General features: G+C 67.5%; 53 protein-coding genes, 1 tRNA gene and 2 pseudogenes (1 of these 56 running past the window's edge). 26 read left to right on the top strand and 30 right to left on the bottom strand.

Annotated features, from left to right (window positions below; all coding sequences use genetic code 11):
• Both ACYVKL_RS15810 and egtD read left to right on the top strand, forming a co-directional pair.
• Positions 1–334, top strand: the 3' portion of a protein-coding gene (locus tag ACYVKL_RS15810) for a class II glutamine amidotransferase domain-containing protein (protein ID WP_379163931.1). 521 nt of this gene lie to the left of the window's left edge; 334 of the gene's 855 nt are visible here — the last part of the coding sequence; its start codon lies off the left edge, out of view; the stop codon is at positions 332–334.
• Positions 331–1,302: an L-histidine N(alpha)-methyltransferase gene (egtD, locus tag ACYVKL_RS15805; protein WP_379163928.1), complete on the top strand. Its 972-nt coding sequence runs from the start codon at positions 331–333 to the stop codon at positions 1,300–1,302. Before ACYVKL_RS15810 ends, egtD begins: the two co-directional genes overlap by 4 nt.
• A gap of 18 nt (positions 1,303–1,320) precedes the next feature.
• On the opposite strand, the gene ACYVKL_RS15800 is transcribed toward egtD, so the two are convergent.
• The 5 genes from ACYVKL_RS15800 to ACYVKL_RS15780 all read right to left on the bottom strand — a co-directional run bounded on the left by ACYVKL_RS15800 (position 1,321) and on the right by ACYVKL_RS15780 (position 5,119).
• Positions 1,321–1,959 (bottom strand): DUF2461 domain-containing protein, encoded by a 639-nt coding sequence (locus ACYVKL_RS15800; RefSeq protein ID WP_379163926.1) that lies wholly within the window; start codon positions 1,957–1,959, stop codon positions 1,321–1,323.
• 42 nt (positions 1,960–2,001) lie between these two features.
• Complete coding sequence (locus tag ACYVKL_RS15795; RefSeq protein WP_379163923.1) at positions 2,002–2,334, bottom strand: hypothetical protein; 333 nt, start codon at positions 2,332–2,334, stop codon at positions 2,002–2,004.
• Positions 2,335–2,492: 158 nt separating this feature from the next.
• Positions 2,493–3,473 (bottom strand): ribose-phosphate diphosphokinase, encoded by a 981-nt coding sequence (locus ACYVKL_RS15790; RefSeq protein ID WP_213559452.1) that lies wholly within the window; start codon positions 3,471–3,473, stop codon positions 2,493–2,495.
• Positions 3,470–4,972 carry a bifunctional UDP-N-acetylglucosamine diphosphorylase/glucosamine-1-phosphate N-acetyltransferase GlmU gene (gene glmU / locus ACYVKL_RS15785; protein WP_379163920.1) on the bottom strand — a complete coding sequence of 501 codons (1,503 nt, stop codon included), beginning with the start codon at positions 4,970–4,972 and terminating at the stop codon, positions 3,470–3,472. Before glmU ends, ACYVKL_RS15790 begins: the two co-directional genes overlap by 4 nt.
• Before the next feature lie 76 nt (positions 4,973–5,048).
• Positions 5,049–5,119, bottom strand: a tRNA-Gln gene (locus tag ACYVKL_RS15780).
• A gap of 207 nt (positions 5,120–5,326) precedes the next feature.
• On the opposite strand from ACYVKL_RS15780, the gene ACYVKL_RS15775 reads away from it, so the two are divergent.
• From ACYVKL_RS15775 to ACYVKL_RS15755, 5 genes and pseudogenes are all read left to right on the top strand, one after another.
• Positions 5,327–5,941 carry a TetR/AcrR family transcriptional regulator gene (locus tag ACYVKL_RS15775; protein ID WP_213560857.1) on the top strand — a complete coding sequence of 205 codons (615 nt, stop codon included), beginning with the start codon at positions 5,327–5,329 and terminating at the stop codon, positions 5,939–5,941.
• Positions 5,942–6,170: 229 nt separating this feature from the next.
• Positions 6,171–6,819, top strand: a pseudogene (locus tag ACYVKL_RS15770) (TetR family transcriptional regulator).
• Positions 6,820–6,902: 83 nt separating this feature from the next.
• Positions 6,903–10,520, top strand: coding sequence for a transcription-repair coupling factor (gene mfd, locus ACYVKL_RS15765; RefSeq protein ID WP_379163917.1), 3,618 nt, complete (start codon positions 6,903–6,905; stop codon positions 10,518–10,520).
• Positions 10,517–11,239 carry a nucleoside triphosphate pyrophosphohydrolase gene (locus ACYVKL_RS15760; protein WP_379163914.1) on the top strand — a complete coding sequence of 241 codons (723 nt, stop codon included), beginning with the start codon at positions 10,517–10,519 and terminating at the stop codon, positions 11,237–11,239. Before mfd ends, ACYVKL_RS15760 begins: the two co-directional genes overlap by 4 nt.
• Positions 11,240–11,356: 117 nt before the next feature.
• Entirely contained in the window at positions 11,357–12,346 is a 990-nt protein-coding gene (locus ACYVKL_RS15755; protein WP_379163912.1) for a hypothetical protein, read from the top strand.
• Between the two features lie 10 nt (positions 12,347–12,356).
• On the opposite strand, the gene ACYVKL_RS15750 is transcribed toward ACYVKL_RS15755, so the two are convergent.
• From ACYVKL_RS15750 to ACYVKL_RS15740, 3 genes are read right to left on the bottom strand one after another with little or no spacing between them, the layout of a single operon-like run.
• Positions 12,357–12,653: an MTH1187 family thiamine-binding protein gene (locus ACYVKL_RS15750; RefSeq protein WP_379163909.1), complete on the bottom strand. Its 297-nt coding sequence runs from the start codon at positions 12,651–12,653 to the stop codon at positions 12,357–12,359.
• Positions 12,650–13,225 (bottom strand): TerD family protein, encoded by a 576-nt coding sequence (locus ACYVKL_RS15745; protein WP_213559457.1) that lies wholly within the window; start codon positions 13,223–13,225, stop codon positions 12,650–12,652. The genes ACYVKL_RS15750 and ACYVKL_RS15745 overlap by 4 nt, the downstream gene beginning before the upstream one ends.
• A 17-nt stretch (positions 13,226–13,242) precedes the next feature.
• Positions 13,243–13,731 (bottom strand): hypothetical protein, encoded by a 489-nt coding sequence (locus ACYVKL_RS15740; protein ID WP_246598361.1) that lies wholly within the window; start codon positions 13,729–13,731, stop codon positions 13,243–13,245.
• A gap of 442 nt (positions 13,732–14,173) precedes the next feature.
• Here ACYVKL_RS15740 and ACYVKL_RS15735 point away from each other — a divergent pair, with 442 nt between their 5' ends.
• A complete protein-coding gene (locus tag ACYVKL_RS15735; protein WP_379165747.1) occupies positions 14,174–15,628 on the top strand; it encodes a stealth family protein in 1,455 nt (484 codons plus the stop codon).
• Between the two features lie 11 nt (positions 15,629–15,639).
• Here ACYVKL_RS15735 and ACYVKL_RS15730 read toward each other — a convergent pair whose 3' ends face one another.
• Both ACYVKL_RS15730 and ACYVKL_RS15725 read right to left on the bottom strand, forming a co-directional pair.
• Positions 15,640–15,873: a hypothetical protein gene (locus tag ACYVKL_RS15730; protein WP_213559459.1), complete on the bottom strand. Its 234-nt coding sequence runs from the start codon at positions 15,871–15,873 to the stop codon at positions 15,640–15,642.
• On the bottom strand, positions 15,870–16,028 hold the full coding sequence (locus ACYVKL_RS15725; protein WP_379163904.1) for a hypothetical protein: 159 nt from the start codon (positions 16,026–16,028) through the stop codon (positions 15,870–15,872). Before ACYVKL_RS15725 ends, ACYVKL_RS15730 begins: the two co-directional genes overlap by 4 nt.
• A gap of 412 nt (positions 16,029–16,440) precedes the next feature.
• On the opposite strand from ACYVKL_RS15725, the gene ACYVKL_RS15720 reads away from it, so the two are divergent.
• From ACYVKL_RS15720 to ACYVKL_RS15705, 4 genes are all read left to right on the top strand, one after another.
• Positions 16,441–17,304 carry a DUF5753 domain-containing protein gene (locus ACYVKL_RS15720; RefSeq protein WP_379163901.1) on the top strand — a complete coding sequence of 288 codons (864 nt, stop codon included), beginning with the start codon at positions 16,441–16,443 and terminating at the stop codon, positions 17,302–17,304.
• Positions 17,305–17,313: 9 nt separating this feature from the next.
• The gene (locus ACYVKL_RS15715) at positions 17,314–17,649 is read left to right on the top strand and encodes a DUF397 domain-containing protein (protein WP_379163899.1); all 336 of its coding nucleotides are present in this window, start codon (positions 17,314–17,316) and stop codon (positions 17,647–17,649) included.
• Between the two features lie 45 nt (positions 17,650–17,694).
• Positions 17,695–18,078, top strand: coding sequence for a hypothetical protein (locus tag ACYVKL_RS15710; RefSeq protein ID WP_213559464.1), 384 nt, complete (start codon positions 17,695–17,697; stop codon positions 18,076–18,078).
• Positions 18,079–18,209: 131 nt separating this feature from the next.
• Positions 18,210–19,037: a DUF4389 domain-containing protein gene (locus ACYVKL_RS15705; RefSeq protein ID WP_379163896.1), complete on the top strand. Its 828-nt coding sequence runs from the start codon at positions 18,210–18,212 to the stop codon at positions 19,035–19,037.
• A 50-nt stretch (positions 19,038–19,087) separates the two neighbouring features.
• On the opposite strand, the gene ACYVKL_RS15700 is transcribed toward ACYVKL_RS15705, so the two are convergent.
• The 8 genes and pseudogenes from ACYVKL_RS15700 to ACYVKL_RS15665 all read right to left on the bottom strand — a co-directional run bounded on the left by ACYVKL_RS15700 (position 19,088) and on the right by ACYVKL_RS15665 (position 29,442).
• Positions 19,088–20,188, bottom strand: a complete 1,101-nt coding sequence (locus ACYVKL_RS15700) for an esterase/lipase family protein (protein ID WP_379163893.1) — start codon at positions 20,186–20,188, stop codon at positions 19,088–19,090.
• A gap of 146 nt (positions 20,189–20,334) precedes the next feature.
• Positions 20,335–21,597, bottom strand: coding sequence for a DUF1254 domain-containing protein (locus tag ACYVKL_RS15695; RefSeq protein ID WP_379163890.1), 1,263 nt, complete (start codon positions 21,595–21,597; stop codon positions 20,335–20,337).
• Positions 21,598–21,890: 293 nt separating this feature from the next.
• Positions 21,891–22,844 (bottom strand): phosphodiesterase, encoded by a 954-nt coding sequence (locus tag ACYVKL_RS15690; RefSeq protein ID WP_379163887.1) that lies wholly within the window; start codon positions 22,842–22,844, stop codon positions 21,891–21,893.
• A gap of 115 nt (positions 22,845–22,959) precedes the next feature.
• Positions 22,960–24,357 carry an MATE family efflux transporter gene (locus tag ACYVKL_RS15685; RefSeq protein WP_379163884.1) on the bottom strand — a complete coding sequence of 466 codons (1,398 nt, stop codon included), beginning with the start codon at positions 24,355–24,357 and terminating at the stop codon, positions 22,960–22,962.
• Between the two features lie 374 nt (positions 24,358–24,731).
• Positions 24,732–25,763 (bottom strand): annotated as a pseudogene (locus ACYVKL_RS15680) (PLP-dependent cysteine synthase family protein); the annotation flags it as partial.
• A 60-nt stretch (positions 25,764–25,823) separates the two neighbouring features.
• Positions 25,824–27,332, bottom strand: coding sequence for an alanine racemase (locus ACYVKL_RS15675; protein WP_379163881.1), 1,509 nt, complete (start codon positions 27,330–27,332; stop codon positions 25,824–25,826).
• A gap of 62 nt (positions 27,333–27,394) precedes the next feature.
• On the bottom strand, positions 27,395–28,384 hold the full coding sequence (locus tag ACYVKL_RS15670; protein ID WP_379163878.1) for an ornithine cyclodeaminase family protein: 990 nt from the start codon (positions 28,382–28,384) through the stop codon (positions 27,395–27,397).
• Positions 28,381–29,442 carry a TauD/TfdA family dioxygenase gene (locus ACYVKL_RS15665; RefSeq protein ID WP_379163875.1) on the bottom strand — a complete coding sequence of 354 codons (1,062 nt, stop codon included), beginning with the start codon at positions 29,440–29,442 and terminating at the stop codon, positions 28,381–28,383. The genes ACYVKL_RS15670 and ACYVKL_RS15665 overlap by 4 nt, the downstream gene beginning before the upstream one ends.
• 242 nt (positions 29,443–29,684) lie before the next feature.
• On the opposite strand from ACYVKL_RS15665, the gene ACYVKL_RS15660 reads away from it, so the two are divergent.
• The 6 genes from ACYVKL_RS15660 to ACYVKL_RS15635 all read left to right on the top strand — a co-directional run bounded on the left by ACYVKL_RS15660 (position 29,685) and on the right by ACYVKL_RS15635 (position 35,782).
• Complete coding sequence (locus ACYVKL_RS15660) at positions 29,685–30,437, top strand: lytic transglycosylase domain-containing protein (RefSeq protein ID WP_379163872.1); 753 nt, start codon at positions 29,685–29,687, stop codon at positions 30,435–30,437.
• Positions 30,438–30,546: 109 nt separating this feature from the next.
• Complete coding sequence (gene eno, locus ACYVKL_RS15655) at positions 30,547–31,833, top strand: phosphopyruvate hydratase (RefSeq protein WP_379163869.1); 1,287 nt, start codon at positions 30,547–30,549, stop codon at positions 31,831–31,833.
• 51 nt (positions 31,834–31,884) lie between these two features.
• Positions 31,885–32,568, top strand: coding sequence for an FtsB family cell division protein (locus tag ACYVKL_RS15650; protein ID WP_379163866.1), 684 nt, complete (start codon positions 31,885–31,887; stop codon positions 32,566–32,568).
• Entirely contained in the window at positions 32,565–33,113 is a 549-nt protein-coding gene (locus ACYVKL_RS15645) for a DUF501 domain-containing protein (RefSeq protein WP_213559473.1), read from the top strand. Before ACYVKL_RS15650 ends, ACYVKL_RS15645 begins: the two co-directional genes overlap by 4 nt.
• A 51-nt stretch (positions 33,114–33,164) precedes the next feature.
• Positions 33,165–34,181 carry a Ppx/GppA phosphatase family protein gene (locus ACYVKL_RS15640; protein ID WP_379163863.1) on the top strand — a complete coding sequence of 339 codons (1,017 nt, stop codon included), beginning with the start codon at positions 33,165–33,167 and terminating at the stop codon, positions 34,179–34,181.
• A gap of 134 nt (positions 34,182–34,315) precedes the next feature.
• The gene (locus ACYVKL_RS15635; protein ID WP_379163860.1) at positions 34,316–35,782 is read left to right on the top strand and encodes a peptide MFS transporter; all 1,467 of its coding nucleotides are present in this window, start codon (positions 34,316–34,318) and stop codon (positions 35,780–35,782) included.
• Between the two features lie 79 nt (positions 35,783–35,861).
• Here ACYVKL_RS15635 and ACYVKL_RS15630 read toward each other — a convergent pair whose 3' ends face one another.
• On the bottom strand, positions 35,862–37,340 hold the full coding sequence (locus ACYVKL_RS15630) for an MDR family MFS transporter (protein ID WP_379163857.1): 1,479 nt from the start codon (positions 37,338–37,340) through the stop codon (positions 35,862–35,864).
• 305 nt (positions 37,341–37,645) lie between these two features.
• Here ACYVKL_RS15630 and ACYVKL_RS15625 point away from each other — a divergent pair, with 305 nt between their 5' ends.
• Positions 37,646–40,405 (top strand): helix-turn-helix transcriptional regulator, encoded by a 2,760-nt coding sequence (locus ACYVKL_RS15625; protein WP_379163855.1) that lies wholly within the window; start codon positions 37,646–37,648, stop codon positions 40,403–40,405.
• Between the two features lie 4 nt (positions 40,406–40,409).
• On the opposite strand, the gene ACYVKL_RS15620 is transcribed toward ACYVKL_RS15625, so the two are convergent.
• The 5 genes from ACYVKL_RS15620 to ACYVKL_RS15600 form a co-directional block, all read right to left on the bottom strand.
• A complete protein-coding gene (locus ACYVKL_RS15620; RefSeq protein WP_379163852.1) occupies positions 40,410–41,228 on the bottom strand; it encodes an alpha/beta fold hydrolase in 819 nt (272 codons plus the stop codon).
• A 73-nt stretch (positions 41,229–41,301) separates the two neighbouring features.
• Positions 41,302–41,670 (bottom strand): nuclear transport factor 2 family protein, encoded by a 369-nt coding sequence (locus ACYVKL_RS15615; RefSeq protein ID WP_379163849.1) that lies wholly within the window; start codon positions 41,668–41,670, stop codon positions 41,302–41,304.
• Positions 41,671–41,770: 100 nt separating this feature from the next.
• Positions 41,771–42,181: a hypothetical protein gene (locus tag ACYVKL_RS15610; protein WP_379163846.1), complete on the bottom strand. Its 411-nt coding sequence runs from the start codon at positions 42,179–42,181 to the stop codon at positions 41,771–41,773.
• A gap of 206 nt (positions 42,182–42,387) precedes the next feature.
• Positions 42,388–43,233, bottom strand: coding sequence for a 3-hydroxybutyryl-CoA dehydrogenase (locus ACYVKL_RS15605; RefSeq protein ID WP_281423534.1), 846 nt, complete (start codon positions 43,231–43,233; stop codon positions 42,388–42,390).
• 106 nt (positions 43,234–43,339) lie between these two features.
• Positions 43,340–43,939 carry a TetR/AcrR family transcriptional regulator gene (locus ACYVKL_RS15600; protein ID WP_379163843.1) on the bottom strand — a complete coding sequence of 200 codons (600 nt, stop codon included), beginning with the start codon at positions 43,937–43,939 and terminating at the stop codon, positions 43,340–43,342.
• Between the two features lie 679 nt (positions 43,940–44,618).
• Here ACYVKL_RS15600 and ACYVKL_RS15595 point away from each other — a divergent pair.
• The 3 genes from ACYVKL_RS15595 (at position 44,619) to ACYVKL_RS15585 (ending at position 48,625) form a co-directional block, all read left to right on the top strand.
• A complete protein-coding gene (locus ACYVKL_RS15595) occupies positions 44,619–45,377 on the top strand; it encodes a PaaX domain-containing protein, C- domain protein (RefSeq protein ID WP_379163840.1) in 759 nt (252 codons plus the stop codon).
• Positions 45,378–45,448: 71 nt separating this feature from the next.
• Positions 45,449–47,077: an acyl-CoA dehydrogenase family protein gene (locus ACYVKL_RS15590; protein WP_379163838.1), complete on the top strand. Its 1,629-nt coding sequence runs from the start codon at positions 45,449–45,451 to the stop codon at positions 47,075–47,077.
• Positions 47,078–47,113: 36 nt separating this feature from the next.
• Positions 47,114–48,625: an acyl-CoA synthetase gene (locus ACYVKL_RS15585; protein WP_379163835.1), complete on the top strand. Its 1,512-nt coding sequence runs from the start codon at positions 47,114–47,116 to the stop codon at positions 48,623–48,625.
• 15 nt (positions 48,626–48,640) lie between these two features.
• Here ACYVKL_RS15585 and ACYVKL_RS15580 read toward each other — a convergent pair whose 3' ends face one another.
• From ACYVKL_RS15580 to ACYVKL_RS15560, 5 genes are all read right to left on the bottom strand, one after another.
• Positions 48,641–49,045, bottom strand: coding sequence for a hypothetical protein (locus ACYVKL_RS15580; RefSeq protein ID WP_379163832.1), 405 nt, complete (start codon positions 49,043–49,045; stop codon positions 48,641–48,643).
• A gap of 36 nt (positions 49,046–49,081) precedes the next feature.
• On the bottom strand, positions 49,082–50,242 hold the full coding sequence (locus ACYVKL_RS15575) for an alpha/beta hydrolase (RefSeq protein ID WP_379163830.1): 1,161 nt from the start codon (positions 50,240–50,242) through the stop codon (positions 49,082–49,084).
• A 42-nt stretch (positions 50,243–50,284) separates the two neighbouring features.
• On the bottom strand, positions 50,285–50,467 hold the full coding sequence (locus tag ACYVKL_RS15570) for a tautomerase family protein (protein ID WP_357190991.1): 183 nt from the start codon (positions 50,465–50,467) through the stop codon (positions 50,285–50,287).
• A gap of 116 nt (positions 50,468–50,583) precedes the next feature.
• The gene (locus ACYVKL_RS15565; protein ID WP_379163827.1) at positions 50,584–51,495 is read right to left on the bottom strand and encodes a LysR family transcriptional regulator; all 912 of its coding nucleotides are present in this window, start codon (positions 51,493–51,495) and stop codon (positions 50,584–50,586) included.
• 83 nt (positions 51,496–51,578) lie between these two features.
• Positions 51,579–51,926: a YbaB/EbfC family nucleoid-associated protein gene (locus tag ACYVKL_RS15560; protein WP_379163825.1), complete on the bottom strand. Its 348-nt coding sequence runs from the start codon at positions 51,924–51,926 to the stop codon at positions 51,579–51,581.
• A 179-nt stretch (positions 51,927–52,105) separates the two neighbouring features.
• Here ACYVKL_RS15560 and ACYVKL_RS15555 point away from each other — a divergent pair, with 179 nt between their 5' ends.
• The 4 genes from ACYVKL_RS15555 (at position 52,106) to ACYVKL_RS15540 (ending at position 54,947) form a co-directional block, all read left to right on the top strand.
• The gene (locus tag ACYVKL_RS15555; protein ID WP_379163822.1) at positions 52,106–52,399 is read left to right on the top strand and encodes a hypothetical protein; all 294 of its coding nucleotides are present in this window, start codon (positions 52,106–52,108) and stop codon (positions 52,397–52,399) included.
• Positions 52,396–53,622: a DUF6973 domain-containing protein gene (locus ACYVKL_RS15550; protein ID WP_379163819.1), complete on the top strand. Its 1,227-nt coding sequence runs from the start codon at positions 52,396–52,398 to the stop codon at positions 53,620–53,622. The genes ACYVKL_RS15555 and ACYVKL_RS15550 overlap by 4 nt, the downstream gene beginning before the upstream one ends.
• An 11-nt stretch (positions 53,623–53,633) precedes the next feature.
• The gene (locus ACYVKL_RS15545) at positions 53,634–54,140 is read left to right on the top strand and encodes a hypothetical protein (RefSeq protein ID WP_379163817.1); all 507 of its coding nucleotides are present in this window, start codon (positions 53,634–53,636) and stop codon (positions 54,138–54,140) included.
• A gap of 126 nt (positions 54,141–54,266) precedes the next feature.
• On the top strand, positions 54,267–54,947 hold the full coding sequence (locus ACYVKL_RS15540) for a biosynthetic peptidoglycan transglycosylase (protein ID WP_379163814.1): 681 nt from the start codon (positions 54,267–54,269) through the stop codon (positions 54,945–54,947).
• Between the two features lie 96 nt (positions 54,948–55,043).
• Here ACYVKL_RS15540 and ACYVKL_RS15535 read toward each other — a convergent pair whose 3' ends face one another.
• Positions 55,044–55,766, bottom strand: coding sequence for a histidine phosphatase family protein (locus ACYVKL_RS15535; RefSeq protein WP_379163811.1), 723 nt, complete (start codon positions 55,764–55,766; stop codon positions 55,044–55,046).
• Positions 55,767–56,289 lie beyond the last annotated feature (523 nt).

Below are 56,289 nucleotides of genomic sequence, written 5' to 3'. Positions count from 1 at the left end.
GGATTCGGCTGCGCTCTGGGTGATTCTGCGCGGCGTGCTCGAGGTCGGGACGGAGCCGGGGGCGGCGTTGCGGATGGTGGTGGGCGCGGTGCTGCAGCGGTCGCCGCGGGCGCGGTTGAATCTGTTGCTGGGGAATGGATCCGGGGTGTGGGCCACGACGTGGCATCACGCGTTGTCGGTGTTGGAAGGCGATGGATTCGTGGTGGTCGCCTCCGAACCGTTCGATGCCGATCCGCGCTGGCGGCCGGTCGAGGACCGGCGGCTGGTGCGGGTGCGCGACGGACGGGTGTCGGTGGAACCACTGGATATCGAGATCGGAAGGGCTGGTTCATGACTACGGCTACGGTGGAAATCCATCTGACCGACGAGGATTTGACGACCGCGTTGCGCGAGGACGTGCGGCGCGGGTTGACGGCGGAGCCGAAGTGGCTGCCGCCCAAGTGGTTCTACGATGCGCGCGGCAGCGAGCTGTTCGAGAAGATCACCGAACTGCCGGAGTACTACCCGACCCGGACCGAGCGGGCGCTGCTGGAACGGGTGGTCGGCGAGATCGCCCGGATCGCGGGGGCCGAGGTGCTGGTCGAGCTCGGGGCGGGATCGGCGGCCAAGACCCGGCTGCTGCTGAACGCGCTGACCGCGGCTGGCCCATTGAAGAGCTATGTGCCCCAGGATGTTTCGATCTCGGCCTTGCGCATGGCCGCGGACGAGGTGGCGGCGGAGTTCCCGGGGCTGGGCGTGCACGGCGTGGTCAGCGACTTCACCGCCACCCTGGACAATCTGCCGGGCGGCGGCCGGCGCATGGTCGCGTTCCTGGGCGGCACCATCGGCAATCTGGTGCCCGCCGAGCGCGCCGAATTCCTGCGCGGCATCCGCGATGTGCTGGAACCCGGTGAGCAGTTGCTGCTCGGCGCGGGCCTGGTCATCGATCCGGCGGTGCTGGTTCCGGCCTACGACGACGCCGCGGGGGTGACCGCGGAGTTCAATCGCAATGTGCTGCATGTCCTCAACGCCCGCCTGGGCGCGGACTTCGAGCCGGAGAAGTTCGCGCACGTCGCGGTGTGGGACGCCGAGCGGGAGTGGATCGAGATGCGGCTCGAGGCCACCGAGGCAATGACGGTCCGCATTCCCGAACTCGACCTGACCGTCGACTTCGCGCGGGGCGAGCAGCTGCGCACCGAGATCTCGGCGAAGTTCCGCCGCGAGGTGCTCGAAAGCGAGCTGGACGCGGCCGGTTTCCGCGCCGAGCACGTCTGGACCGATCCGGACCAGCGTTTCGCTTTGGTGCTCGCCGAACGCCGGTAGCCGGGCGCGCGGTGGCGGCTACTTCTGGGCCGTCACCGCGGCCAGCCATTCGATGAGCGGCCGCATCTGCTCCCACGCCGCCCGGATCTCGCGGGCGGCGCGCGGGGTGGGCAGCCACTTGGGTGCGCCGAAATCCTTTCCGGCGGTGAGGGATTTGTGCCGCAGCAATTCGATGCGCGGGTGGTCGATGTCGTAGCCCTTGGGTTTGGTCGCGAGTTTGTCCCCGCCGATGGCGTACCCGTCGGCGATCAGCCGGGCGATCAGCGCTTCCAGTTCGGCGCCGCGCACCTCGTCGTCGATGGCGGCTCGCAGCGCGGTGAGCTGGGCGGCTTCGGCGGCGTACAGGCCGCCGGCGACCCGGAGTCCGGCCGCGCCGATCTGCACGTACCAGCCGGAGTATTGGGCGCTGTACACCACCGCGCCCTGATGGTTCTTGTACGGCGACTTGTCCTTGGCGAAGCGGACGTCGCGGTAGGGCCGGAAGATCTTGGCCGTGCCGAAGTCCGCTTCCAGGTCGGCGACCAAGGCCTTCATCGGATCCCGGACGGATTCCTCCCACACGGTCTTGTGGGCATTCCAGAAGGTCTTGGAATTGTCTGCTTCCAGGTCCTCGTAGAAGTCGAGTCCGGCGAGCGGGAATCCGGTGAATGCGGTCATGGATCGAGTGTCCGTGATGGCCGGGAGCCGGGCGCGCCCGCCCTAGTCCTCGAGCTCTTCGATGATTTCCATGGCGGCGACCTCCGCGGGCCGGTTGTCCTCGATCTCGAATTCCTCGCGTTGGCGGCGGCGGGTCCACTCCTGGTCGAGTTCGTCGCTGATGCCGAGGCGGCCGTCGTTGTCGTTCTCGCGATTGCGGATGACGAGGTCGGAGGGTGGGTCGGTGATGAACCGCTGGTATTCGCGGATCTCGTCTTCCTGGTCGTCGTCACCCAGGTCGTAGTCGAGGTTGTCGACATCGCTGTCGAAGACCTGGTCGGTGTCGAAGACCTCGTCCATCAGGCGGGCGTCGTCCTCGTCGGGCCGGTCGGCCATGCGGCACCACCTCTCCGCGCTGTCTGCGCACCAGTAGCAAACCGTACGTCCGACCTAACGCTACCGCCTGCCGCCTGAAACGGACACGCTTGCCGCCCCAATGCAACGAGCGCGCCCCTCCCGGGTGGGAGGGGCGCGCTCGGTGGATTCGGGGCCGGCTACGCGTTGCCGTTGAAAAGACCGGTGACGGAGCCGTTCTCGAAGACCTCGCGGATGGTCTGCGCCAGCAGCGGCGCGATCGAGAGCACGGTCAGCGTCGGGAACTTCTTCGACTCGTCGATCGGCAGGGTGTTGGTCACCACAACCTCCTTGGCCCCGCAGTTGGCGAGACGCTCGGCGGCCGGGTCGGACAGGATGCCGTGGGTGGCGGCGATGACCACGTCGCCCGCGCCGGCCTGCTTGAGCACCTTGACCGCGCCGGCGATGGTGCCACCGGTGTCGATCATGTCGTCGATCAGGATGCAGGTGCGGCCCTCGACCTCACCGACCACGCGGTTGGAGACGGTCTGGTTGGGGACCAGCGGGTCGCGGGTCTTGTGGATGAACGCCATCGGCGCGTCCGCGAGCGAGTTGGCCCACTTCTCGGCGACCTTCACGCGGCCGGCGTCGGGGGAGACGACCGTGATGTTGGACAGGTCGTAGTTGTTGCGGATGTGCTCGGCCAGCTGCACCTGCGCGTGCATGTGATCGACCGGGCCGTCGAAGAAGCCCTGGATCTGATCGGTGTGCAGGTCGATGGTGATGATCCGGTCCACGCCCGCGGTCTTGAGCAGGTCCGCGATCAGGCGGGCCGAGATGGGCTCGCGGCCGCGGTGCTTCTTGTCCTGGCGGGCATAGGGGTAGAACGGCAGCACCGAGGTGATGCGCTTGGCCGAACCGCGCTTGAGCGCGTCGATCATGATCAGGTGCTCCATGACCCACTGGTTCAGCGGGGCCGGGAAGCTCTGCAGCACGAAGGCGTCGGAGCCGCGGACCGATTCCTCGAACCGGACGAAGGTCTCGCCGTTCGCGAAGTCGCGGGCGGTCTGGGGGGTGACGTGAACGTTGAGTTCCTTGGCCACCGCCTCGGCGAGCTCAGGATGAGCGCGTCCCGAGAACAGCATCAGATTCTTCTGGTTATCGGTAGAGAACGCGGTCACTGACGTTCGCCATCCTTTTGCTCGTTGGTTTTCTCGGTGGTTCCGGGCTCTTCCGGGATCGCCGCGAGAGCCGCTTCGGCCGCGCGGGCGGCATCGGTGCCGGGGCGATTGCGCTGCACCCAGCCCTCGAGATTGCGCTGTGCTCCACCCGATACCGCGAGCGCTCCCGGAGGAACACTTCTGCGCAGTACAGTACCCGCCGCCGAGTAGGCGCCGTCACCGACGGTGATCGGGGCGACGAACATGGTGTCGCTACCGGTCCGCACATGCGAGCCGACGGTGGTGTGGTGCTTCTTGACGCCGTCGTAATTGACGAAAACGCTGGATGCGCCGATATTGCTGTGCTCGCCGATGGTGGCGTCGCCCACATAGGTGAGGTGCGGGACCTTGGAGTGCGCGCCGATGGTCGCGTTCTTGGTCTCGACGAAGCCGCCGATCTTGCCTTCGGCGCCGAGCGAGGTGCCGGGGCGCAGGTAGGCGAAGGGGCCGACGGTCGCGCCCGGTCCGATGCTGGACTTCTCGCCGTGCGTGCGCACCACCTTCGCGCCGTCGCCGATGGTCATGTCGGTGAGGGTGCAGTCGGGTCCGATCTCGGCGTCCTCGCCGATCACGGTGTCGCCCAACAGCTGTACGCCCGGGCGGATCACGCAGTCGCGGCCGATCACCACATTGCCGTCGATCCAGGTGCTGCCCGGATCGATGATGGTGACCCCGGCGCGCATGTGCCGTTCCAGGATGTAGCGGTTGAGCGTCTTGGCCGCGCCGGCCAGCTGCACGCGGTCGTTCACGCCGGTGACCTTGGCGGAATCGACCAGGCGCGCGCCGTGCACCGGGTGCCCGGCCTCGCGGGCCAGCTTGAGCACGTCGGTGAGGTACAGCTCGTGGCGGGCGTTGGCGGTGTCGATACGCGAGATCATGATTCGCAGCACGGCCGCGTCGAAGACGTAGACGCCGGAGTTGACCTCGGTGATGGCGGCCTGTGCCGGGGTGGCGTCGGCGTGCTCGACGATCTCCATCACGCGACCCTCGTCGTCGCGGACGATGCGGCCGTAGCCGTTGGGGTCCTCGGGCACGAAAGTCAGTACGGTGGCGGCGGATCCGTCGGAGTAGCTGCGGTGCTCGTCGAGCAGCGCGTGCAGGGTGTGCCCGTCGAGCAGCGGCACGTCGGCGTAGGTGACGAGGACGTCGCCGGAGAAATCGTCGGGCAGCGAGGTGAGCGCGCATTGCACGGCGTGGCCGGTGCCGCGCTGCTCGTTCTGTACCGCCAGGGTGATCGGGCGGCCCAGCTCGGCTCCCACCTTGCCGACCGCGTCGCCGACCTGTTCGCGGTCGTGACCGATCACGGTGATGAGCGACGTCGGGTCGATCTCGTGCGCGGCATGCAACGCGTGCGCGAGCATGCTTCGGCCGGCCAGCGGGTGCAACACCTTGGGGGTCTTGGACCGCATTCGGGTTCCGGCTCCGGCTGCGAGAACGACGACGGCGGTCTCCTGTGGCATGGATCTCCCTCGGCTGCCAGTCATCGTGTGCTGAGTCAGGTTGTGCGGGGCCAACCATAGCGACCCTGCGCGCGAGCTCCGCCGCCAGGACTCGAACCTGGACAAACTGAACCAAAATCAGTTGTGCTGCCATTACACCACGGCGGATTGCAGCGTCATGCGGGTCTGATCCTCGCATGAAGTACGCCTCCACGTCGAACCGCTTACACAGTGTCTTACGTGTCAGTCGATAGGCTACCTACCGCACCGCGGTGGGCGCGGGCCGTGCACGCTGGCAAAGGTGCTCGCGGGCAGGGCGAAAGGGGCAGGTGAGCGATGACGGCGGGCGAGGGTTCCAGGCCGGCGCGGGCGCGCATGACCGGCACCCAGCGCCGACAGCAGCTCATCGAGATCGGCCGGGCGTTGTTCGCCGAGCGCGGGTACGACGCGACCTCGATCGAGGAGATCGCGGCGCGGGCGCAGGTGTCGAAACCGGTGGTGTACGAGCACTTCGGCGGTAAGGAAGGCTTGTACGCCGTCGTGGTCGACCGGGAGATGTCGACATTGCTCGAGATGATCACCTCCTCGCTCAAGCAGAATCGTTCGCGGGTGCGGCTGGAGCAGGTGGCGCTGGCGTTGCTCACTTATATGGAGGAGCGCACCGACGGTTTCCGGATCCTGATGCGTGATCAGCCGGTGTCGGCGGCGGAGGGCACCTATTCGAGTCTGCTCAACGAAGCGGTGAATCAGGTGGCGCATATTCTCGCCGGGGATTTCGAACGTCGTGGCCTGGATCCGACGCTCGCGACGCTCTACGGACAGGCACTGGTGGGAATGGTTGCGACGGCGGCGACCTGGTGGCTGGACGAGCGCCAGCCGTCGAAGGAAGTGGTGGCCGCGCATCTGGTGAACCTGTGCTGGAACGGGCTCACGCATTTGGAGGCGGAGCCCAAGCTGGCGTCGGAATGGCCGAGCGGCAAGGGGTTATAGAACCCTGCGGTCTGAATTTTGGTCTGATATGTCTGCTGTAGCGGGGCAGAACTGGACAGTTAACCAGCGAATTGCGAAGGAGGACGGGTCGAATGCTCGAATCGGCTGGCAGCACGCAGCCGGGTGGTACGGTTCACCCATCCTTCGAGTGCTGTTCGAACTGTGATGTCGGTCAACTTCGGGATGGCGGTCTACTTCAGGATGGCTGGTTTGATGACGGGCGGATCTGATGGCTAGGCAAGCGCGTGCGGAGATCACTCGCGATTCCGTGCTCGCGGGCGCTGCCGATGTCTTTCTGCGACTGGGCTACGCGAACGCGTCCCTGTCCGAGATCATCGCGCAGTCGAATGTGACCAAGGGCGCCTTGTACTTTCACTTCGGCTCCAAGGAAGAACTGGCGCGCCGCGGTCGTCGATCAGGGCAACGAGCGACTGATCAGCGCATGCCAGGGTTTCTTCGATCCGCGGGTGCCGGCGTTGGAGGCGTGCATCGGGATCACCTACGTGGTCGCCGATCTCACCATGAACGATCCCATGGTCGGCGCGATGCTCAAGCTCACCCATCAGATCGGCGACTACCGCGGCGCGACGGGCGACAATATCGCCAAGACGTGGGGTGAGACGCACCGGTTGCTCGCCGAACGCGCGATCACCCAGGGTGACCTCGAGGCCGACCTCGATCCCGACACCATCGGCATGCTCCTGCAGGAGATGACCACCGGCGTCCACATCGTCGCCGTCAGCACCGACTCGATCGATCAGATGGCGACCCGCATGGAGCGCGCCTGGTATTTCTTGCTGCCGAGCATCGTCCCGCAGGAGAAGGTCGCCTACTTCCGTGAGTTCGCCGCCCGCCGTCTCCGCCGCTACGTGCAATAAGGCTGCGATCGGACCTGTCACCGCGGGTGACTAGACTCGGTTGGCCGTTCTGAAACGCTGATCTGCGCCGAGGAGTCTTCCCCATGACCACCGATCGTCCGCCTCTGTCGGGACTGGCCGCGGCGGCCGGTGCCGACGCCGCGTTGGAGCAGGTCGCGAGCCTGATCGGGCGGGATTCCGCCAGGCTGGTCGCGCCCTCGGCGGTGCGGCCCTTCGTGGCGACGACCATCGCCGGGCAGCGCCCGCTGCTGGTGGTGACCGCCACCGGGCGTGAGGCCGATGATCTGACCGCAGAGCTGACCGAGATGCTGGGCGATTCGGTGGCGTTGTTCCCGTCGTGGGAGACGCTGCCGCACGAGCGGCTCTCGCCGGGCGCGGACACCGTGGGCCGGCGGATGCAGGTGCTGCGGCGGCTGGCGCATCCGGAGGATCCGGGGGTGACGGGTCCGCTGCGGGTGGTGGTCACCACCGTGCGCTCGCTCATGCAGCCGATGGCGGCCGGGCTCGGGGAGGTCGAGCCGATCGTGCTGCGGCCCGGCGCCGAGTTCGATTTCGACGAATTGCTCACGCGGCTGGTGGAATTCGCCTACGAGCGGGTCGACATGGTCGGCAAGCGCGGCGAGTTCGCGGTCCGCGGCGGCATTCTGGATCTGTTTCCGCCCACCGCGGATCATCCGGTGCGCGTGGAGTTCTGGGGTGACGAGGTCTCCGAGCTGCGCGCCTTCTCGGTGCAGGATCAGCGCTCCATCCACGAGGTGCCGATCGATCTGGTGGTCGCGCCGCCGTGCCGCGAACTGCTGCTGACCACCGCCCTGCGCGAGCGCGCGGCCCAGGTGGCCGCCGACAATGCGGCCGACGCCGCGCTGGTGGAGATGCTGGAGAAGATCGCCCAGGGCATCCCGGTGGAGGGCATGGAGGCGCTGCTGCCGGTGTTGCAGCCCGGCGAGCTGCAGCTGCTGGTGGACGCGCTGCCCGCGGAAACCCATGTGCTGCTGTGTGATCCGGAGAAGGTGCGCACCCGCGCCGCCGATCTGGTGCGGACCGGGCAGGAATTCCTGGAGGCGTCGTGGACGGCCGCCTCCTTCGGCGGGGCCGCGCCGCTGGGCGCGCACGGTCTGGATCTGGCCGCCTCGGGGTACCGGGGCCTGGATGTGGTGCACGCCGACGCCGATCGCCGCGGGCTGCCGTGGTGGACGTTGAGCCCGCTGGCCGCCGACGCCCCGGACGAGATCGTGTTGCCGGTGCTGGCCGCCGCGTCCGCGCGCGGTTCCGAGGAGCTGGTGGCCACCATCTTCGCCTCGCTGCGCGCGCATGTCGCGACCGGCGGCCGCGCGGTCATCGTGGTGGCGGGACACGGTACGGCGCAACGCATTCTGGAACGTCTCGCCGATGCCGAGGTGCCGGCCGCGACGTTGGAGGCCGGGGCCGAGCCGGTGCGCGGACTGGTCGGGGTGCTGTGCGGTTCGCTGCACGACGGCGTGGTGTTCGACGACGCCAAGCTGGTGGTGATCGCCGAATCCGATCTCACCGGCAACCGGGTCACCGCGCCCGGTGAGGGCAAGAAGCTGCCCGCCAAGCGTCGCAATCAGGTCGATCCGCTGGCCCTGACCGCCGGTGACATGGTGGTGCACGATCAGCACGGCATCGGCCGTTTCGTGGAGATGATCGAGCGCACCATCGGCGGTGCGCGCCGCGAGTACCTGGTCATCGAGTACGCGCCCGGTAAGCGTGGCCAGCCGGGGGACCGGCTGTTCGTGCCGATGGACGCGCTGGATCAGCTGTCGCGGTATGTCGGCGGCGAGATGCCCGCGCTGTCCAAGCTCGGCGGTTCGGACTGGGCCAATACCAAACGCAAGGCGCGCAAGGCGGTTCGCGAGATCGCCACCGAGCTGGTGCAGCTCTACGCGGCCCGCCAGGCCGCGCCCGGTCACGCCTTCGCCCCGGACACCCCGTGGCAGCAGGAGATGGAGGACGCGTTCGCGTTCACCGAGACCGTCGATCAGCTCTCGGCCATCGCCGAGGTGAAATCCGATATGGAGAAGGCGGTCCCGATGGACCGCGTCATCTGTGGTGACGTGGGCTACGGCAAGACCGAGATCGCGGTGCGCGCCGCGTTCAAGGCGGTGCAGGACGGCAAGCAGGTGGCGGTGCTGGTGCCGACCACGCTGCTGGCGCAACAGCATCTGCAGACCTTCACCGATCGCATGGCCGGATTCCCGGTGGTGGTGAAGGGCTTGTCCCGCTTCACCGATGCGGCCGAGTCGCGGGAGATCCTGGAGGGCATGACCACCAAGGATGTCGACATCGTGGTGGGCACCCACCGCCTGTTGCAGACGGGTGTGCGCTGGAAGGATCTGGGCCTGGTCATCGTCGACGAGGAGCAGCGCTTCGGCGTCGAGCACAAGGAGCACATCAAGGCGTTGCGCACGCACGTGGATGTGCTGACCATGTCCGCCACGCCGATTCCGCGCACCCTGGAGATGTCGCTGGCCGGTATTCGTGAGATGTCGACCATCCTCACCCCGCCCGAGGAACGGCATCCGGTGCTGACCTATGTGGGCGCGTACAACGACAAGCAGGTGGCCGCGGCCGTCCGCCGTGAGCTGTTGCGTGACGGCCAGGTGTTCTACGTGCACAACCGGGTGTCGTCGATCGACAAGGCGGCCAAGCGGATTCGCGATCTGGTGCCGGAGGCGAGGGTCGTGGTGGCGCACGGGCAGATGAACGAGGACATGCTCGAGAAGACCGTGCAGGGCTTCTGGGAGCGCGAGTTCGATGTGCTGGTGTGCACCACCATCATCGAGACCGGTCTCGACATCTCCAATGCCAACACCCTGCTGGTGGAACGCGCGGACGCGCTGGGCCTGTCGCAGCTGCACCAGTTGCGCGGTCGTGTCGGCCGGTCGCGGGAGCGCGGCTACGCCTACTTCCTGTATCCGCCGGAGAAGCCGCTCACCGAGACCGCCTACGACCGGCTCGCCACCATTTCGCAGAACTCGGATCTGGGTGCGGGTATGGCGGTGGCCATGAAGGACTTGGAGATTCGCGGCGCGGGCAATGTGCTGGGCGCGGAGCAGTCCGGCCATGTCGCGGGCGTCGGCTTCGATCTCTACGTGCGCTTGGTCGGGGAGGCGGTGGAGGCGTATCGCGCCGCCGCGGACGGCCGCCCGATCTCGGTGGACGAGGAGGTCCGGGAGGTCCGCATCGACCTGCCGGTGGACGCGCACATCCCGCCGGACTACATCACCTCCGATCGGCTGCGCCTGGAGGCGTATCGCAAACTCGCTGCCGCCCAGGATGATTCGGGTCTGTCGGCGGTGGTCGAGGAGCTGGTGGACCGGTACGGGCCGTTGCCGGTGGAGGTGGGTCGGCTGGTGTCGGTGGCCAAGCTGCGGTTGCTGGCGCGCGCGTATTCGATCGCCGAGATCGGTGTCACCGGCACCACGGTGAAGGTGTCGCCGTTGCAGCTGCCCGATTCCAAGCAGCTGCGGCTCAAGCGGCTCTACCCGAATGCCACCTATCGGGCGGCAACCGGCATCGTGCAGTTGCCGTTGCCGCGCGTCGAGGACAGTGTCGGCGCGGCGCGGGTCCGCGATGTGCAGGTGTTGCAGTTCGTGGCGGATCTGCTGCTGGCGCTGGACGGAAAGGCGCCCGGCGCGGTGGATGTCCGGGTGCCCGCCGAGGTGATGGCCCCGCGATGAGGCCCGAGTCCACCGCGGACCTCGCGCGGATGACGGCGGCGCTGGCCGAGGCCGTCGATGTGATGGATCGGCTGTGGAACTTCGGCGGCTGGGAGGTGACGCAGACCCACGATTCGCTGCGCCCCTACCTGCTGGAGGAGACCTACGAGCTGCTCGACGCCATCGGTGACGAGGATGCCGAGACGATCAAGGAGGAGCTCGGCGATCTGCTGTTGCAGGTGCTGTTCCACTCCCGGATCGCCGAGGCCGCAGGCGAATTCACGGTCGCGGAGGTGGCGGCGGCGCTGGTGGCCAAGCTGGTGCACCGCAGCCCGCACCTGAGCCCCGGCGACACCGAGCCGGACGCTCCCTTCACGGATCCGGACGCGACCGTCGCGGACAAGATCGCGGCCCAGGAAAAGGCTTGGGAGGAGCGGAAATCCGCTGAGAAGGCGCGACGTTCCTGCCTGGACGGTATCGCCATGGCGCAGCCGGCGCTGGCCCTGGCGGAGAAGGTTCGCTCGCGCGGGATCAAGGCGGGTTTGCCGGAGGATCTGGTTCCGGCCGCCTTGCGGGTGGTGGAGCTCGGTGGGCCGGGTAGCGCCGAGGAGCGGTTGCGCCAGGCCACGCTCGCCTTCGCCGCCGCCGTGCGATCGGCCGAGGATGCGGCGGAAATCGATCGGGGCACGCGCGACGCGCTGACCGCGGCGGACTGGCATCGGTACTGGCCGCGTTCCTGACTCGCCGTCGGATGGGCTTCGAATCACGGTGATTCGCGGCAAATTCGGCATAGCGGTGGCGATGCCGGACGATAACGGCGGTGTTGCCTCGGGCTCGTTTCCGCTAGCGTCACAGGGGTGCATGCTTCGGGGCGCGAATCGATCACCGAGTACTACCCGCCGAGAACGGGTGCGATCGCCGCGTTGGTCTTTTTCCTGGTGATGACCGTGCTACCGGGTTTCGTGGTGTTCAACGCCGATGAACACCCGGTGATGCGGTTCGTGGCCGGGATCCTCATGGCGGTGTTCGGTTTCGGGGTGTACGCCATGCTCGACGAACTGTTCCGCCCGCAGCCGACGTTGCTGCTCACCGATCAGGGTTTCACCTATCGTGGCTTCCCGCATGTGGCTTGGAGCGAGGTGGATCGGGTCCGGCTGCGTATCGGCCGGCTGCGCAAGGGCGGTCGCGCGGAGGTCTTCGCCGAAGTGGTGCTGCATGATCCCGGCGAATTCCGGCACCGCGTCGAAGCTCTCGGTGATGCGACCGCGCGCCGCCACCCGGACCGTCCGCTCTACATCGTCGCCGAGCGGCTGCCGGTCTCGGTGCCGGCGGTCGTGGAGGTCATGCGCGATCACTGTCCGGCGTTGGTGGTGCGTCCCGTCGAGGACGCCCCCGTCCCGGCCGAGCCGCCCGGCGCCCCGCGTTCGGCCGATCGCGACATGGTGGAGAGCGCCTTGGTCGGCGCTCTCACCGACGAGCTACCCGCGGACTGGACGCTGGCCGTCCTGTGGTTCTCGCTGGTGGGCGATGACGGTCACGCGGGTCTGCAACTGGAATTGTCCGGCGCCGCCGCCCCCGAGCCCGCCGAGGAGCTACCCCCGTCCGAGGAGGTGCTCATGCTCCTCAACCGTCTCAAGGAAGTCTGTCACGACCCGATGACCGGCACCTGGCTCAGCGGCCAGGTGCTGCTGCGGGCCGGTTCCACCAAGGCCCAATTCACCCTGTCCTTCAAGGACATCCCCGACTGGCTCCCGGTCCCCGAGCCCGACGACTGCCGCCGCGAGCTCGCCACCTACCCGCGAGCCGGCGACGAGATCCCCACCTGGCTGCGTCAGCGCATCTCCTGACCGAGCCCGTTCATTCCTCGGCGAGGTAGCGCTCGACCGTGTCGACCTTGGCGGTCATCGCATCGGTGACGCCGGGCCGGATATCGGCCTTGAGCACCAGGCTGCAGCGCGGTGCGACCGCCGTGATGGCGTCGGTGGCCTGTTTGACCACGGCCATCACCTCGTCCCATTCACCCTCGAGGGTGGTGAACATGGAATTGGTCTCGTTGGGCAGGCCGCTGGCGCGCACGATCCGGACGGCCTCGGCGACGGCGCGGCCCACGTCCGCGCCGACGCCCATCGGGGTGACCGAGAAGGCGACGATCACACGTTCACGCCGTAGTCGCGGGCGATGCCGGCCAGGCCGGAGGCGTAGCCCTGGCCGATGGCGCGGAACTTCCATTCGGGGCCGTGGCGGTAGAGCTCGCCGAAGACCATGGCGGTTTCGGTGGAGGCGTCCTCGGTGAGGTCGAAGCGGGCCAGCTCGGCGCTGGTGACGGCGTCGATCACCCGGATGTAGGCGTTGCGGACCTGGCCGAAGGACTGGCGGCGGACGTCGGCCTCGTGGATGGAGACGGGGAAGAAGATGTTGGTGATGGTCGGCGGCATGGCGGCCAGGTCGACATTGATCACCTCGTCGTCGCCGTCGCCCGCGCCGGTGAGGTTGTCGCCGGTGTGCTCGATGGTGCCTTCGGGGGAGCGCAGGTTGTTGTAGAAGATGAAGTGCGCGTCCGACAGCACCCGCTGATTGGGCCCGCAGGCCATGGCGCTGGCGTCGAGGTCATAATCCGCGCCGGTGGTGGTGCGAACGTCCCAGCCCAGCGCCACCGCGACCTTGGTCAGGTTCGGGGCCTGTTTGGACAGCGAGACATTTCCGCCCTTGGCCAAGCTGACAGACACACGATCTCCTTCGATACTCAGTTGCGTTCGGCCGCCATTGCTTCGAGCGTCGCGACCCGATTCCTCAGATAGCGTAGTTCGGTGTCGTCGAGGACGGTGCGCTGAATTCCGGAGGCGACCGCGAATGCCGATTGCCGGTGGTCGTCGATGACGTCGACGGTCAATTCGACGGCCACGTAGTCGTCCGCGCCGGGCAGCGGATCGGCGATGACCTTGCCGGTGCCGCGGGCGCACAGGGCCACATTGCCGCCGCCCAGGATCAGCAGCGCCAGCTCGGGCCGTTCCCGCAGCCGCGCCAGCGAGCCGCGATCGGATTTGAGGCTGAGCAGGATTCGCCGGTCGCCGGCGCGCACCGGCCAGGAGACGGGGATGGCGTGCGGCGCGGGATCGGTGGTGACCAGGACGGCGATGGTGTCCTGCGGCCATTCGGGTAGAACGTCCAGTTCGGGATGCTCCGGCTGCATGTCCGTCGAGGGCTCCTGACGTTCCCGCGCGTCGGCTACCATCTGTGTCCCCTCACCATCGGGTACCGCACAGCGGGCTGGGCTGTGCTGCCCGCAAGTGTATGCCGTTGCCGCACTGGCTCGCTGGCGTCCGAATCGCACCCCGGGCGTGCCGGATTTGAGTGTTTCGCCCGTTACGACTGTGAAAACACCTCTGGACCTGCGGGGAAACGGATTGACGAGAAGCGATAACGGTTGCATCATTCGTTACAGTCCCTCGACTCGACGAGGTCACGCGAGTAGCCGGCCGATGACCGCCCGGTGAATTTCGCCCGTGGAAACACACCCGGTACCGCCCGTCCGCTCCGTTCTTCTGACTGCACAACAGATTTCACGGCGTACGCCGGCCCGTGCGTGTCCCGGGACCGGTACCCGGCCGTGCCGGCGTGGTGCCGCAAGACGTGAGGTGAACAGCGCGAAGAGAGCGGAGACGTTGATGGTGGACATGGGTGCGGGGCAGCAGCCGGAGATGGTGGAGATGATGGGGCGCGCGACAGTGGCGAATTTGGCGGTATCCGAGGCGGTTCTCGAAGATCTGCGCTACCTGCGCGCCGAGCTGACCGCCGCGGACGTCCCCTTCCTGCTGGTGCGCGACGCCGACCACCGGTTGGTGCTGGCCGTGGACAGCGGCCACCGGACCGCGCTCAGGCGGGTGCTCGGGGCCGCCATGGTCGCCGGCTTCACCTGCAATGAGAAGCCGCACAATGTCTTCCGGCTCGGCCGCGACCTGGACCCGGCCCACCACGTGGAACTGGAGCTGTGGGAGTACCACGGCGACACCGTGGAATGCCCGCGCCCGAATGCCCTGACCCGCATGGTTTTCGACGTCGCCGATGTGGAACCGTCCACCGTGCTGCTGTACGACACCAGCTGGCCCACCCTGGACGGCATGTTCACCCCGCATCCCACCGATGTCGGTTTCGACATCGACCTGGTGTTCTCCTGGGTGGACGGCACCGATCCCGAATTCCGTGCTCGCCGTGCCGGAATGCTGGCGCAGGTGGTGGTCGGCGAGGGTGACGACGCGGATGCCCGCATCCGCCAGATCGACGAACTGCGCTACGCGCTGCGCTCGGTGCACAAGAACGCCCCGTGGATCCGCCGCATCTTCATCGCCACCGATTCCCGGATCCCGGACTGGCTGGCCGACGATCCGAAGGTCACCATTGTTCGCGCCGTCGACCATTTCCCGGATGTCAGCGGCCTGCCGATCTTCAATTCCCATGCGGTGGAATGCCAATTGCAGCACATCGAAGGATTGTCGGAGCATTTCCTCTACTCCAACGACGACATGTTCTTCGCCCGCCCGGTGCGCCCGTCCATGTTCTTCACCCCCGCGGGCATCAGCCGCTACATCGAGGCGGGCACCCGCGTCGGACCGGGCGCGAACAACGAGCGCCGCAGCGGTTTCGAGAACGCGGCCCGCGTCAATCGCGCCCTGCTGACCCAGCGCTTCGGCCATGTCATCACCCGGCACCTCGAGCACACCCCGGTTCCCCTACGCCGCAGCGTGCTGCTGGAAATGGAACAGGTCTTCGCCGAGGACTTCGCCCGCACCCGCGCCAGCCGTTTCCGCGCCGCCACCGACATCTCGGTCACCAATTCCCTCTACCACTACTACGCCCTGCTCACCGGCCGCGCGGTGCCGCAGGAAGCCGCCAAGATGCGCTACGTCGACACCACCATGTACACCGGCCTGGCCCTGCTCGACGGCTTGGCCAAACGCCGCAATGTCGATTTCTTCTGCTTGAACGACGGCAGTTTCCCGGAGGTCCCGGAGGCCGAACGGGTGCGCGCGGTCTCGGAATTCCTCGAAACCTACTTCCCCGAACCGGCCCCCTGGGAGAAACCGGACACCGTCGCGGGCACCATGACCGCTTTCGAATCCGGCGCGGCCTGACCCACTCGGAGTCACGCCTTACGAACGGATTTCGTCACCCCTGACAGCCGGTTGAGCTTCTCGAAGTAGCGCGCGGCATCGCGCGTTCCGGGTGTCAGGTGGGTGGGGGAGAAGCACTCGCCATTGCAGAGCGTCACCCGCCCGGTCGACGTGACGGCCGTGATGATGCATTCCGCATCATCGCGGCCGGTCATCCGAAACCGCACCGGGGCACCGACTTTCACCCAGTCGGGCAGCCAGATCATGCTCCCCGCCCTTCCTGCTCCGCACCCGGCGGCGCATCGACCTCGCGATCGGGGAACGTGTGCGCCTCCGGGACATCGTCGGTGGAGTGGTCGTGCCGCGCAGCGGCCTGGTTGCGCACCGGCGGATCGGCGGGCGCGAAATAGGGATTGGTCATCATCGACTCCGAATCAGGAGAAGGAAGAAGGAAGGTCGTTCACCACGCGCGATGCCTACCGTGGACCCGGTGGCGGTTACGTAGCGGTACGCAGGGAAAACCCCCGCTGACCAGCGCCGAGTCGCCCGGTGTGACAGTTCGCGCGTCGGAGAACCCCCACCGCGCGATGCCCAGCAAGGACGACCCGGTGACAATAATCAGAAGTAAAAGCCAAATGTCCCAAAGCATTACGCCAGCCCCTCGCTGAATGCGCTTGCAGATCTTGGGTTCTTAGACCGGCGCCCCGACGGGCGCTCTGTTGTGCACATCACACGTTACCTTGGTTGTTACAACGTGGCAAGGCTGTGAAGCGCCCCTTCAGGCCTGCTCGGTGCTATACGGTGTTGGCGACTTCTTCGCAGGAAGGATCGAGATGACTGGCATGTCTCCTACCGTCGCGAACTGGGAGTTGATGCTGCGCATCCGGAGTCGGGCTGACGATCAAGGGCTGAAGACGAGCACGATCGTGAAGGCGCTCGATGTCAGTCAGCAGTACTGGTCGGCACTCAACCGTGGACGCGGCACACTGGCCGAGGACAAGTTGAAGGACCTTCTCAGTCTGCTCGAGTTCGATGCCGAGGAGCGGGAGGAGTTGCATGCACTGCGCGACATCGCGAAAGGTCGACATCCGTTCGCTGAGTATTCCGCCCTGTTCAATGAGCAGCTGATGCGGTTCTACGGGTTGGAGACTGGTGCGCAGAACATCCGCAGCTTCGAAAGCACCCTGATACCAGGGCTTCTCCAGACCGAGGACTACATCCGTGTTCTCATGAAGTCGCGAGTCACTACCTACCGGCCGACCGAGGTCGAGCAACGTGTCAGCGCGCGGTTGCAACGGCAGCGTCTGCTCACCGCACCCGACCCTGTCGAATTCTCGGTCGTCATCGGGCAGGCTGCTCTGATGTACAAGGTCGGCGACGATGACGTGCGCAGTAGGCAACTGCAGCACTTGATCTCGATGGCGGAGAGGTATCCGGGCACTATCGAAATCCGCATCGTTCCGTACGAGGCGGGTGGCGCCATCGCGAGTCTCAACTCCGCGACCTTCCACCTCTTGGACTTCAAGAGCGCCCGCCTTCCCATGCTGGGCTGGGCTGAGTCGGCTGCCTACTTCGAAGTCGTCGATGACCCCAAACGGGTTACCGCACTCGACTATCTCTTCAGTCAGATCCAATCGCACGCTCTCGATCGTGAGCGGTCGATCGAGCTGATCAAGCAGGTTGCAAGCCGCAGCTAGGGTTGCTCCGTGAGTGACCGGTTTTTCAGATCCAGTTTCAGCGGTTCGGAGGGTACCTGCGTCGAGGTCGCCCACCACGCCGACGCAGCATTCATCCGAGACAGCAAGTACAGCGGCCTCGCTCGGACCGAGCCGATGCTCGCGGTTGGTCCGAAGCTCTGGCCTGCCTTCCTCGATCTGGCCTCGAGCGGCGTCTCGGGCGACATCGGAGATCAACTGTCCGTCAAGGTCTTCCCCGACGGCAGCGCGACCCTCGCCAGCGCCGAGGGCATCACCCTCGAGTACACCGCTGCCGAATGGGACGCCTTCAAAAAGGGTGTCGCCAACGGCGAATTCGACCGATAGTTCTTGGTTGGAATCTGATTGGTGGCGCCGCCGACCATCAATGGCATGAACAAGAAATTCTTCGCCGCCACCGTTCTCGCCGCCGCCACGACCGCCGCCACCGTGCTGGGTGCGGGCTCCGCCGCCGCGGACAGCGCGCGCCAGATCCACTTCGCCTACGGCACCGACAATGCCTTCGTCAGCGGTCACATCCAGGGGTTCGGTAGCGACACCTACCGGCTGGACGCCCGGGGTGGGCAGACGATGATCATCAGCGCCGCCCCGTACTGGTCGGACACCGTGGTCACCATCAAGGGCCCGACCGGCACCTTGGCCAACCAGCAGCAGTGGGCGCGGGTCACGCTGCCGGTCAATGGTTCCTACGAGCTCGTCGTGACTTCGCCCGGTCACAACACCCTCGATTACGGCCTCGGCGTCAAGATCGACTGAATTTCCGCGGAACCGTTTCCATAGTCCTGAATTCGTGGAGCGCGCCCTCGGTGCGCTCCTTAGTTCTTGTGGGACGCTGATCGGGAAACTCCTTTTTCCCGTCTGTCCGGACCCGGAAGCGAGGGTGTGCCATGGTCGAATACCCGCCGCCGATGCCGCCGATGAATCCGCCGGCGTTCCAGCCGTCGATGCCCATCGTCGACCTCGATGTCTTCCCGCCCGCGCAGCAGCGGCGCTGGACGGTCCTGCTGCGCGCGATCCTGGCCATCCCGCACCTGCTGGTCCTGATTCTGGTGGGCTTGGCGTCCGGGGTGGTCGCGGTGCTCGGCTGGTTCGGCGCACTGTTCACCGGCGCCCTCCCGATCTGGTGCGCCGACTTCCTGCGCGGCACTCTCGCCTACACGATGCGCGTCTTCGGCTACACCTACCTGCTGGTCGACGAGTACCCGCCGTTCAACTTCGAGGTCGACGCGAATTACCCGCTGCGCGTGCAGTTCCCGGCCCCCACCCGCCTGAACCGCTGGGCCGTCCTGTTCCGCTTCTTCCTGGCGCTCCCGATCCTCATCCTGACCAGCTGGCTGTCCACCGGCTGGATGGTGATCGCCCCCATCTTCTGGCTGATCCTGCTGATCACCGGCCGCATGCCCGCCGCCGTCTTCCAGGCCACCGCCGCCGTCCTGCGCAGCCAACTCCGCACCGACGCCTACTGGGCCATGCTCACCCCCACCTACCTCTCCCAAGTCTTCGGCGACGGCCCCGCCCCGGCCCCCGGCGAACTCCCCCCACCCGCGGCTTCCCCCACCCGCCCCCTCCTCGTCTCCCAGGCAGCCAAGGTCCTCCTCTGGATAATCCTGATCCTCGGCGTCCTCTGGAGCTTCTTCAACCCCGGCCCCGACTACTCCACCAACGACAACCCCACCCAGCCCACCCACATCGAATGGCCCCGCCCCACCCCGTAACGACGGATCCCGGGTCCGGCGGCACCTCATGCGCCGAACCCGGGTGGGGGTCAGAGCGCGTAGGGGTTGAAGGCGCAGGTCAGGTTGGGGTGGCCGGAGGGGTCGAGGGCGCGGAGGGCGATGGAGACGGCGCGTTTGGAGTACATCATCGACAGGTGGTCGGAGAGGTCGATGGGGCAGCCGTCCTGGAGGGTCACGTTGGTGACCGTCGCGCCGGGGCCCGCGGTGAGGAAGGTGGCGTCGTAGGGGGTGGAGATCTCGTCGTGGGTGGTGGCGACGCTGGTGTAGTGCACGCCCGCGACGGTGTCACCGGCGGCGTCGAGGGTCGTGTAGAACTTGGATCCGGCCACCTGTTCGATCAGGCCCTCGCCGACCAGGAGTTGGCTGAAACCCAGTGCGTTGAAACCCATGTCGGTCAGGTGGCGGCCCAGGGTGGCGATGCCGTCGAGGGTGGTGCCGTGGTGGGTGGCGCCGAAGGTGATCAGCTGGTCGACCTTGGCCGCGCCGCCGCCGAACTTCAGGTACTGGTCGGCGACGGGGCCGCCCTGCGAGTGGCCGACGATGTTCACCTTGTGCGCGCCGGTCGAGGCGAGCACCTTGTCGACGAAGGTCGCGACCTGCGCGGCCGAATCCTCCATGGGGGCAACGCCGTTGACGCCGGGCACCAGCGCGCCCAGGCCGCCCTGCCGGACCAGCCCCTCCTGGCCGTAATTCAGTGCGTACACGCAGAATCCGGCCTGTTTGATCTGCGGTGACATGTAGGCGAAGCCGTCGTAGGCGTTCATCCACGAACCGTGCAGCAGCACCACCGGTTCCGGATGCGCGGCAGTGGGCTTGCAGTTCCAGTCGTTCGCTCCGGCGGGGGCCATGTTCTCGTTGGCGAGCGAGAAGGTGAACGCGGCCAGGGCGTCGGTCATCTGCGGGCCGTTGCCCGAGGGGATGGTGGAATGCGGCGCGCTGGAGATGCCGGTGTCCGCGAGAGCCTTCCCGGCGGTCTTCACGCCGGAATTGATGGCGTCGACGAGATTCTGGATCGTGGGCGGGGTTTGGGCCTGGGCCTCCACCGAGTGAATTCCGGCCGGCCCGGCCAGCGTCGCCGCGGTCATGATCGCCGCGGCGACGCGCGCCAGTATCCGTGTGCTCGTGGTCATCTGATGTCCTTCCTGCAGGTGCCGGGCTTCGCTGCCCGAACCTGGATGCAGAAGGTAGAGCGATGACCATGAGCGTCAGTACTGCTTACGGGGAGGTTCGCGGTTCCTACAACGGCCCCGGAAGGCCGATGTGAGAATCGCCAACGTCAGCTGACCTGGGTGACCGCGGGCAACTGCCAGGTGCCGTCGAGCGCCTGCGGATCGGCGGCGTAGAGGCGAATCATCAGTCGGCCCTTGCCCGACTCGGAGATCGGCAGCCAATTGCCGTGCGGGACCGCGGGTCCCGGATCGGCCGCTTGAATCACCAGTTCGACCGAACCGTCGGGGCCGGGGACTACCGGCACCTGATGGCCGACGGAATAGATCCCGGCCGGGTTGGGGACCAGGTAGCCCTCCGGCGTGTAGGCCGTCAACGACCAGAATCCCTTGACCGGCGGGGTCTTTCCGGCCGCGAACTTCATGACGTACCGCTTGGGCGCGTCGGGGGTTCCGGCGTCGATCTCCACGGTCGGGTAGACGGCGTCCTTGGGCAGGTTCTCGCCCAGCGCGCCCCGAGCGGTGTAGGCCCGCAACGGGTAGTCGGTGCCGTAGGCGCCCTGATTGGTGTTGAAGGCCCAGCCGTTCTCGTTCTTGGCGCCCGGGTTCTTGTAGCCGGTGATCTGATCCTTGCCCGCCTGCACCCCGGCGCTGAGGTCCGCGGCCAGAGCCGAGTCGACCGTGCCGCCGGGCGTGACCCCGATGCCGGCGAACCGCTTCATCGCGGGTGCGTCGTCGGCGGCGGGCGGATTGTCGACCATGAGTGCGTTGAGTTTGCCGAAGAATGCCGGCCCGTTCATCTTGGCCACGGCGCCCGGCGGCGGAACCGCACTGTTGATCGGCGGATTGCCCAGCGGGGTGGGCCGTTCCCCGCTTTCCCATTCGCTCAGCGTCGCCATCCTCATCTGGCCTTGTGCGGCTTGCGCATTCGCGATGTCGGCCTCGTCGTGGTACTCGGTGCGGTCGATCAGCCACGCGGTATTGGTGGTGATGGGCACCCGCGTCATCCCCTCGGGCACGGTGCCCGAGAAGTTCGGCCCGGTCAACGCGTAGGTGTGCCCACCGTTCTGCTTGCCGTCCTTGGGATCGATGCTGGAGGGGTCGCCCACGGTATTGCTCCACGCGTCGAGCACCTGCATGAGCCAGTACCGATCGGTGATCTCGGGGATCTCCACCACGACCGGCTCGCGCTTCAGATCCACCCACGCCGAGGTGTAGATGGTGTCGACATTCGGATCGACGACGGCGTTGATGGTCGGATCCAGCGGCGGCACGGCCACCCACCGGTTGTTCGGCGTGGAGATGAGGCTCTGCTGATGGGTCGCATCCATCAGCACCAGCGGATAGCCGAAGACGTAGGCATCCGTCGCCACGGACTTCGCGTCGGTAGCGCCGGACGTGCCGGCCGTCGACGATCCACCGGAATCGCTGAAAGATGAACAGGCTGACAACATTCCGCCCGCCACCGTCAGCGCCACGCTGGTCAACACCAGCGAGCGCGATGCCAGGGCGCGTGCCCTGCGGCGAGCAGCCCGAGGCAGGTCGGGTTTCGAAGGATCTGCCGCGTAGTTCAAGGCCACTCCATTCGCTCGGACGGGCACTGGCGCACCGCCTTTGGAAGGGTAGCTATGAATTCGCTAAAGCTGTTTCACTCGATGCCGCATGTTCACGGCACGGTCTTGCCGTCCGACTCGGGAGCCTCGGTCCGGCGGCGCAGGACGTGGGGGATGCGTGCCGCGGGCGGGATCACGATCCCGGCGTCCGCGAGCTTGGCCGCCGCCTGCTCGGGATCGGCGGGCTGACCGACGGTCGGGCCGTGGCCGATCGGCACCACCGAATGCACGATGGTGTCGGGGTAGATGTGCACGTAGTTGAACGCCTGCGCGCCGTCGCGGCCGCGCTGGCCGCCCTCGGCGACCGCCATGTCCTGGCTGTAGCAGGTGGCCGAGGCCACCGAGACGGGGATGCCCGCGAAGGTGGCGGTGCTCGAAAGGTGCAGGTGCCCGGCGAGAATGGCGCGCACGTCGGTGCCGTCGAGGACATCGGCGAGGCGGCGCTGATCGCGCAGTTCCACCAGCACGGCCAGGTCCTGCACGCAGGGGATGGGCGGGTGGTGCATGGCCAGGACGGTGCCGAAGGGGGCCGGTTCGGCGAGAACGTCTCGGAGCCAGGCCAATTGGTCGTCGGTGATCTCACCCCAGTGGTGCCCGGGAACGGTGGTGTCGAGTGCGATGACGCGCAGACCGTCGAACATGTGGACCACGTCGAACGGCGCCGCGGACGGAGCTTCGTCGAGCAGCTGCGCGCGCAGGGTGCCGCGCTCGTCGTGGTTGCCCGCGACCCACACGACGGGCGCGCCGATGCGTTCGGCCCACGGCTCCACCAGGTCCCGCAGCTTGCGGTACGCGCCCGGCTCGCCTCTGTCGGTGAGGTCGCCGGTGAAGATGATGGCGGTCGGGGCGATGCGACTGGCCTCGGCCTGACCGAGCAGCGCGGACAGTCGCGCCTCGGCGTCGACGGCGTCGTACAGGTCGCTGTCGGCGGCGATCAGGTGGGTGTCGCTGAAGTGGAACAGGACATGGTCCGCCCTGGCGTACTCGGCGACTCGCGAGATGTGCACGGATAGCCTCCCCGGCATCTGTGTTTGCGTCGCCAGAATAGCGAAAGCCGTTTCCTTCAGGTTGCCCGCGCACGGTGACGGCATGCTTGCGGAAAGGTGAGATTTGGATGTCGGCCTAATGTCCGAGGCTACCGGCCAGCACTCGCGGATGTTCCTGCTCACGCACGTGCAGCAGGTGGAAATACCGGCGCAGCATCAGGGCAGCGGTAGTCGCCAGTCCGGCCGTCAGCCCCCACCAGACGCCCGCCGCCCCCAAGTTGGCCGGGAAGGCAAGCAGTAGCGCCGTGGGCAATCCCACACCCCAGTAGCCCACCAGGGACAGCCGGAACCCGGCCTTGGTGTCCTTGAGCCCGCGCAGCAAACCGACCCCGATGTTCTGGGCGGCGTCGAAGAACTGCAGCACGATCGCGATCAACAGCAGGGTGTGCGCCGTCGACACGGTCGCGGCATCGCTGTCGGCCAGAAACGGCTTCGACACCCAGTCCGGCACCAGCGCGTACGCGAGCCCGGTGAGCGCCGCGACCAGTCCCGCGTACCGCAAAGCCAGCCACGCCACCGAGCGCGCGTGCACGTACTCGTCACGCGCTACCGCTTTGCTCACCAGAATCGACGCGCCGTGCGAGAGCCCGATCGCCACCTGGAACACGATGTACACGATCTGATAGACGACATTGTGCGCCGCCAGCGCCGCCGCCCCGAGACTTCCCATCACCAGCGCCAGCACCGAGAACATGCCCGCTTCGGACCCGTAGGTGAGTGCGATCGGCGTCCCCAGCCGCAGTTCCTCCCACACCGTCGCCGCGTGCACCGGCCACATCCGAACCGGCAGTGTCGCACCGAGTTTCGGATCCCGCCGCACCATCGCCCAGAACACCCCGAAGGTGATCAGGAAGACCAGCGAGGTGGCCACGCCGATCCCGGTCAATCCCAGCTCCGGCAGCCCGGCCCAGCCGTGCATGAACGTCAGTGCCAGGGCCAGATTCAACGCCACCGACCCGAGCGTCACCAGCAGCAGCGCCTGCGGCCGCTGCATCCCGACCGTGTACTGCCGCAACACCTGGAACCACAGGCACGGCAGCAGTCCCGGGGCCAGCGCCACCATCATCGGCCGCGCCTGCGCCAGCACCGCGGCGTCCTGCCCGAGCCACCGCAATGCCCACCCCAGCCCGATCAGCAGTGCGCCGCCGAGCAATCCGGCGATCGTGGCGATCAGAAAACTCGACCGCACCACGGCCCGGACCTGTCCCTCACCCCGCCGCCCCTGCTTCTCGGCCCGGCTCACCACGGTCGCGACCTGATTGCCGGTCCCGGTGATCAGCCCGACGCACATGGTCCGGATCTGGTTGAACAACACCAGCGCCAGCCCGCCCGCAGCCACCTGCCGCACCCCGAGCGTCCCCATCAACGCGATATTGGTGGTGGACACCGCCACCTGGGCGAGCTGAGTCAAGGCGATGGGCGTGGCCAGCGACGTCAACTGCCGCCCATCGGATTGCCGAAGCGCCCCGATCATTTCGCGGCAGCTCCGTCCGCGGACGTGGAATCCGTGGCGGGCGTCGCGTCCGGCATCAGGATGGTGTGAGTGGCGGGCGGTTCGGGGGTGGCGCCGCGCATTTTCGCGATCAGTTGCGCGAGCATGGCGGCCTGGTCCTCGAGCCGCTGCCGGTACTTGTCGAGGGCCAGGCAGACCAGGCCGTCGCCGCCGGCGGCGAGCAGTTCCCCGATCTCGTGCGCGGGCATGTCGACCAGCTCCAGCTGGTGGATCAGCGTGGCCTCGGGGACCTTCGCATCGGCGTACTCGCGCAGCGGCCGTCCGGTGAGGCCGTTCTGGACCGCGTAGTCGTCGGGCAGCGCGTAGTGCAGGTGGCGCAGGGCCGCGCGCTCGCGCGGGTCGGGGCGGGACGCGGGCCGGTGGGCGGCGAGCAGCCGCGCGATCTCGGCCTCGCGTTCGACGTCGAGCAGGTCGCGGTCGGCCATCCACTCGTCGTCGAAGACGGTGTCCAGGTACTTCTCGCCGTCATCGTTGATGATCACGAGAACGGTGGAATGGCACGGGAATTCGTCGATCCGGGTGAGCGCCGCGTACACCGAGCTGCCGGAGGATCCGCCGATCAACAGCCCCAGTTCCGAGGCCAGCGCCCGGGTGGTGGCGAAGGCGTCCACGTCGGAGACCTTCACCCGGTCCCGCTCCTCGATCAGGTGCAGATCCTGATCCACGTGCACCCCGGGTTCCGCGCCGATCGGCGTACCGGTGCCGGACTGCCAGTAGTCGTGCCCGGGCCCGCCGAAGGCGATCGACCCCTCCGGCTCGACCCCGATCAACCGCGGATCGCAACCCTTCTCCCGCAGCCCCCGCGCGGTCCCGAACAGCGATCCGCCGGTCCCCACCGCCGCCACCAGCACGTCGACATGGCCGAGGTCGGCCACCAATTCCCCGGCCAGCGCGACATATCCGACGCCATTGGCGGGATTGGCGTGCTGCGCCGGGAAGTACGCGCCCAGCTCCGCGGCCAGCTCCGCCGCACGCTCCTCGCGCGCGGAGGTCGACAGCCCGTCGTCACCGTCGTCGGACACGAATTCGAGCACCGTGCCCATCGCCCGCATCGCGTTCAACTTGGCCTTGCAGGCGTGATTGTCGACCACCGCGGTGAACCGGTACCCGCGTTCGCGCGCCACCACCGCCAGCCCCAAACCCGTGTTCCCGGAGGTCGATTCGACGATGTGCCCGCCCGGCCGCAGCAGCCCGCGCCGTTCCGCGTCCAGCACCATGGCCCGGGCCATCCGGATCTTGGCGGTCCCCGTCGGGTTCATGGTCTCGAGCTTGAGGAACAGCCGCGTCCCCGTGATCGGGCTGACGGCCAGCTCGAACAACGGTGTCCGTCCGATGAGCTCGGACACGCGCCTGGCGATAACCGGCATCGAGTATTTCTCCTCGGGAAAGTTCGATGGAGCGTGGAGCGGGCGGTGAGCGCGAACCGTTCAGATGGTGAAGTCGTCGGTGTCGAGGTTCCAATCGAATTGTCGTCCATCCGGCGAGCTTCGCAAGACTACCTTCGGCGGAATGGGTAACTCGTGGAATGGCGACTCGTTGCTGTCCATCTGATAACCGGCGGTATTCGGGTAAATCAGCAGATCCTCGGTGGTCGCAGGCCGCGGAAACGGGATTCGACGCCAACTGAGCATGTCTTCTTCGAGGCAAGTCGAGCCGCCGACGCAGGTCGGAGTGACGTCGCCCGGGCGTTTCGGCCACAGCACGGGATCGGGCAGATACTCGCTGTCGAACCATTGTTCGGACAGGCTGAGGCTGCTGCCGTTGACGGTGAGGATGTCGTAGGGCTGACCGTGCGCGATACGAGTTTTGACGCCCTGGATCCGGAATACCGTGCTGCCCGCACCGTCGAGGAGCGCGCGTCCGGGCTCGACCGCCAGCCGAATTCCGGCAGCCCGGAGCCTTTCTGTCAGGTTGCCGTGGCGCAGGACGGCGGCGAGCATGCCCGGTCCTGGGACCGGGAAGTGATAGGGGTAATAGGAGTCGACCTTGGGTTCGCGACAGCCGTGGAACCACATCGGATTCGCCTGCGCGCAAAAGGTTTTCCAGGCGTCCTCGGGAACGTAGTCCACGCCGAAGCCGCCGCCGATCGAGATGGTGGCGGCGGGATGGCCGAGGTCGCGGGCGGCGACGCACTTCTCGATCAGCTTGGCGGCCTGGTCCGCCCGGGCGGCCGCGTTGTAGCCGCCGAGATGAAAGCTGAACCCCTCCATGCGAATCGACGCCCGCGCGGCGAGCCGGACGGCGTCGTCGAGCTCGGTCTCCGTCATTCCGAAGCGGCTGCTGGAACCATCCGGCAGGACCCGCAGCACGATGCGGGCGGACCTGTCGATGGTGGCGAGTCGGTCGAGTTCGGCCGCGGTGTCGATGGCGATCACGGCGTTCTCTCGTGCGGCCAGCGCCAGCAGCTGATCGGATTTGGCGGGTCCGGTCACCATCAGATCCGCTCCGGCGATGCCTCCGGCTCGGGCGCTCTTCAGCTCACCGACGCTCGCGACGTCGACGCCCGCACCGGCCGCGAGGCAGGCGGCGATGACACACGGGGATTTGTTGGCCTTCTTGCCGTAGTAGATGGACCCCGTCAATCCGCTGTTGCTGAATACGGTTCGAAATGCCTGGATGTTCTCGATGATCCGCGCCGGATACATGACGTGAAATGGTCCGTCGACCTCGGTCGCGATCTTCTGCAGCGCGTCACCGTCCAGCAGCCGGTTCTCCCATTCGAGCCGGTGGGCCGGCATCGGCGCCGCGGTTATCTCGCCGATGTCGCGAGCGGGGGTGTCGATCGTGCGAACGGGGGTGTCGATAGTGGAGGGGGCGGCTTCCGCGTGGTGCTCCATCTTCCCTTTCAGTGGCGTGAGGGCGGTGATAGCCAACATGCATGACCGTGTCAGTGCGAATCTAGACTCAAATGATGAGTGGGTAATGGTTTTGACCAATGTCCGAAATAGCCGTTTCGGCCGGATTTCTTTCGCGAATCCGTTCGATTAAGCCGGGCAGGTCAATCCCAGAGCGAAACCTCGGTGCCGCGCCCTTCGGCGATCGCGCGATTGGCCAGCGCGTGCGCGACCGCGATATCGGTCAACACCAAGCCGCTGTTGTAGACGAAAATCCGTTCGTCGTCATTGCTCCGGCCGACGGCCCGATGACCCAGAATCTGGGGTAGCTCGGCGTCGACCCCGCGTAGTCGGCCGTCCGGGCCCGCCATGTCGGTTCCGGTCAGGGCCATCTGCTCGGCGCTGGTGGCGATCACACGATCGGCCTCGACCAGGGTGGACGGCGCCAGGCCGTAGCCGACCAGCACCACGGTCGAGCCGGGCGCCAGATCCGCGGCCTCGATGGCGACCCGGGTGCCCGGGCCCGCGGTGGCCAGGATGACGTCCGCGTCGCGCGCGGCCGCGTTCGGTTCGCTCACGATCTCCAGTTCCGCGTGCGGATGATGGTGCAGCAGTTGCTGATGCACGGCAGCCAGCCCGTCGGGGTGGGTGCCGAAGAGCATCAGCCGGTTCAGGTTCGGGTTCGCCGCCAATAGGTGGGGCAGCGCGTTGCGGCCCTGGGTGCCGGTGCCGATCAGCAGTGCGCTGCGCGCTCCGGGCCGAACGCATTCGCGCACCAGCAGGGCCGAGACCGCCGGTGTGCGCAGCGCGCCGACCCGGGCGCAATCCATCAGCGCGATGGGCGAGCCGGTGGCGTCGTCGTAGAGGGAGATGGTGGTGAAGTACTTCTTGTTGGAGCGGTCGTGGTGTGGATCGAACTTGTAGCTGGTCTTCATCGCCACCACCCGGCGCCGGCCGTCGCGCCCCAGCATGGCGTACGCGACCGACCAGCCGTCGGGGTGCGCAACGCTGAGCTTGCGCGGGTTGTCCGAATCACCGCCCGCCAGTGCGAGATACGCGTCCTCGACCGCGCGCACCACCTCGGCCGGGCTGATCGGGACGTCCGCGAGATCGCTGCGGCTGAGTACTCGGAGCGGGGTGGGGCGGTAGTTCACGGGTGCTGTCCTCGGGTCGTGCTGAAGGGTGCTACGACGCGCTGGCCGTAGCCGTCCTCGGCGGATTCGCCGACCGCGCGACGGCGTTGCGGCAGGCGGATGTTGACTCGCTTGAGCCAGCGGTCGGTGCCGTCGTAGCGCGGGGTGAACGGCACCCGCCCGTGCACCACCACATCATTGTCCACCAGCAGTAGCTCGCCGGGAGCCAAAGCGGTGGTGCGACTCACCCTTTCCAGTTCACCGGCCAAATGTTGGTAGGCACAGCGGAATTGGTCGTCGGCGCGGTCGATCGGGGTATAGGCGGGGTCGAAACGCAGTGTCGGTCCGTCGGGGTCGGCGCCGACGGTGGGGACGGACGGCGCGGTCGAGTCGTCGAAGTCGTCGCCGTAGGAGATGTCGGGCAGGATCGGCAGCCGGGCGGTGCGCAGCAGCTTCCATTGCGCCGCGTCGAGTTCCACCTGCCGGATGGAGGACACCGTGGTCGCGACCCGGTCCGGATTGCGCAGGCAGCCGAGCATCAGCAGATTGGCGCGTCCGGGATGGAAGGCGTCCTCGGTGTGCGGGCTGAGCAGCGTGGTGCTGCTGGACCCCGACTGTTCGTGTTCGTGCCCGGGGGTCGGCAGGATGTTGTTGACCAGCCGCCCGGCCTGCTGGCCCTGCCAGCCGAACGGTTCACCGGCGCAGCGCGCCAGCAGCAGCAGCGCGATGTCGAGTTCGAGCGAGGTGGACCGCCGCGCCCGGTCTCCGGCCCAGGCGGCGGCCTCCTCCCAGTTGAACGGGGTCGGTCCGAGCGCGTCCTCGACGACCGGTAGCCGGCTGATCACCGCGACGCCGGCCGCGGTGGTGGGCGGGCGCATGGCCTCGTGCACCACGTCGGGCAACCTGCCGTATTTGGCATCGATGTGGCGCAACAGGACCGGATGCGAGAGGGTGGCTGCGATCTCGGGCGTGGCACCCACTGTGACGGCGATCTCAGCGGCAAGGTAGTGGATGGCTCGGGTCGCGGATTCCGGCAGGTCGCGCCGTTCGATCGGGTCGAGCTTTTCTGGGTGGAGCATATTACGTTCGGAGAGAACGCTTTTCACCAAGGGAAGGGCCTTCCTGGCGTGGGCGGTGGCATGGTGATCTCGGCTCGACCGATGACGGTATTGCCCCCGCATTAATTTGGCAAGGCTTACCTAAGGGTGTGTCGTAGAAATAGCGAACAGGTATAGGATTCCCGCGCGGGGGGTAATCGAATCGGCTTCGTTCCCGCGAACCGCGTTGACGTTTCTCGCCTCCGCCCCGATCCATCTGGATGATGAACGGTGTGCGTATCCGAATGGCCGGCCTCCGGGCCCCGCTGAGCCGCGCCGGCCTGGTGGGCACGGCCGTCGCTCTCGTCCTGCTGACCGGTTGCGGGACAACCCATCTCACGCCCGTGCCCGACGACATGCCGCCGGGCGCGGGCGCCCCGATCCCCGCGATCGACCTGGATGCGCCCGGCCGCACCGCAATTCAGCTGCACGACTGGGCGAAGGAACAGCGCGGGTCGACCGGCATCCCGGTGCTCGCGCTCGAGGCCTACGGTTACGCGGCCGCGGTGATGGCCCGATCCAAGCCGGAATGCGGCATCGGATGGACGACGCTGGCCGGCATCGCGAGCGTGGAGAGTCAGCACGGATCGCACGCCGGCTCGAGCATCGCCGACGACGGCACCGTCTCGCCCCCGATTCGCGGACTGGCGTTGGACGGTTCGCCGGGCCGCGCCCGCATCCTCGACGTGAGTTCCACCGAGGCGAACCCGGTCTACGTCCGCGCGATGGGTCCCTTCCAGTTCATCCCCGAGACCTGGAAGCGCTGGGGCGTGGACGCCAACGGCGACGGCAAGATCGACCCCGACAACATCGACGACGCGGCCCTGACCGCCGCCCGTTACCTCTGCGCCATGGGCGGGGACCTCACCGCCGCCCCCGGCTGGCAACAGGCCCTGCTGACCTACAACCAATCCACCAGCTACATGAATACCGTCCGGTATCGAGCCGCCGCCTACAGCGTGGGACGCACCGTCTGATCTGTCCCGGAGTGAGGCCCGGCGGGTCAATTGCGCACTGCTAGGCTTTTCGGCAGTACGGCGACAGCCGTGCGACCTGCCGAGTCAGCAGCCGAAGGAGTGTCGTTTCGTGGCCATCATCGAACAGGTCGGAGCTCGCGAGATCCTGGATTCTCGTGGCAACCCCACTGTCGAGGTCGAGATCGCTCTCGACGACGGCACCCTCACCCGCGCGGCCGTGCCCTCCGGCGCGTCCACCGGTGAGCACGAGGCCGTGGAGCTGCGTGACGGTGGCGACCGCTACCAGGGCAAGGGTGTGCAGAAGGCCGTCGAGGGCGTCCTCGACGAGATCGCCCCGGCCGTGATCGGTCTCGACGCCGTCGAGCAGCGCACCGTCGACCAGACCCTGCTGGATCTGGATGGCACCCCGGACAAGTCGCGCCTGGGCGCGAACGCCCTGCTGGGCGTGTCGCTGGCGGTGGCCCGCGCCGCCGCCGAGTCCTCGGGCCTGGAACTGTTCCGCTACGTCGGCGGCCCGAACGCCCACGTGCTGCCGGTTCCGATGATGAACATCCTCAACGGTGGCGCGCACGCCGACTCCGGCGTCGACGTCCAGGAATTCATGATCGCCCCCATCGGCGCGGCCACCTTCAAGGAGTCGCTGCGCTGGGGCGCGGAGGTCTACCACACGCTGAAGTCGGTGCTGAAGGCTCAGGGCCTGTCCACCGGCCTGGGCGACGAGGGCGGTTTCGCGCCGTCGGTCGCCAACACCCGTGCCGCCCTGGACCTGATCGCCTCGGCGATCGAGAAGGCCGGTTTCAAGCTGGGCAGCGAGATCGCGCTGGCGCTCGACGTGGCCGCCACCGAGTTCTACACCACCGGTGAGGGTTACAAGTTCGAGGGCAAGCTGCACACCGCGGCTGAGATGTCGGACTTCTACGCCGGCCTGCTCGGCAACTACCCGATCGTCTCGATCGAGGACCCGCTGTCCGAGGACGACTGGGACGGCTGGGTCGCCCTGACCGACCAGATCGGCGACAAGGTGCAGCTGGTCGGCGACGACCTGTTCGTCACCAATCCGGACCGCCTGGAAGAGGGCATCGCCAAGGGCGCGGCCAACGCGCTGCTGGTGAAGGTCAACCAGATCGGCACCCTGACCGAGACCCTGGACGCGGTCGAGCTGGCCCACCGCAACGGCTACAAGACGATGATGAGCCACCGGTCCGGCGAGACCGAGGACACCACCATCGCCGACCTGGCCGTGGCCGTCGGCTCCGGTCAGATCAAGACCGGCGCCCCGGCCCGCTCCGAGCGTGTCGCCAAGTACAACCAGCTGCTGCGCATCGAGGACGCCCTGGGCGACTCGGCGCGCTACGCCGGTGACGCGGCCTTCCCGCGTTTCGCGTTCGAAGGCTGACATAGTCGAAGGCTGAGAATTCCAACGATCAGCTGAGTTTCGAGGTGTGAGATGACGGAGCGACGGGTGCGCGGTACCAGTCCGGCAGGACGAAGTGACCGGCGCCCGTCGCGATCCGCCAGGTCCAAGACCACCTCGGGCGGGAAGCGGGCCGAAACCGCCACCGCCGCATCGAAGTCCGGCGCGGTCCCGAAAACCGCGGCCAAGGCTCGCGCCACGGCCGGGCAGGGGACCGCCAAGCGCCGCGCCGCGGCTGCCAAAGCCGAACGGCACGAACGCAAGATCCTCGGCCTGTCCACCGGCCGCGCGGTCCTGCTGGCCGCGGTGCTGGCGGGCCTCGCGCTCACCCTGGCGGTGCCGCTGCGCACGTACTTCACCCAGCGCGCCGACGCCGCCGAACTGGCCACCCAGCATCGTCAGCTGGAAGAGGACGTCACGGTGCTGCGTGATCGCCGTGCCCAGCAACAGGATCCGAACTACATCAAGGCCGAGGCCCGGGACCGGCTGCGCCTGGTGATGCCGGGGGACACCCCCTACATCGTGCAGATCCCCGAGATCGAGCAACCGGCCATCCCGACCCAGCCCGCCAAACCGCGGCAGCCCGACCCCTGGTACACGCAGGTGTGGCACAGCATTTCGTCGCCGCAACCCGTCGTCGCCGCGCCCGCCCCCGCCCCACCCGCCCCGGCGCCCCCGCCGCCCGCAGTACCGTCCGAGGAAGGACCCCCCAGGTGACCGCAGCCGAGAACGAACCCAGCGAGCGCGATCTCGCGATCGTCGCCGAGCAACTGGGCCGGGCTCCGCGCGGCGTGCTCGCCATCGCGTACCACACCCCCGACGGCCTGCCCGCGGTCGTGAAGACCGCGCCCAAGCTGCCCGACGGCACCCCCTTCCCGACGCTCTACTACCTGACCGACCCGCGCCTCACCGCCGAGGCGAGCCGGCTCGAGACCACCGGCCTGATGCGCGACATGTCCGAACGCCTCACCCGCGATCCGGAACTGGCCGCCGCCTACCGCGCCGCCTACGACAGCTACCTGTCCGAGCGCAACGCCATCGAGGACCTGGGCACCGACTTCGCCGGCGGCGGCATGCCCGACCGGGTGAAGTGCCTGCACGTCCTGATCGCCCACTCCCTGGCCAAGGGCCCGGGCCTCAACACCCTCGGTGACGAGGCCGTCGCCCTGGCCGCCGAACACGGCCTGCGCGGCACCGCCATCCCCGCCGACTGGCCGAAATACGAGCAGTACCGCACCGATTCGGAGACCGGCGAGGCCTGACCCCGGGTCCGGCGAGATCTGTTCAGAACCAGTCGAATTCAGAGGTCAGTGATGAGCAACGCGGAATTCGCCCAGAGCTCGGCGACGGACGGCCGCCCGACGGCCGCCGGGCACGAGCGGATCGCGGCGATCGACTGCGGCACCAACTCCATTCGCCTGCTGATCGCCGACGCCACCCACGACGACGCGGGCGCGCCCCGGCTGACCGATGTGCATCGGGAGATGCGGATCGTGCGACTGGGCCAGGGCGTGGACGCCACCGGCGCGCTGAACCCCGAAGCGATCGAACGCACTCGGGTGGCGTTGCGCGACTACGTGGACCTGATGCTGAAATACGGCGTGACGCGGGTGCGCATGGTCGCCACCTCGGCCACCCGCGACGCGTCCAACCGCGAGGACTTCTTCACCATGACCGGCGAGGAGCTGGGCCGGGTGGTGGCCGGGGCGCAGGCCGAGGTCATCACCGGTGACGAGGAGGCCCGTCTGTCGTTCGCGGGCGCGGTCGGGGAACTGTCCAGCGCCGCCGGTCCTTTCGTGGTCGTCGATCTCGGTGGCGGGTCCACCGAGGTGGTGCTGGGCGACGCCAACGGCGTGCAGTCGGCCTACTCCGCCGACATCGGCTGCGTGCGCATCACCGAGCGCTGCCTGCACGGCAATCCGCCCACCCGCGAGGAGGTCGCGGCCGCGCGCTTCTTCGCCTCCGAGCGGCTGGCGCAGGCCTTCGGCGTGGTGCCGGTGGAGCGGGCGCACACCTGGGTGGGCGTGGCCGGAACCATGACCACCATCGCGGCCGTCGCGCTGGATCTGCCCGAATACGATTCGGAGCGGGTGCATCTCACCCGGCTGCCGCTGTCGGAACTGCGCGCGGTGTGCGATCGGCTGATCGGCATGAACCACGATCAGCGGGCCGCGCTCGGGCCGATGCATCCGGGCCGGGTCGATGTGATCGGCGGTGGCGCGGTTGTTGCTGAGGTGCTGGCCGACGAGCTGGCCCGGCGCGCCGGAATCGGTGAGCTGATCGTCAGTGAGCACGACATCCTGGACGGCATCGCGCTTTCGATTGCCTGATAAGGCCATTCATCGAGCGCATTCGAGACCATTTGTCCGATGCCCGGATCAGCACGTACATCCCCTGGGAAAATGTGACATAGGTTAACCCCTGAGGTTGCTGTCAGATTGCCCCATATGGGAGGGTCTCGGGTATGTCAGGAGTAGCTCACGACGCGAAACCGGCCACTGAACGCACCCTGTTCGGCCATCCCATCGGTATCGCGAATCTGTTCGGCGTCGAGTTGTGGGAACGGTTCTCGTTCTACGGGATGCTCACGATTCTCGGCTACTACCTGTACTACTCGGCCGGCGACGGCGGCCTGGGCATGGCCGAGCCGACCGCGCTCGGCATCGTCGGCGCGTACGGCGGTCTGGTCTACCTGTCGACCGTGCTCGGCGCGTGGGTGGCCGACCGGCTGCTCGGCTCCGAACGCACCGTCTTCTACGGCGGCGTCATCGTCATGGCCGGTCACATCGCACTGGCGATCCTGCCCGGCCTGACCGGTGTCGGCGTCGGTCTGGTGCTGGTCGCGCTCGGTTCGGGCGGGTTGAAGGCGAACGCCTCCTCGCTGCTGGGCACCCTTTACGACAAGGACGACCCGCGCGCGGACGGCGGTTTCACGCTGTTCTATCTCGGCATCAACCTGGGCGCCTTCGCCGGTCCGCTGATCACCGGTGTGCTGCAGGATCACGTCGGCTTCCACTACGGCTTCGGCGCCGCCGCGATCGGTATGGCGATCGGCCTGACCCAGTACGTCGTCTTCCGCAAGAACCTCGGCGAGCACGGGCGTGATGTGCCGAACCCGTTGCCGCGCACCGAGATCCCGAAGGTGATCGCCGCCCTCGCCGCTTTCGTCGTGGTGGTCGCGATCGCCGCGGTGACCAAGCTGGTGACGCTGTCGAACCTGCCCAACGTCACCACCGGCGTGATCGCCGTGGCCTCGATCGCCTACTTCGCGATCATGCTGACCAGCGACAAGGTCACCGCGGTGGAACGCACCCGGGTGCGCGCGTACATGCCGCTGTTCGTCGCGAACGCGGTGTTCTGGTCGCTGTTCCAGCAGATCTTCACCGTGCTGTCGGCCTACTCCGACAAGCGCATGACCTGGTCCATCTTCGGCTGGACCGCGCCCTCGAACTGGATCGGCTCGATGGAGCCGGTGTGGATCATCGCCCTGTCGCCGCTGTTCGCCATCATGTGGACCCGCCTGGGCAACCGCGCCCCCAGCACCCCGCGCAAGTTCGCGCTCGGCGTGATCGGCATGGGCGCGGCCTTCCTGCTGTTCACCCTCTTCTCCGGCACCGAAGGCAAATCGGTCTCGTTCGTCATCGTCTTCTTCATCCTCGGCGCCTTCGCGATCTCGGAACTCATGCTCTCCCCGATCGGCCTCTCGGTCACCACCAAGCTGGCCCCCAACGCCTTCCGAGCCCAGATGATGGCCCTCTACTTCTTCTCCGTAGGCATCGGCACCTCCATGTCCGGCGTCCTCGCCAAGTACTACGACCCCTCCCACGAACTCGCCTACTTCGGCATCACCGGCCTGATCGCCATGATCGTCGGCGCCATCGTCTGGTCCATCGCCCCCTGGATCAGCCGCCACATGGAGGGCGTGCACTGATCACGGTGCGCTGACCCGCCGCTGAAACGCGAAAGCGCCCATGGCCTTCGGGCCATGGGCGCTTTCGACTGTTCGGAGGTCAGTCCTTGACCAGCTCCGGGGCGTCGAGCTCGTCCAGGGTGTCCGGGACCGACTCGCCGTGTGCCGGGGCGTCGGAGCGGTTGGGGAGCAGGACCGCCATGACGATGACGATCACCGCGAGGGCCGCCGAGACCAGGAAGGCCAGGCGCATGCCGTCGAGGTGGGCGTTGAGGGGGTTCTCGCCGGCGTCGACCAGGTGGGTGGCGCGGGAGGTCATGACGGTGACGACCAGGGCGGTGCCGAAGGCGGCGGCCACCTGCTGGAGGGTGCCGAGCATGGAACTGCCGTGGGAGTAGAGGTGCATCGGCAGCGCGCCCAGGCCCAGGGTGAACACCGGTGTGAAGGCGGCGGCCAGCGACACCATCAGCAGGATGTGCAGGGCGACCAGGACCGCGTAGGGGATGGTCAGGGAGAGCTGGGTGAAGCCGACCAGGGCGGCGGTGATGCCGATCGAGCCGGGGATCACCAGGACTCGGCCGCCGAAACGGTCGAAGATCTTGCCCACGGTGGGGCCGAGCAGACCCATGGCCAGACCGCCGGGCATGACCAGCAGACCGGTCTGCAGCGGGCTCAGGCCGCGCAGGTTCTGCAGGTACAGGGGCAGCAGGATCATCGAGCCCATCATGGCCAGGAACGCCACGGCCATCAGGACCAGCGCCTTGGAGTAGGTGGCCGACAGCAGGATGCGCAGATCCAGCAGCGGGGTGCCGGTGCGCTGCAGCGAGATCTGACGGAACACGAAGACGCCGACCAGGATCAGGCCGCCGGCCACGTACAGCGCCGGGGTGGCGGCACTGCCGGAACCGAACTTGCTCAGGCCGTACACCAGACCACCGAAGCCGAAGCCCGCGAACGCCACACTGAACCAGTCGATCGAACCGGTCTGCGGCTCACCGACATTCTCCAGCTTGCGCAGGCCGAACGCGGTCACCGCACCGGCGATCGGCAGCACCAGCGCGAACAGCCAGCGCCACGAACCGACCTGCAGCACCAGACCGGAAATGACCGGTCCCATGGCGGGGGCCACCGAGATGGCCAGCGTGACATTGCCCATCACCCGGCCGCGATCCTGCTCCGGGACCACCGTCATCAGGGTGGTCATCAGCAGCGGCATCATCACCGCGGTGCCGCCGGCCTGGATCACGCGGCCGATCAGCAGCACGGCGAAGGACGGCGCGACCGCGGCCAGCGCGGTGCCGACCAGGAACACGCCCATGGCGATCGCGTAGGCGCGGCGGGTGGTGACCCGCTGCAGGAACCAGCCGGTCACCGGAATGACCGCCGCCATGGTGAGCATGAACGCGGTGGACACCCACTGCGCGGACCGCTCGGTCACATGGAGATCCGTCATGAGCCGCGGAATCGCGTTGATCATGATGGTCTCGTTCAGGATGACCGTGAACGTGGCGAGCACCAGCAACCGGATGACCGTTGGCGTCCGCTGCTTGGTCGAGCTCGCGGCTGGGTCGGCGGGCATCGGTAAACCTCCGGGGGTGATCGTCGTCGAGGGGTGTGGCCCGCGGAATCGGTGATCGCCGTCCGAACGCCACATCGATGCAGACGGGTACGGATCGCTCAACTCATCGGTCGGGCATCAGTATTCCGGCGGGGTCCGACAGAATTCATCCGATTATCGGGTGACCCGGCACGGTGTCCGGGGGAGAAAACATGCGCTTATCAGGGATTATGAAGTTTCGCAAGATTCTCGAGTGAGGCAGGTCACGATTTCGCTCGATCGCGCACGTGGCAGCGCCCGTTCCGGGACCGGCCATGATGGACGGTGTGAGAACGACCGTGGCCGAACAGTTTCCGTCGCTGCGTGGCCGCGAGCCGCAACAGGAGACCCTGGAAGCCCTGATCGACGGCGCTCGTGCCGGCCGCAGCGCGGTCCTGGTGCTGCGCGGCGAGGCCGGGATCGGCAAGACGGCCCTGCTGGAGTTCGCCGCCCGGCACGCGGAGGGGTTGCGGGTGCTGCGCGGCGCCGGGCTGGAGGCCGAATCCGAATTGCCGTTCGCCGGACTGCAACTACTGCTGGCCCCGGCCCTCGACCGGCTACCCGTCCTGCCGGAACCCCAGCGTGCGGCATTGTCGGCCGCGCTCGGGCTCGGCCCGGGCGGCCGCGAACCCATGCTCACCGGGCTGGCGGTGCTGTCGCTGCTCACCGAGTACGCGGACGGTTCCGGACTGCTGGTCGTCGTCGATGACGCGCAATGGCTGGACCGGGCCTCGCGGGACGCGCTGCTGTTCGCCGCGCGGCGACTGCGGGCCGAGGGCGTGGTCATGTTGTTCGGCGTTCGGGACGGTGAGGGCGCGTTCGAGGCGACCGGCCTACCCGAACAGCGACTGACCGGCCTGTCGCCCGAGGCGGCGGCCGCACTGCTCGACGAGTATTCGCTCGCAGGGCATGCGCTCAGCCCGGCCGTGCGCTACCGCCTGCTCGCCGAATCGGGCGGCAATCCCCTCGCGCTGCGGGAACTGCCGCTCGCCATGGCCGCCGAGGCCACACCCGACCTCGCCGCGGGCGCGCTGCCGCTGACCGATCGGCTGCGGCTGGCCTTCCACGGCCGGATCAGCCGGCTGCCCGAAGCCACCCGAACCCTGATGACGGTCCTCGCCATCGACGAATCCGGTTCACCCGCGATCGTGCTGCGCGCGGCGGCGAGCCTGGGCGCGGGCCTCGACGACCTGGCCCCCGCCGAGGCGGCGGACCTGCTGCGCCCGTCGACCGGCCCCGACCTGTCGATCACGTTCCGCCACCCCCTGATTCGCGCCGCCGTCTACCAGCGCGCCCCGCTGACCCAGCGTCTGGCCGCGCACCGCGCCCTGGCCGCCGCGCTCGACACCCCCGAACAGGCAGATCGCCGAGCCTGGCACCTGGCCGCCGCGGCCCTCGGCCCCGACGCCGAGGTCGCGGATGCCCTGGAGCGCACCGCGATTCGAGCCCGCGAGCGCGGCGGGCACACCGCCGCGGCCGCCGCCTACGATCGCGCGGCCCGGCTCAGCGACCGCCCCGAGGACCGCACCCGCCGCCAGGCCCTGGCCGCCCAGGCCGCGCTGGAATCCGGCGATCTGGAGCGGGCCGCGGACCTGGCCCGGCGCACCGCTCGCGAGGTGAGTTCGGAGTCGCTGCGCGCCAATCTTTCTCAGGTGCGGGCGCTGGCCACGTTCTGGCAGGGCGAGTTCCCCGAGGCGCATCGGCTGCTGGTCGACGCGGCCACGAGCATCGCCGCCGCCGCGCCGCAGCAGGCCGCCGGAATGCTGGTGCAAGCCCTCCACACCGGGTGGTATCTCGGCGAACCCGAACTGACCGACGTGCTGAAACGTCTCGCGGACCTGCCGCTGGCGGACGAACCCGCGCTGACACCCGCGGTGCGGTTCCTCGGCCGCCTGTTCGACAGCGGCCCGGGCCGACCGCTCGCGCTGCGGGACACGCTCGCCGAGATCGATTTCCGCGGCGCGGTTTCCGATCAGGTCCTGCTGATTCTCTGCGGTGTGGCGCTGGCGCGCGGACAGGACGGTCCCGCCTTCGAGCTGGCCGTGGCCCTGGATGCCCGGCATCGCGCGGCCGGTGCGGCCGGCCGCCTGCCGACCGTGCTGTTCTTCGCCGCCGAAGCCGACATCTTCACCGGCCGGCTCACCGATGCGCGCACCGCCACCGTCGAAGCCCGCGACCTCGCCCGCGATACCGGCCAGCAGCAGTGGGTGCGCCAACTCAGCAGTGTGCTGGCGCATCTGGACGCCCTACGCGGTGAGGAAGCCGAATGCCGCGCGCACGCCGGACTGGGCCTGGCCGGGGACACCCCGGGAGCCATCGCGCCCGGCGCACCCTGGGCGCATTGGTCGCTGGGGCTGCTGGATCTGGGGGCCGGGCGCGCGGAGTCCGCCCTCTCGCGCTTCGAGCGGTTGACGAAAGTGCCCTTCACGCACCACATCTGCGCTACCCGGGCGATTCCCGACCTGGTCGAGGCGGCGGTCCGGATCGGCGCGCCGGAACGCGCCGCCGCACCCTTCGCGAAATTCACGGGCTGGGCGGAATCGGTGGGTCAGCCGTGGGCCGATGCCCTCGTACTGCGCTGCCGCGCGCTGCTCGACGACGAGCGGGCCGAAGACCTGTACTCGCGCGCCCTCGAGATCCACGATCGGGAAGCCCGCCCCATCGAATTCGCGCGCACCGCACTGCTGTACGGCGAATGGCTGCGCCGGGCCCGCCGCAAATCCGAGGCGCGTAATCAACTCAACGAGGCCATGGAAGTCTTCGACCGCCTGGAGTTGCGGCCGTGGGCCGAGCGGGCTCGCCACGAACTGTCGGCGGCCGGCGCCCCGGCCGCCGATCCGGCCGGGACGTCCGCCACCGCCACCGGCCTGACCCCGCAGGAATTGCAGATCGTCCGCCTGGCCGCGCAGGGTCTGTCCAATCGCGACATCGCCGCCCAGCTGTTCCTGAGTCATCGCACCGTCGGCTACCACCTGTACAAGGCGTACCCGAAGCTCGGCGTCACGTCCCGAGGCGATCTGAAGGACATTGCCACGCAGCTGCATTGACCCATCACGCCTTGATGAAGGCGAGAATGTCGGCGTTCACCCGGTCGGCGTGGCTCTGGTAGAGCCCGTGCCCGGCGTTCGGGTACTCCTTCAATTCGGCGTCGGGGGCCAATTTCACGGTCTGCCGGCTGCTGAGGTCGATCGGGATCGACTGGTCGGCGACGCCGTGCAGCAACAACATCGGGACCGGCACCGCCGCGACATCGGCGCGGTGGTCGGTGCGGAAGGCCAGGCGCTGGATCTCGAGCGCGGCGATAGGGGAGCAGCTCATGCTGCGGCGCATCTCGATGTCGATCGTCGCGGGTGACACCCGGGTGCCCAGGTGGGTGGCGTAGTAGCCCTGCGCCCGGTCGGCCAGCCACTGGGCGCGGTCGGCGCGCAGGTCGGCCAGGGTGGCGTCGATGAGTTCGTCCGGGACGCCGATCGGGTTGTCCTCGGTCTGCCGCATGAACGGAATCGCGGCTCCCAGCAGGGCGATTCGCGAAACCCGGTCCGCGCCGTGGCGAGCCAGGTAGCGGACCACCTCGGCGCCGCCGGTGGAGTGGGCGACCAGGATCGCGTCCCGCAGATCCAGGTGTTCGATGAGCGCGGCGAGGTCGTCGGCCCGGGTGTCGGTGTCGTAGCCGGCCGACGGGCGGTCGGAGCGGCCGTGGCCGCGGCGATCCAGCAGGACGCAGCGGTAGCCCTGCTCCAGGAAGAACGGCGTCTGGCGCTCCCACATGTCGGTGGGCAGTGACCAGCCCGCCACGAACACGATCGGGGTGCCGGTGCCGTAGTCCTCGTAGGCGAGGGTGGTGCCGTCGGTCGGGGTGGTGAAGAACATGGGAATCCCCTTGTCGTACCGAAGTTTCGGTGAATGGCCGGGCGGGATCACTGCCCGCCCGGCCGATCTGGCGTCAGAGTCCGGCGGGCACCTGGTCGAGGAAGCCGTAGACCCGCTCGATGCGCCCGTCCGCGGCGAGGGCGGCGACGTCGAACCCGATCACCAGCGGCTCCGCGCCGGGAGCGCCCAGGTGCCAGGTGAAACGGGCGATGTGGTGGTTGGCGTCGACGGCCCCGCCGAGCCGGAACTCGAGCCCCGCGAACTGCGCCTGCACCGCGGCGATGGTGGCGTCCAGCCCGGCGTGCCCGCGCACCGACACCAGCGGATCGGTGTATTCGGCGTCCTCGGTGAACAATTCGGCCACCAGGGCGGCGCGGGTGCCGGCGTCGGTGGTGTTCCACGCGGTCAGGTAGCGCTGGACCAGTTCGGTGATGTCGCTCATGTCGTTCTCCTCGGTTCGTCTGAACTTGATGAGGACAACGTTATGAAGATGGCGGCGACCGGGAATCTGTCGTCGTTAAGTACTGACGACCGGTCCGCTGTCAGCCGAGGTGGTCGATCCGCTTCTTGGTGGTGCAGAGCAGCGAATTCAGCGTGAGGTCGATGACGGTGACGGTCACGTCGGTGACCGACCCCGACTGGAACTTCGCCGATTCCCCGAAGATCTGAACCGGATTGACCGTGACGGTGGCCTGTTGCGTCTGCCCGGTGCAGCTGACCGGAGCCAGTGAACTGCCGTTCACGCCGGTCCCCAGATAGGGCGTCGCCCGCACGGTCACCGACAGCGCCGCCGCGGGTCCGGTGCAGACGTACGACACCGCGATCATGGCATTGCCGTTGGTTTCCCGGGCGCTGTCCACCGACAGGACGGGCAGGGCCTGCGCGGTACCGGTGGTGAGGGTGATGGCGGCGGCGAGTGCGCCGAGGGCGGTGACGAGGCTGCGTGCGTACACGGTGTGTCCTTGCTGGTCCGGAACCGATTCACTGCTTCCTGCACCATATTTCAGGAAATCAGCGGCGCATCGCGGGTGACAGTAGTGCAAACCGAACCAACCGTGCTGGACATTTGACAAGTTCATGCCGCGACGCGCGAGGAAACGCCGCCGGAAAACGAAACAGCCGCCCGCGCTTCGCGTGCGGGCGGCCGAATTCGGTTGTGTCAGTAGGTGTAGAAACCGCGACCGGTCTTGCGACCCAGGTAACCCGCGTCGACCATGCGGCGCAGCAGCACCGGCGGCGCGTACTGGGCCTCGCCGAATTCGGCGAAGAGGGATTCGGCGACGGCGAGGGTGACGTCGAGACCGACGGTGTCGCACAGGCGCAGCGGGCCCATCGGGTGCGCGCAACCGCTGACCATGCCCTCGTCGATGTCCTCGGCGCTGGCGAAACCGGTCTCGAACATCCGGATCGCGCTGCACAGGTACGGGATCAGCAGGGCGTTGACGATGAAGCCCGCCTGGTCCTTGGACTCGATGGTGCGCTTGCCCAGCACCTCGCGGGCGTAGGCGGTCACCTTGTCGACGACGGTGCGGTCGGTCTTGAGCGTGACCACGATCTCGACCAGCGGCAGCACCGGCACCGGGTTGAAGAAGTGGACGCCGACCACGCGCTCCGGGTGGGCGGTGGCGTTGGCCAGCCGGATCACCGGGATCGAGGAGGTGTTGGTGGCCAGGATGGTCTCGGGGGAGACGATGCCGTCGAGCTTGGTGAAGAAGTCGGCCTTGAGCGACTCGATCTCCGGCGCGGCCTCGATGACCAGCTCACGATCGGCGAAATCGTCGATCGAGGTGGTCAGGGCGATGCGGGCACGGGCCTCGTCGGAGGCGGCCTGCTCGAGCCGGCCCGACTTCACCGCGCGCGCCAGCGACTTCTCGATGCGCTCCACCGCGGCGTCGGCCGCCGCCGTGTCGCGTTCCAGGATCAGGACCGACCCGCCCGCGCGGGCAGCCACCTCGGCGATACCCGCACCCATCGTGCCGCCACCGATCACGCCAATGCGTTCCACGTTCGAAATCTCCCTTGTACTCGAGTTACTCGGGCACCATCTTCCCGGACCGCCCGTCACCCACTCTCAGCTGGGCGGACATTGTGAGATTCGCCCTACACCCGGGTCAGCGGAGTTCGGCGAGCATTTCGGCCCAGCGGTCGGCGACATCCGTGCGGCGGCCGGCATCGTCGTTCAGGATGCCCGCCAGGCCGAGGCCGCGCGCGGAGTCCAGGAAGGCCTGCACGGTGGCGCGCACCTTCGGGTCGTTGCCGTCGAGTTGCAGCAGTTCGATCAGCGCCCAGAACCCGCGCGCGCCCACCTCGAGCTCCATCGCCGCGACCCGGGGCCGCAGCACCGGGTCGTCGGCAGCCGCCATGCACAGTTGCAGGGCGGCGGTGAACGCCGGACCCTGATGCATCTCGACGGCGTGGCGGACGATGGCCCGCGTGTGATCGCCGGGGGCGCGGCCGACGTGCCGCAGCGCCTCGATCCGGCTGATCCGCTGGTCCATGATGTGCTGCACCGCCGCGGTCAGCATCCCGTCCCGGTCCTTGAAATGATGCTGCACCGCCCCGCGGGTAACCCCCGCCCGCTCGGCGACCTCAGCGACACTGGCATGCCCCCAACCCCGGCTCGCCAGCACGTCCAGGGTGGCCTCGACGATCCGGCGATGGGTGTAGATGCCGTTCTCGTTGCGCGGCCGCCGAGCACCCGCGGGGCTCATCGGCGCCCTGCGGGTCGAGTGTCTTGCAGCCGTCGGTTCGGGAACCGCATGGAAGGAAGTATCCATGTTTCACTCGTTGAATTCGTGAATTGACCCGACCGCGATTGCCCGGGTCGCCGGGCTCTTGTCGACTTCGTTCCACTCGGACATGGTCGGTACCTATCTGCCGGTGTGGTGATCGGTTGGGCGGCAACGCGAACCGGTCCTGGCCGCGAAAAGGTCGAGGAGAGAAGGTTTCCGGCGGAAAACCGCGATGTTCTGCCTCACGTGATCGAGCAGCATGGTTGCCTCTCCCATGGCAGGTGCCGTCGGATCAATACGTTGGGGAAAGCTCTCGGTTCAGCGGTGACGCTTACTTCGGACAGCATGTAGAAAAGGGCCTCACGCCCGAGTCGATTTTACGCCCGCACCCGTCGCATGATCTGTGCTGATTCCACGGCCCGTACGGGCGCGTGGTTCGTTCTTCCCGGCCATTTCGGGGTGCTCACGCGTCGAAGTCGCGTTGCTCCCAACTCAATGCCGTGACTGTTCCACTCCCACGGGAATCGATGTCGATCGATGGGCGGAGACTGGACCGCCACGGTGGCGTTGCCGGGGTTTCTCTACCGTTGAGGGACGCTCGAAGGGAGCAGAGTCGCGGTTGACGTCGCTCTGCCGCGAAGTGAGGAGTACATGGGACGTGGCTGACGCGACCGATTCCGCGCGTCTGGACTTGGAGACCTATATCCCGCGGCTGACCGCGCGCGGGGTGATTCTCAGTCTGCTGGTGAGCAATCATCCGGCGCGGCCGACGCCGGCGCAGGTGGTGCGGGCGGCCGGTGCTTTCGGCATCAAGGAATCCGCCGCCCGGGTTGCCTTGAGCCGCATGGTTTCCGGCGGTGATCTGACCCGCACCCGGGATGGCTTTCTGCTGAGTGAACCACTGCGCGAACGCCGTCAGCGGGTGCTACACGAGGTCGAGCAGGGGACCCGGGCGTGGCACGGCGACTGGGAGATGGTCGTGGTGTCGGGCACCGGGCGCGATCCGGCGGAACGTGCGGCCCTCCGGGCCCGGCTGGCCCGACTTCGCCTGGCGGAACTGCGTGAGGGCGTCTGGTTGCGGCCCGCCAATCTGACCCGGGCGCTCGAGCTCGGGAACGCGCCCGTGGAGATCTTCGTCGGCCGGCCCGGGCGACCCGACAGGGAACTGCTGGATCTGCTGTGGGATCTGCCCGCCTGGGAAGCGCAGTCGCGCAGGCTGCTCGACCTGATCGAACGGGCCGAGAGTCCGGTCGACCGTTTCACCGTCGCGACCGCGATTGTCCGGCACTTGCTCACCGATCCTGTACTGCCGCAACAGCTTTGGCCGGAGCCGTGGACGGCGGATCGGCTGCATCAGGTCTGGGTCGCCTACCAGGACGAGTTCGTGTCGATCCCGGAGGTGGGGCACGCCAACTGACCGAATATTACTTATTGACTTCGACTGTTCGGAAAACGTAATGTCCGAATTGGCAGTCGAAGGAGGCAGTCATGCAGACACACGAGGTGTTCAACCAGTCCGTACCGCTCTACGGCCACAATGTCGCGGACGACGCGACCCTGCTCGACGGTCTGGTCCGCGAGGGAGCCGGGTGGGCAGTCGGCGATGTCGAGCGGCTCGGGCGGCTCGCCGGCACCGAACAGGTCCAGGAATGGGGGCGGGTCGCCAATGAGAATCCGCCGGTCCTGCGGCCCTACGACCGGTTCGGGCACCGCATCGACGACCTCGAATTCCATCCCGCCTGGCATGAACTGATGTCCGCGGCGGTCGCCAACGGCCTGCACGGCGCGCCCTGGAGCGATCCACGAACGGGCAGCCATGTGGCCCGCGCCGCGAAGTTCTACGTCTGGAGCAATGTCGAGGCCGGGCACACCTGCCCGATCTCGGCGACCTACGCCGCGGTGCCCGCGCTGCGCGAGGCCCCCGACCTGGCGGCGATCTACGAACCACTGCTGTCGAATTCGCACTACGAGGGAGGTCTGCGGACCCCGCTCGACAAGCCCGGCCTGCTGGCGACGATGTCGATGACCGAGAAGCAGGGCGGCTCCGACATTCGCGCCAACACCACCCGCGCCATCGCGCAGCCGGACGGGACGTACCGGATCGTCGGCCACAAGTGGTTCACCTCGGCGACCATGGCGGACCTCTTCCTGGTTCTGGCGCAGACGGACGCAGGGGTCACCTGTTTCCTGGTGCCGCGCGTGCTCGCGGACGGCACCCGCAACAACGTTCGCCTCATGCGCCTGAAGGACAAGCTGGGCAATCGGTCGAACCCGTCAGCGGAGATCGAATACGAGAACGCCCTCGCCTGGCGGATCGGCGACGAAGGCCGCGGCGTGCCGACGATCATCAAGATGGTCAACATGACTCGGCTCGACTGCCTGATCGGGGCCGCGTCGGGCATGCGCCGCGGAGTCGTCCAGGCCGCGCACCACGCCACGCACCGGAAGGCGTTCGGCGCGTATCTGATCGATCAGCCGTTGATGCGAAATGTGCTGGCGGACCTCGCGGTCGAGTCGGAAGCGGCGACGCTGCTGATGATGCGCCTCGCCGGCGCCCACGACCGGGCCGTGCGCGGAGACCAGGCGGAATCGACCTTCCTGCGGTTGGCGCTGGCGGTCGGCAAGTACTGGGTGTGCAAGCGGTGGCCCGCGCACGCGGCCGAGGCGATGGAGTGTTTCGGCGGCAACGGGTTCATCGAGGAGTCGCAGATGCCGCGCTTGTTCCGGGAGTCCCCACTCAATGGAATCTGGGAGGGCAGCGGCAATGTCGCGGCTCTCGACGTGCTGCGGGCGATGGGCAAGAACCCGCACACGGTCGACGCCTTCTTCGCCGAAGTCGCGCTCGCCGGACCCGAGCCGAGTATCGAGCGCGCGGTGAACGAGATCCGGAGCCAGTTGACCGATCTCGCGGACGCGGAAGTGCTGGCGCGCCGGGTGATCGAGCGGATGGCGCTGGTGCTGCAAGCGTCGCTGCTGGTTCGGTCCGGCAACCAGGCGGTGGCGGACGCGTTCATCGCCACCAGGCTCGACGGTGACCGGGGCAGCGTCTACGGAACCCTGCCTCGCGGAGTGGATTTCGCGGCGATCCTGGATCGCGTCACCGCCAAGGTCGGCTGAGCGCGCCGGTCAGCAACGAGTCGAAGGAGTCGAGGAATGCAGGGAATCGGTGACTGGGCCACCCGGCGGGCGCAACTCGGCGGCGAGAAGATCGCGTTCGTGTCCGAGGATCGCTCGTGGACCTACCGCGAGTTCGATGACCGCACCAACCGGTTGGCCAACCAGCTCAGGGATCGCTTCGGCATCCGGCGCGGCGATCGCATCGCCGCAGTGGTGCCCACGTCGGTCGAGTGCCTGGAGATCCTGTTCGCCGCCGCGAAGCTCGGCGCGATCTTCACGCCGATCAACGTGCGCCTGACCGCGCCCGAGATGGCCTACGTGCTGGGCGATCTCGGAGCGAATCTGCTGTTCGCCCATCCTGCATTCCCCGCGGCCCAGCGCGCCGCACAGGAACCGGGCACCTACGTCCGGGAGATCGTCGCGCTGGGCGATGACTACGCCGCGCTGCTGGACACCGCCGATCCGACACCGGTGACGCCGATCGCCGCGCGACATGACGTCGCGGTGATCATGTACACGTCCGGGACCACCGGCCGCCCCAAGGGGGCGATGATCACGCACGAGAATCTTCGGGCGAACGCGGCCGCGGTCGTCTCGGCCTTCGGTCTTCGGGCGTGTGACGTCACCGTCACGGCACTGCCGATGTTCCATATCGGAGGTCTGGGGCTCTACACGTTGCCCTTCATCTATGTCGGAGCCCGCAACGTGATCATGCCGTCGTTCGATCCGGCGGCGGTCCTCGCCGCGGTCGAAGCCGAGCGAGCGACACAGTTGTTGCTGGTGCCGACCATGTGGCAGGCCGTGATGGAGGTGCCCGATCTCGAACGCTACGACCTGTCCTCCCTGACTTGCGCGCTCACCTCCGGTGCACCCGCACCGCGCCCGGTCCTGGATTTCCTTGCCCGCAGCGGCATTCCGTTCCGCGAAGGGTTCGGGATGACGGAATGCTCGCCCTCGGTGGCGCTGCTCGATTCCGAGTACGTCCGGGAGAAGGCCGGCTCGATCGGGCGCCCCTTGTTCGGCATCGAAACCAGGCTCGTCGACGACGCCGACCGCGATGTTCCGATAGGCACGGTCGGCGAACTGCTGGTCCGCGCCGACAACGTGTTCGCCGGCTACTGGATGCGACCGGAGGAGTCGGCCCGCGCACTGCGCGACGGCTGGTTCCACAGCGGCGATATGGGTTTCGCCGATGCGGAAGGGTTCATCACCCTGGTCGACCGGAAGAAGGACATGCTCATCAGCGGAGGCGAGAACGTCTACTCCCGGGAAGTCGAACTCGCGATCTCGGCGATGCCGGGCATCCGCGCCGTGGCGGTAGTGGGTGCGCCCCACGAGAAATGGGGCGAGACGCCCGTGGCGTACATCGTTCCGGACGATCGCGCGAAGGTCACCGCCGACGCGGTCATCGCCTTCGCACGGCAACGGCTGGCCGGCTTCAAGACTCCCACCCGAGTCGTATTTCTCGATGCGCTACCTACGACCGCCACGGGGAAGGTCCAGAAGAACGTGCTCCGCGATGCCTTGTCCCCGAAGCCATCCGAGTAAAGCGTCCGGCGGTCGTCACTCGTCGAACTCGAGTCGCTCCCAACTCAGTGCCGTGCGCCAGCCGTCGCGTCCGAATGTCCAGTCCTGGATGACATTCACCACGGTGTCGAATGCGGGCGAGCTGACGGCGCCCCACGGTGCGCCATCACTGACCGCGGCGCGGAAGTGGGCATTCGGTCCACCGGCGCGGAACTCGACGATATAGCCGTGGCCCCGTTGCGGATCCACGGCCTCGTCGAGGTGAACCTGAATGAAGTGGTCGCCCGGTTCAGAACTGTCGAACCGGTCGACGATAACGAACGGAACACTCAGGTTCATGTCCGCCAACAGGTCGTGCAGCGCGTCCTCGGACGGATCCTCGATGCTCCGATGCGTGTCGGTGGCTACGACTCGCGGCGACACGGTCTTGTCGTGGGTCACCCTGGGGACGGTATCCCGTGTCGGCGCGCCGCAGGGTCAGCGCAGGGGAAGGAATTCGGTGAGGGCGGCGGCGACCAGGCCGGGCTGCTCCAGGGTCTGCATGTGCGGGGTGCCGGGTAGCTCCCGATAGGTTGCCCCGGGGATTCGCTCGGCGATGCCGCTCATGATGGCGGGGGTCGTCGAGGCATCCGCGGTGCCCGCGAGAACCAGTACCGGGGAAGGGAATTCGGTGAGGCGGCCCTGCACGTCCAAGCCGATGAACGCGCGCCAGGCGGCGGCCCAATCGGCCGGGTTGCCGCGCAGGACGCGTTCGCGGGCGTAGCGGACGCTCCAGCCGTTGACCGCCAGCGCGGCCGGGGTGAACCAGCGCGTCAGCGACGGCACCACCTGCGCCTCCATGCCGTCGACCGCACCGGACCTCGCCCGCGATTCGAACGCGTCGAACGGGTAGTCGGTGGTGGCCAGCAGGGCGAGCGATTCGAATCGTTCCGGGTGCGCCACCGCCGCGGTCTGTGCGATCCCCCCGCCGTAGGACAGGCCGACCACGTGGGCGCGGTCCAGCCCGAGCGCGTCGAGCACGGCGATGAGGTCCGCGCCGGCGTCGGCCATGGTGAAGGGGCTCGGCGAACCGGCCGCGGCACCGTGGCCACGAATGTCGTACGCGAAAACCCTTCGGCCGACAGCGAGTTCCTCCATCACCGCCTCCCACATCCGCCAGTCCAGGCCGAGGGCGTGCACCAGCACCACCGCGGGCCCGCTCTCACCGCGCTGCGCCACAACCGTCTCGTGGTCGCGAACGGTGATGCGGCGCAACGGCACTGGGCGCGCGACGCCCTGCTCGGTGAGCACCTCGTCGATGACGGTGAGCGCGTTCAGTGCCCGCGGAAATCCCGCGTACACCGAGACATGTTCGGCCAACGCCAGCAACTCCGACGGCGCCACCCCGTTGTGCAGCGCCGCCCGGGTGTGGCTGGCGAGTTGCCGTTCGGCCCCGCCGAGGGTGGCGGTGATCGCCACCGTGGCGATTTCCCTTGCCGCGCGGCCCAGTTCGGCGTGCGCGAGCGCTCCGCCGAACGCTCCGCCGACGACCGCCTCGTACATCTGCGGCGACCGCCGCGCGACCTCCGCCAACGCCTGCTCCGGTGCGGCGCCGATCAGCGCCGCGTACTCCTGTGCTCCGAGTTCGTTGCGATCCATCTCAGGCTCTTCCTGTTTCGCTCGATGCGACTGTCCGGCGGCTCAGCGGTCGGCGATGAGCTTCCCGGCGACTCCGTAGGCGTCGGCCGGGTGCTCGTCGAACCAGACGTGCACCGTCTCGGCCGGGATCTGATAGGCGTCGACGAAGGCATCGGTGATCTTGGCGATCAGGGCGCGCTTCAGTTCCGGGGTCTTGGGCAGCTGCTGAATGGTGACGTTGGGCATGATCGACTCCTGTGATGATGCGGCGGCTTCCCGGCGATTCCGGGCCGCTCACCTGCACATATGAAGTAAATCGTGATCATGGAACCCGAACCAGGCGCAGTCCGGACCGATAGCGATCACGATTCGTGATCGTGCCCCCGGCAGGCTCTGCGCAGCAGTTCGAGTTGCCCGGTGGGGTCCTCGCGCCTGGTCGCCAGATAGGTCGTCAACGACAGCTCGGCCGGCGCGCGGAACGGCCGGAAGACGACACGGCCGGTGTGCAGGCGAACGGCATGCGAGGCGTAGACGACGGTCCAGCTCGCCGGCCCCGCGCCGATCGCGGTCAGCGTGTCCGCGAGATTCGCCGAGTTCGCCCCCGGCATCGGCTCCACACCCGCCTCATGAAAGGCGCCGACGATCAGATCGACCAGCACCGGATTGTCCCGCCGATGCACCAGCCGCAACGGCAGCGTGGCCAGATCGGCCATCGCCACGGTTTCGTTCTGCGCCAACGGATGTCGAGCGGGCAACACCGCCACCAGCGGATCGTGCCAAACCGGGGTGAATCGCAGCGCCGGCTGCTGCGGCAGCGATGCCGGATCCGATCCGCCCCGCAGAAACGCGGCCTCGAGCTCCCCGGCCACCACCTGCTCGAGCCGCACCCGAGTCGGCACCGAAATCAACTCGACAGCCAAATCCGGTGCCACAGCCGCCAATTCATCCAGCACCCGCTCCAAATGCGCCCCCAGCCCCGCACTGGTCCCGATCCGCAACGTCGCGGTGCGCGCAGCCGTATGCGCCGCAACTGCCTCCCGCGCCCGCACCATCGCCCCCAACACCGCCTCCGCCTCCGGCAGAAAACTCTCCCCAGCCGCCGTCAACCGCACGTGCCGCGGCGACCGATCCAGCAACTCCACCCCGAGCTCCCGCTCCAGCCGCCGAATCTGCTGACTGATCGCCGGCTGCCCGATATGCAACCGCTCTGCCGCCCGCCCGAAGTGCCGCTCCCGAGCAACCGCCACGAAGTACTCGAGCTGCCGCAATTCCATGGCCGCACGATACCCACCCCCGAGTGGCCAACCCGGGTTCCACGGTCAACTACGACGGGATTCGCCTGGGGCGTTTCGGTTCACTACCGAGTGTCGGTCCAGAGCCTGACCGGCTGCACATCGTCCGGATCGGCCCATTCGGGTTGCGGCGTTGCCGGTGCGGCTTCCTTCTTCTCGTTTCGAAGGAACTGTTCGTACACCTTGTGTGCCTGCGCTTCCGCATCGGCGCGCGCCGCTCGGTACTGCTCGATGATGGTCCGCTCGAGCTGCTGGGTGCCCTCGGCGGCGGCGTGCGGCGCCAGCCTGATCTGGGTGATCTGCCCGTAGGCATCCACCTCGATCGCCATGCTTCGGTCCGCGGCGCGAGCCTGGGCTCGGACCACCCCGATGGCCTCGTCGATCTTCTCGGCCCGCGCGCGACGCTGGTCCACGTGCTCCGCACCCCTTCATCCGGATCGTCCATGCCGGGCTGTCTCCCCCCGACTGCTCGACACTGTACCGACACCGAGCGCCTGATTGTTCTCAGTACAAACCGGCCGCTACTATTTGGCAGCACTATGGCCAGTTCTGGGGGAGTCATGAAGCGAAAGCTGTTGGTGGGACTGTAGACATGATTGCCTTCGATCCCGAAAAGTTGCGCACGCTCGCGACCGATTCCCGCACCCATGCCGGTGCGATCGGCAAACTGAGCCCGATCGGCGAGCACAACCGTGACGCCGCTCTCGGTGCGATGCCGTTCTCCGCCTTCGCGAAAGACGTCCAGTTGGTACTCCAGGCGATGGATCGGGCGGTGACGCTCCATCAAGGCAGGCTCGACCAGTTCGCGACCCTGACCGATAACGCGGCCGGCACGGTCGATGGGATGGAAGAGGCGAATGTGGCCGGCTTCAAGGGGATCAAATGAGCGGCGAGAAGATCACCATCTCCACGGTGCTCGGGTGGAAGCTCGATTCGGCACGCTTCGCTGGCGCGGACGCGATGAACGCCGGTATCACCCTCGAAGCCGAATCCCTCAACGCCGACAAGGCGATTCAGGGTTCCGACTCCTATTTCGGCGACGCGGCCGGCAGTGCCGCCCGCACCATGTCGACCAAGTTGAAGAACGAGGCGATCACCACCGGTGACGTCCTCGATGCCATCCACAAGCAGATCGACACCACCACTGCCGCACTGCAATCGGATATCAAGAGTTTGCAGTCGGTTGTGGACGACGTCAAAGACTCGGAGTGGAATCTCTTCTACGACGACGAGACCGGTGACGTGAAGTCCTACGACTCGAACTGGGAGACGATCAAAAAGGCTTGGGGCAATCCGGCTTCCGTCGCCTGGAAGACCGCCGCTTGCCTCAGCCTGGGCGCGAATCTCAAGCAGGCGTTCTGGGATGTGCAGGAAACCGACAAGATCGGCGCGCGCAACCTGGCCACGCAACTCGAGCACGTGTCCGATGACGTCAAATTGGCGCTGGCCGGTATTCCGGAGGACGCCGCGCTCCGGGACATTCTCCAGAAATACCAGGTGGACACGACGAAGTCCGACATCGTTGTCTGGCCGGATTCGACCCTGCTGAACCTGATCAGGATGTACAAGCCCGACATGCAGCCGGTGGAGATGACGGTCGAGGAAAAGGCCGCGATGGATGAACTCTGCAACCCGCTGCACGGCGGTAATCCAATGAACTACATGAAGTTCAACGACATCAAGGACGAGGCCGAGGCGTTCGGGAAAGACAACAAGTACACCGCGGCATATGACGGCTCGAAGGATGACGGTCATGGGGACGCGGCCCGGCATGCCTACTGGAACGCGCGTATGACACAGGAGTTCGGTTCCGACTGGGCGCAGAAGTACGCCAGCGCCCATGAAGGCGTCGGCGGAAACGGTCCACAACGAGAGGCGATGGACCTCAAGAACAATGAACTCGGCCGTCAGATCGGTCTCGCGAATATGGACGCATCGAAGGACGATCTGAAAACAGCGGTCGTCGCCGCGGTCGACCACGGCGACGCCATCGTCATCCACAGCCCCAACGGGGACGGTGCTCCCGCCCAGATCGCCTGGAGTAATACGGTTCCTTGGGACCAGATCACGAGTCCTCCGGCCATCGATATCCCACTTCCAGGAAAGTGAGTGCGAGGTAATTGAGACCAGCCCTGATCGTTGTCGGCCTGCTGGCGGTTCCACTGCTGGCCGGGTGTGCCGCCGAACACCAGTCCTACGCGGAAAGGTGTCCATCCGAAATCCGCCTCAGCCAGGAACCGCAGCCGCTCGGTTCGAGTAAGGCGCTGACGGACGCGATCAGAACGGCCAGCGGCGGACAGCAAGCCATCAGCTTCGGGACGGTCACGCGCGCAGCCGGCTGGTCCGATGACTGGGACGCGGTGATCGATGCTTCCGCAGCTCATGAGGATGACCTGATGAACAAGTGGGCCGAGACCCCACCGGGTACTTGCTGGGCGGGTCTACCACCCAGGTTCGGTGCTTCCGATCCGGTGCCTTCCGGGTACTACGTCTTCCTGAAAGACCGGAAGGTGGTGCAGTCCGTGAAGTGGGATACCGGGCACAAACCCATGGAATTCGGTTCCGCCGCACGACTGACTCACGAATCCATGCTGAATCCCAAAGGCGGACAACTCAGAACCTACTGAGCGGATCCGCACAGAATCTCTACATTCAGCGCAAAGCATCTCCACCCGCGCTGCCTAGGGTCACTGGTTATGGAATCCAGCCAGCCCCGGCGCCGTCATCGGCTGCGTCGGTTGGGGAAAGCGCTCATGGTCGTGTTGTTGGTGCTCGGGGTCGTGTCGGCTGCCGGGTGGGCGCTCACCCCGTCGATTGCCGACGCCGATCAGCGGGTCCGGGATCTGGCGGCGGAACGGCATTCGGCGCTGCTGCCCGATTCGGTGCCGGCGCGGTTCGAGACAGCGCTACTGGCCACCGAGGACAGCCGTTTCTATCGGCATCATGGCATCGACATCCTCGGTATGGTGCGCGGCGGCCTCGGCCTACTCGCTTCCCAGGAGAGCGGCGGGTCGACGTTGGACAAGCAGCTGATCAAGATGCTGTATTTCCACGGCGACCATCCCCTGGCGGGCGCCCCCGAACAGCTGCTGCTCGGCGTCAAGCTCGACACCGCCTACTCCAAGTCCCAGATCCTCCGGATGTATGCCGACGTCACCTATTTCGGTCACGGCTTCTACGGCCTGCAGGACGCTTCCTGCGGCTACTTCGGGGTGCCGCCGGACCGATTGAGCTGGTCCCAGGCCACGCTGCTGGCCGGGCTGCCGCAGGCCCCCAGTAACTACGACCCGCTGACCCGCCCGGACTTGGCGGCGAGCCGCCAGCAACACGTCGTCGACCGCCTGGTCGCGACCGGCGCCCTGACTCACGAGCTCGCCGCCGAAATCTCCCCGACCGCATGGCATCTCACGACCACGCCGGGTTGCCGCGACTGACCACCGGGTCTTCCGGCGCGGGCTCCTGGACTGAGATACAACTGCGCCCCGGTGCCATCGATCGTGTCGGTGACATCCGGGGCGCGGAAGGGTGAATCAGCCGAGGTCCGGGTGGCCGACCCACTCGACGATCGTCCAGCCCTTCTGCGGGTTGCCCTTGAGGACGACGTGGCCGCCGTTGCGCATCGGATCGGTGCCGAGCTTGCTCTTGTCGGCGTTGCCGGCGTTCATCATGGCCCAGAACATGATGGTGCCGCCGTGCGAGAAGATCACCGGGTTGGCGCAGCCTGCGCGCTGCACATCGACCAGCGCCTGATCGACGCGGCCGTCGAACTCGTTGCCGTCGATGGAGCCTGGAATCCGTGCGTTCAGGTCGCCGGAGAGCCACTTGATCGGCGCCTGGAGGTACCCGGACATCGCCTGGGCCTCAGGGGTGCCTTCGTACTGGCCTGCCTCGATCTCCCGGAAACCGGGCTGAATGTTGAGGCTCAGGTTGCGCTTGGCGACGGTCGGTGCCGCAGTCTGCTCGGTACGCACCATGTTGGACGCGAAGGCGCAGTCGTACTTCTTGTCGGCCAGCTGGGTGGCCAGGTTGTCTGCCTGTGTCCGGCCGCGCGGGGTCAGGTCGGGTCCGGGCACCTTGGTGTCGATCAGGCCGGAGGTGTTACCGAATGACTCGGCATGGCGCACCAGGGTGATGACCATTTCGCCTGCGCCGATGCCGCCGCTGCTGCCGGAGTTGCCTCCGGAGCTTCCGAAGTCGAGATCGGCGGACGCGACGCCGGTGGTAGCGGTTGTCGCCGCGACCGCGGCCGCCATCAGCGCAATGGACAATCGAAGAGATCGGATTTGCATGGGTGGGAATGCCTTTCATCGTGGCGAACGCCACTTCAGGTATGCCGAAGAACCGGAATGTGAGGTGTCGCGTCTCACAGAAGCAGCTATTTGCCCGAATCAAATACGGGGTATCCCATTCATCGGGATGCTTCGCGCACCGGCGAAACCACTCGGGTAGCAGAGGTGTGAGCGGCATGTCGACTCACGCGACCCGCTCACCCAGCCGTTTTCGATACCGTCGCTCCCTCGGCCGATCTGGGAAGATCGCTCCGTCCCGCGCAGGCGGATCACGGCTGAACCTGCTGCCGAGTCCTGACCGCCGCGAGCATTGCCCCGGGTCCGTCGGTCGTGGAAGGCGTGTCCGCGTCCGTGGGACGCAACGCTCGGGCACGTCCAGCCGCAGAGCATTCGGGACAAATTGCGCGCCACGGAGGATGTTCGCGGTGCTGGTGGCTCGGATGGCAGCTGCTGCGGACGAATTGCGGACCGAGAGTGAACACGCCCG

This window comes from Nocardia tengchongensis (assembly GCF_054781395.1).
Note: the sequence above shows the minus strand (reverse complement) of the source record. Positions and strands in the feature narration are given on the sequence as shown.

Coding starts and splice junctions, on each gene's coding strand:
- egtD (WP_379163928.1), top strand. CDS start 331: ATGACTACGGCTACGGTGGAAATCCATCTGACCGACGAGGATTTGACG.
- ACYVKL_RS15800 (WP_379163926.1), bottom strand. CDS start 1,959: ATGACCGCATTCACCGGATTCCCGCTCGCCGGACTCGACTTCTACGAG.
- ACYVKL_RS15795 (WP_379163923.1), bottom strand. CDS start 2,334: ATGGCCGACCGGCCCGACGAGGACGACGCCCGCCTGATGGACGAGGTC.
- glmU (WP_379163920.1), bottom strand. CDS start 4,972: ATGCCACAGGAGACCGCCGTCGTCGTTCTCGCAGCCGGAGCCGGAACC.
- ACYVKL_RS15775 (WP_213560857.1), top strand. CDS start 5,327: ATGACCGGCACCCAGCGCCGACAGCAGCTCATCGAGATCGGCCGGGCG.
- mfd (WP_379163917.1), top strand. CDS start 6,903: ATGACCACCGATCGTCCGCCTCTGTCGGGACTGGCCGCGGCGGCCGGT.
- ACYVKL_RS15760 (WP_379163914.1), top strand. CDS start 10,517: ATGAGGCCCGAGTCCACCGCGGACCTCGCGCGGATGACGGCGGCGCTG.
- ACYVKL_RS15740 (WP_246598361.1), bottom strand. CDS start 13,731: ATGGTAGCCGACGCGCGGGAACGTCAGGAGCCCTCGACGGACATGCAG.
- ACYVKL_RS15735 (WP_379165747.1), top strand. CDS start 14,174: ATGGGTGCGGGGCAGCAGCCGGAGATGGTGGAGATGATGGGGCGCGCG.
- ACYVKL_RS15730 (WP_213559459.1), bottom strand. CDS start 15,873: ATGATCTGGCTGCCCGACTGGGTGAAAGTCGGTGCCCCGGTGCGGTTT.
- ACYVKL_RS15725 (WP_379163904.1), bottom strand. CDS start 16,028: ATGACCAATCCCTATTTCGCGCCCGCCGATCCGCCGGTGCGCAACCAG.
- ACYVKL_RS15720 (WP_379163901.1), top strand. CDS start 16,441: ATGACTGGCATGTCTCCTACCGTCGCGAACTGGGAGTTGATGCTGCGC.
- ACYVKL_RS15710 (WP_213559464.1), top strand. CDS start 17,695: ATGAACAAGAAATTCTTCGCCGCCACCGTTCTCGCCGCCGCCACGACC.
- ACYVKL_RS15705 (WP_379163896.1), top strand. CDS start 18,210: ATGGTCGAATACCCGCCGCCGATGCCGCCGATGAATCCGCCGGCGTTC.
- ACYVKL_RS15700 (WP_379163893.1), bottom strand. CDS start 20,188: ATGACCACGAGCACACGGATACTGGCGCGCGTCGCCGCGGCGATCATG.
- ACYVKL_RS15685 (WP_379163884.1), bottom strand. CDS start 24,357: ATGATCGGGGCGCTTCGGCAATCCGATGGGCGGCAGTTGACGTCGCTG.
- ACYVKL_RS15665 (WP_379163875.1), bottom strand. CDS start 29,442: ATGCTCCACCCAGAAAAGCTCGACCCGATCGAACGGCGCGACCTGCCG.
- ACYVKL_RS15660 (WP_379163872.1), top strand. CDS start 29,685: ATGAACGGTGTGCGTATCCGAATGGCCGGCCTCCGGGCCCCGCTGAGC.
- ACYVKL_RS15650 (WP_379163866.1), top strand. CDS start 31,885: ATGACGGAGCGACGGGTGCGCGGTACCAGTCCGGCAGGACGAAGTGAC.
- ACYVKL_RS15640 (WP_379163863.1), top strand. CDS start 33,165: ATGAGCAACGCGGAATTCGCCCAGAGCTCGGCGACGGACGGCCGCCCG.
- ACYVKL_RS15635 (WP_379163860.1), top strand. CDS start 34,316: ATGTCAGGAGTAGCTCACGACGCGAAACCGGCCACTGAACGCACCCTG.
- ACYVKL_RS15630 (WP_379163857.1), bottom strand. CDS start 37,340: ATGCCCGCCGACCCAGCCGCGAGCTCGACCAAGCAGCGGACGCCAACG.
- ACYVKL_RS15620 (WP_379163852.1), bottom strand. CDS start 41,228: ATGTTCTTCACCACCCCGACCGACGGCACCACCCTCGCCTACGAGGAC.
- ACYVKL_RS15615 (WP_379163849.1), bottom strand. CDS start 41,670: ATGAGCGACATCACCGAACTGGTCCAGCGCTACCTGACCGCGTGGAAC.
- ACYVKL_RS15600 (WP_379163843.1), bottom strand. CDS start 43,939: ATGAGCCCCGCGGGTGCTCGGCGGCCGCGCAACGAGAACGGCATCTAC.
- ACYVKL_RS15590 (WP_379163838.1), top strand. CDS start 45,449: ATGCAGACACACGAGGTGTTCAACCAGTCCGTACCGCTCTACGGCCAC.
- ACYVKL_RS15585 (WP_379163835.1), top strand. CDS start 47,114: ATGCAGGGAATCGGTGACTGGGCCACCCGGCGGGCGCAACTCGGCGGC.
- ACYVKL_RS15575 (WP_379163830.1), bottom strand. CDS start 50,242: ATGGATCGCAACGAACTCGGAGCACAGGAGTACGCGGCGCTGATCGGC.
- ACYVKL_RS15570 (WP_357190991.1), bottom strand. CDS start 50,467: ATGCCCAACGTCACCATTCAGCAGCTGCCCAAGACCCCGGAACTGAAG.
- ACYVKL_RS15565 (WP_379163827.1), bottom strand. CDS start 51,495: ATGGAATTGCGGCAGCTCGAGTACTTCGTGGCGGTTGCTCGGGAGCGG.
- ACYVKL_RS15555 (WP_379163822.1), top strand. CDS start 52,106: ATGATTGCCTTCGATCCCGAAAAGTTGCGCACGCTCGCGACCGATTCC.
- ACYVKL_RS15550 (WP_379163819.1), top strand. CDS start 52,396: ATGAGCGGCGAGAAGATCACCATCTCCACGGTGCTCGGGTGGAAGCTC.
- ACYVKL_RS15540 (WP_379163814.1), top strand. CDS start 54,267: ATGGTCGTGTTGTTGGTGCTCGGGGTCGTGTCGGCTGCCGGGTGGGCG.
- ACYVKL_RS15535 (WP_379163811.1), bottom strand. CDS start 55,766: ATGGCGGCCGCGGTCGCGGCGACAACCGCTACCACCGGCGTCGCGTCC.